The organism is Saprospira grandis, from assembly GCF_027594745.1.
GTDB classification, from domain to species: Bacteria; Bacteroidota; Bacteroidia; order Chitinophagales; family Saprospiraceae; genus Saprospira; species Saprospira grandis.
This window is the reverse complement of the sequence record NZ_CP110854.1, coordinates 2,709,902-2,767,572: the sequence shown is the minus strand read 5'-3', so window position 1 is coordinate 2,767,572 and position 57,671 is coordinate 2,709,902. Positions and strand designations below refer to the sequence as shown.

Genomic DNA, 57,671 nt, shown 5'->3' with positions numbered 1-57,671 from the left:
TTTTCGCCCAAACGCTTGACCGAACGCAGTTCTTGCCGACTCTTAAAGGCCCCTTTCGAGCGACGATAATCGACAATGTTGCGGGCCAAGGCAGGCCCCAAACCCGAAACATAGGTAAGTAGATATTCACTGGCGGTATTGAGGTCCACCCCTACCGCATTTACGCAGCTTTCGACTACCGCCCCCAATTTATTTTGCAGCTGTTTTTGGTCCACATCATGCTGGTACTGCCCCACCCCAATAGATTTAGGATCAATTTTCACCAACTCGGCCAAGGGGTCCATCAAACGGCGCCCAATAGAAACCGCTCCACGAACCGTAATATCTTTATCGGGAAACTCCTGACGAGCAATTTCAGAGGCCGAGTAAATTGAGGCCCCACTTTCATTGACCAAGAAAATGGCTGGGGGCGTTCCCTCAAAGGGCAGTTGGCGAATAAACTGCTCTGTTTCTCGCCCTGCCGTTCCATTCCCAATCGCAATCGCTTCTATCCGATGCTTTTCGATTAGGTCCAAAACCGTATCGGTTGCCTGAAACTTGCGGTTACGAGGCGGGGTGGGATAAATGACAGTATCTTCAAGTAGTTCGCCAGTGGCCGACAAACAAACCAGCTTACAACCAGTGGCATAGCCAGGGTCAATGGCCATCATTCTTTTGTTGCCCAAAGGAGAGGCCAAGAGCAATTGGCGGAGGTTATCGGCAAAAATCTGTATGGAGGCCAAATCGGCCTGCGCCTTGGCTTGCTTAACAAACTCATTGCTAATAGAGGGCTTCATCAGCCGTTTATAGGCATCTTCTATGGCCATATCCAGTTGTTCGGCCCAACGATCAGGGCAACTTCTGCGGATAAACTGCCCACAAAGATCATTGAGTACATAATCTTCATTGGGGGCCAATTGGACCTTGAGCAGGCCCTCTTTTTCGGCCCGCAAAACCGCCAATATCTGATGCGCTTGCAGTTGCTTGAGCGGACGGTCCAGCTCAAAGTAGTTTTTATATTTTTGGGCCTCTTCTTCTTTGCCCGCTACCACTTCCGCCTTAAAGCGAGCCCGCTTCTGATAATGCTGGCGAACGGTGGCCCGAGCTGTTTCATCTTGGTTAATCCGCTCGGCAATAATATCTCTGGCCCCTTCTAGGGCATCCTCTTCATCCAAAACTTCTTCAGAGAGTAGAGGCTCTACAATGGCATCTAGATCAAAATCTTTTTGGGCCCAAAGCAGCTCCGACAAGGGCTCTAGACCAAACTCACGGGCCTTATCGGCTCTGGTTTTTCGCTTTTTCTTATAGGGCAAATAAAGATCTTCGAGCAGATGCAGCTCAAAGCAGTTCTTAATTTTCTTGGCCAGCTCATCTGTTAGCTTGCCTTGCTCCTCAATTTTTTCTAGGATAAAAGCCTGCCGCTTTTCTATTTCCTGTTGTTTTTCCCATTCGTCTTTAATCGCCATGAGGTCTACCTCATTAAGGCCCCCACTGGCCTCTTTTCGATAACGAGCAATAAAGGGGATGGTGGCCCCAGATTCAAAGAGCTCAATGACTCTAGATACAGCCTGAGCATGGATGTTTAGCAGTTTCGCAATACGTTCGATCATAAAAGTAGCGCTTTGAGTTAAGGGGCATAAGATAATGGCTTTTTGGGGAGCTTGCAAACGCCTTTTGTTTGGCGGGCCAGAAAAGCGTACTTTTGCCCCATATTTTCTGATTTGAGCTTGGCTAAGACGGTTATTCTACTCTCCTTGCCCCCCTCCTTTTGGCCCAAGAATGCGGTCTGGCTGAAGTTCAGTAAACAAGCAATTATGTTAATTTTTATTGGGGTCATGGCCGTTATTTTTCTTGCTTCTTTGGTCAAATCTACTTTTGGTTTTGGCGAGGGGATGGTCAATATGTCTTTGCTGACCTTATTATTGGGCTTAGATCAGGCGGTGCCCTTGGTGGCCATTTTGGCCTTGGGTGGCAGCGCCTATATTATTATTCAAGATTATAAAACCATGGATTGGCGCGAGCTCCTGCCCCTTTTAATCGGGGCCTTGATGGCCGCCCCTTTGGGCCTTTCGGTTGCTCAATTTTTGCCCGCCATCTGGATGCGCAAGCTGCTCGGCCTGCTCATTATGGCCTTTGCCTTCTATAAGTTGTATCAGAGTTATCAATTGGCCGAGGATGTAGGCGAACCCAAAGGGCCCGCTGGCCGAAAATGGGGCTACCTCTATGGCTTTTTTGGGGGATTGTTTGGCGCTGCCTATAATGTGGCCGGCCCCGCTGGGGTGCTCTATGGCAATTTTAGAGCCTGGCAGCCCGCTGTTTTTAGGGTCACTTTGCAGGGCTATTATTTGCTTTTGGGGGTGGCTGTCGTTTCTGGACACGGCTATATGGGCCGCTATACTAGCGATATTCTGCAAATGGCGGCCTTTGCCCTGATTCCTATCATTTTGGGGGTGGTTTTGGGCCGCTTTTTCAATAGCAAATTGTCTAATCCCGCCCTCTTCAATAAGCTGGTTTATGGCTTGCTCATTATCCTCGGACTCATTCTGATTTTTAAGTAGTTTTTTTGGGGGCCTCCTGCCTGCGGCAGGCGCTACGTTGCGCAGCTCGCTATTCGCTCGGCCCTGCGGCGGCTTTGCCGCCTTGGTCTGCGGCTGCGCCGCACTGCTGCACATCGCTAGGCCGCTCCTCCTGTTTTTTTTAGTCTAGGCCTCCTGCTCCGGCCCTACATCTATCTTTGTTTGAAAGTATTGGGACTCTTTAAGCTTTTGTGTTTACCCTTTTTGTTGCCTAGAGATAAGCCCTTAGGCGATGATTGGCTGCTCTCTTTCCTGCCTTTAGGAACAGGAAGCTGTTTAGGACCATGGGCTGAAGCCCATGGTTGCGAGTCTATGCAAACTAGCGGGCTGAAGCCCTTGTTTGCTATTGAGACTTGGGATCATTTTCTTACTATAGTAAATAACCTTAGAATAGAAAAGTCCCCTTTAGGAGACTGTTTAAAATTTTGTGCTTCCCCTTTTTGCTGCCTAGGGACAAGCCCCTAAGCGACTATTAACCAAATCCTACAAGCTAAAGGCCCAAATTTTATTCTGATACACAAAATCCTGAACAGTCCCTCCCCCGCTTTACAATTGCCATTTCACAAATTGCGAATAGCTTCCCCCGCTTTACAATTGCCATTTCACAAATTACGAATAGCATCCCCTGCTTTACAATTGCCGTTTCACAAATTGCGAATAGCATCCCCCGCTTTACAATTGCCGTTTCACAAATTGCAAATAGCATCCCCTGCTTTACAATTGCCGTTTCACAAATTGCAAATAGCTTACCCTGCTTTACAATTGCCGTTTCACAAATTGCGAATAGCATCCCCTGCTTTACAATTGCCATTTCACAAATTGCGAATAGCATCCCCTGCTTTACAATTGCCATTTCACAAATTGCGAATAGCATCCCCTGCTTTACAATTGCCGTTTCACAAATTGCGAATAGCATCCCCTGCTTTACAATTGCCATTTCACAAATTGCGAAGGGCTTAGCCCAAATGAAATGCCCTATTCTGCAGCTGCAGAATAGGGCATAAAGGTTTTGAGGAGCTGTTTGGCCTTTGGCCATAGCGGCTTTGCCGCTAGCTGCAGCCCTAAAGGCCGTAGATCCTAGAGCTGTAGGTTGAAACCCTCCATAAATAAACATCTTCTGGGCGGTTTAAATCGTAAAAACGGCTGTTAAAAGCTGTGGAGATAATAAGGGGGTATAGATTAGGCGGGGAAGGAGTTAATTGTATGAGGGTTTCAACCCTCATACGTATATCATTGCGGAGCAATACCAACCGTTGCCTGGCTGTAGGTTTCAACCTACAGGCCCAGATAGCAGGCCCGAAGGGCCGCAGGCCTAGCGATGCGAAAGGGGGCGGCGAAGCCGCAGACCGAGGAGCCGAAGGCGACGAAGGGCCGAGCAGACCTGCGAGCCCTGAAGCGTAGCGCCGACGACCGAAGGGAGGCGGAGGCCCCTAATCCTCCTCCTCCTTAATGGCTTGATATTGAATAGCCAGCAGCAGTAATTGGGCCTTAAAATCTTCTAGTAGTAGGGCTAATTTTGGGCTCTGCGGACTTAAGTGGGGCCAGCTATCAAAATAGGCATAAAGCGCTTGAGGATCGAGGTAGCTGCTCAGTCGACTGTTTATATTTAGGGGTTCTTCGGCTAGGGTTTTGGCCAGTAACTCATTGCATTTGGCGATTAGAGTCTCGAAAAGCTGGTTATCTGTTGGGGCCTGTATACTGGCGCAGAGGCCATCGATAAAATAAGGGCTTCGGAGGAAAAAATGCAGATAAGTGGGGAGATGATAATAGCGCTCTAGGGGCAATATTCCGCTTTCCTCCTGTTCAAAAAGCTGTTTTGCATCTTGCCAGAGTGCTCTATTGAGGGCATCGGGCAAATCATCTTGTTGTAAAAAGCGGTCTTGTAGTTCTAGAATAGGCGCCGACCATTTTTTCTCTCGCAGGCCGCCAATAATTTCTTGCCAATCCTCCTCATTCAGCTCCTTATCTAGCCAGAGCTCCCAATCGACCTCTGGGCCTTGCAAATAATAGAAATAGCGTTGGGGTTGGGCCTTCATCCAACTGAGGCCATAGGTACTTGCCAGCACAGCGGCGGCGATCAGGCTGCCGGTCCACCAAGGCGAGAGCGGGACATAATAGATGAGGAAGCCCCAGCCGATAAAGGCGGCAAAGAGGGCCAGATGCAGCCAGGGAGAGGGGGAATAAGCCAATAGTTTTCGCCATTCTCCAATTTGGCCCAAAATAAACACTGAGCTAACTGAATAGGCTAGTGTCCAGCGCCAATTCCAGTAGAGCAAGGCCAGCGGCAGGGCGAGGGCCAGCAAAAGGGGAATCAGCTTAATCAGCAGATAAAAAAGGAAGTCGACAAGGCGAGGAAATGAAGGCATAGGCAAAAAAAAGGGCCCTAGGACCAAAAACCTAGGGCTCACACACAACACATCTGATAAATCAGATGACTCTTCTGTCTGAAAAAACATAATTAAAATTGCTGCAAACACCTTAATAGATGTTGGGAAGCAAAAAAGAGGTGTGTGGAGCTAAAAAAAATGATTAAAAATTTCGTTCAGTTGGTCTGGCGCTTCTAAAAAGCCCATATGGCCAATTTGCGGAATTGTTTTGCACTGCCAATTGGGAGACAGTTGTTGTTGGGCTTGGGCGGCAGAAAAAGCGGGGGGAATCACCTCATCGAGTTCGCCAATCAGGGCCAATACGGGGCCTTCATATTGGGCCAAAACAGCAGAGCGATCGGGTCGAGACCACATCGCTTTGAGGGCGGCCAGCACGCCTTGGGCGCTATGTCCGCTTTGTTCTTGCAAAAAGGCTTGGACCAATTTTGTTTTACGGAGTTCTGCGGGAAAAAGTTGGGGAATCAGTTGTTGAAGGTAAGTAGTTACCCCATGCTTCTCAATAAAAGCGGCTGATTTTTTTCGTTTGGCCTGTTTGGCGGGGGGATCGGCAAAGGGGTGGCTATGCAGCAGGCAGATCCTTTCAATAGCTTGGGGGCGTTTTTCGAGCATCGCCAGGGCCAGATAACCGCCCATAGAATGGCCCAGCAGGCTAACTTCTTCTACCTTCAAATCGTCTAGCCATTGCCAGAGGATCTCGGCCAATTGGCCGAGATCCTCTGCGGCCCCTGTTGATTGGCCAAAGCCGGGCAGGTCGGGCAGCAACTGCCGATACTTTTGGCCCAGTTGTTCTTGAAAGGGGGCAAAAATGCGGTGATCCTCACAAAAGCCGTGTAGACAGACTAAAACGGGGCCCTTTTCTTGGCCAGTCTCTTGATAAAAAAGCTTAGGCATCATCTTCCGTTGGATGTTCTTTTTTGGCGGCTTGCTGGGCCTTTAAAAACTTCATTAGATCTTTGGCTCCTTGTATACCTAGAACGATGGACGTCCCTAAGAAAAAGCCTAAAAAGAGGCCAATAAATAGGAACAGGCGGGGGTTGGGTCGTTCGGCATAGAGTGGATAAAGTGGGCGGTCAATAACCTGCAGCAAGGGGGTTTGTTGTTCTAGGGCCAATTTGGCCGTTTCCACATTCTTGATAGCCAGAAAATAGCCCTCCATTTCGCCAGAGAGTTTTCGGGCCAAATACTGCGTGCGGATACTTTCGGCATAGCGGCCTTGAGCGGTAGCATTATGTTGGTTGAGGTATTTGATATAATCCTCTTCGGCCCGATCCATTTCCTGTTCTAGGGAATCTCTACGGCTGCGGGCGGCCTCAAAGATTCGGCGTTGTTTTTCTACCGACTGGTTGCTATAATAAGTATTGAGTTTATCGTAGAGCAGATTGATAAAATCATGAGAGAGCACCTCTGAATTGCTCACAAAGCGAATATTCAGAATTTCGGAGGGGCTAAGCTCTTGGGTCAGCTGTTGTTGGATTCGGCCCACAACCGCTTGCAAGACTACATTTTCTTGGCGAGAGAACTGTTCAAAATTTTTGTGTTGAAAATAGAGCTCAGCCAAACTAGATTCATTTTCTGCCCATTGTTTCCGCATACCTTGTAGTTCTAGATAATGGTGGATCATAAAGTCCTTCTTAGGGCCTTCGGGGTATATCATTTCGACCTCTTCAAAGAGGGCCATTTGCAAAAGGCGGCGGGTAGACAGCAACTCTTGCAAGCGGCCCATATTTCCAGAGGCCAATTCAGAGCTTCCGCCTAGGCCCGCAAAAAGGCCTCTTCCTAGCACCTGCTGCAGGTAGCCTTGGTCCGCTCCGCCTCCTTCATTCATGCTAAAAGAGAGGCGGGCGACATATCGGGTAGGGAGTTTTGCTTTAGACTGATAGAGATAATAGCCCAAGGCGGCCGCTAAAATGAGGACCAACCAAGACCATTTTAGCCAAAGCCAAGCATAGCGCTTGAGTTGTTTCTGTATATTTTCAGCCGTGAGCAACTGAGAAAAATCCATAGTAGCTTAGTTGTTTAGGGCTCGGATAGCGAGCAAGAGGGTCAAGGTAGAAGAAGTAATGGCTACCCCATTTTGGATGATACGGTTCCATTCGATGGGCTGTCGTTTCTTCTTGGGAATATTTTGTTTATCGGTTTTAGTTTTGGTATCTACATACACCATAGCGCCCTTAGTCACTTTGGGGTAGCATTTAAAGAAGAAATAGTTGCGTGTTTTCTTCACGGCACCAGAGGGGTAGCGAACATAGACCAGGCGTTTGCGGCCACCATTAGCTCGGTCAATTCCCCCAGCATATTCTTTGAGGTAATAATTGGCACGTTTGCCTTTATGAAAAGGCACATTGATGCGGTCGGGCTTAATTTTTCGGCTAATGGCTTCTTCGGCCTGAATTTCTTCTCTTTCGATCTTATTCTCAGTTTTTAGCAACTTCAATTTCAGTTCGATTTCAGCAATTTCCGATTTATTTTTCACCTCGGGGTGGTTAATCCGGCCTGCGATGGCCACTAAATCTTTAACCACCGGAATAGAGAGTTGGTCGCCGGGGCGCAAAATATAGTTAAAGCGAGAATCTGGGTTCTTCACCACATCTTTAAGGTCGAGGACTACAAAGCCTTCGCCTTGGCGAATCAGGCGAGCCCCTTCTAGAAAAGCCAGAGGGGTAGTCCCTCCTGCTCTAGCCAAGAGGTCGGCAATCCGTTCGCCATTATCTTGCAAGGTATAGGCACCAGGATAAGCAATTTCCCCTTGGATGCTTACATTTTTGGGGAGCTTATAATTTTTGGCTAGGCGGACAAAAATTTGGTCTCGGGGTTCTAGGGTCAGGTCTTCGGCCCCAACCACCTCTAGGTCTTCATTGATATCATAGCTCATCAGCTCTACCTTAGAGCTTCCGTCAGCTTGAGGGACCAATCTAGAGATTTCTAGAATAGAGTTGGCCGCTTCTTTTTCGATGCCATTGGCCAGATAGAGCAGATCGGCTAAAGTAAGGCTATCACTATGGGCGTAGGCTCCTGATTTGCGCACGGCGCCATAAATTTGCACCTGATACTCATCTACAAATTCCGATTTGAATTTCACCTCAATTTTATCGAGGGCCCGCAAAGCGATATTGGCCTCTTCTTGGCCAGCCAAAATGCTATCAATGCTCACATCGATGTATTCAATAGAGAAATCGGGACGAAGGCGGCGCACATAAATTTTTTCTTTAACTGCAGAGAGCATAATGCCCGACTTCTGCAAAACTTCTAGGATCCGGGTCTCGGCCCCCAATTCGTATTCTCCTAGCAGCTTTACGGCCCCTTCTACGGTCACATAATTAGAGTAGGCCTCAGAAATGGGCGAAAGCTCAATAATATCCCCATTCATCAAAGGGAAGTTCTCTTCATTGGCTATAATTTGGGCCAGATTCACATCAATAATTCGCTCTTCATCATTGGCGTAGCGCTTAATCTGAATATTGCGTAAATAGGCATCTGCCTTTACTCCTCCTGCAAAGGCCAAGGCCTCTAGGAGTTGTTCGCCCTCTAGTAATTCGTAGTAAAAAGGGCGCTTAACAGATCCTCGGACCTCCACTACTTTTTCGGCTAGGGGCACAAAAATATAGTCGTTATTGTCTAAGAAAAATTCCTCAGAAACATTGGGGTTGCTGGCAAACTTATAGACATCTAGCTGTCTGGTCGGATGATCGCTACTAATCACTTTGATCCGACGGACGCTACTAATCTGCGAGGGGCCGCCAGAAGCTACTAGGGCATTAAAGGCCGTGTTGGTGGCCGGAATAGTATAGCTTCCTGGGCTAAATACCTCTCCTGTAATATTGACCGTAATACTTCTAGAGTAATTCAGTTGCACATCATAATTAGAGCCTTTCATATTCATATGCCGAGAAAGCCGCTGATAAATAGCATCTCGAACATCTTTAAATTGCATGCCCTTGATGTACAATCTGGGCACTAACAAATCGGGAATAGAAAGGTCAATATAGCCATTGTCATTTACGCTCACGCTTTTACTAAAATCTACGGCTCCCCAAACGGTCACTTTAATTTCGTCGCCAGAGGCCACCCGATAGCTTTCTATCGCTCTTTGATTTTTAGAACGGTCAAAGAGCTTGATACTTTGGTCTCTAAAAAACTGCTGTCCCCAAATTTTGGGTTCGGGCAATTCTTCTTGGCGTTTGCGGGCCAAAATATCTTTTTCTTCTTCTTTTTTGCGCTGCTCTTTCCGCTCTTCTTCAATTTGCTCCTTTACTTTTTGCTCCTCGGCATTCATTTCACTAGCCTTAGGATCTACTTTGGGCGCTTCTATGGTTCCGCCATTTCCATTTCCACCGGGATCTACTTGGCCCGGATCAATAACAGGAGGCACAATAGGAGGAATTTGGGCCTGCAGATTTAGGGCAAACAGGCTACAACAAATCAGGATAAACAAGCTAATCTGCTCTCGCATACTGGTCAAAAGGTTTGATTTTACTTAGAATTGCTAAGGTACAAGTTTTCTATTAAGTGACTATTATTTTTTTGGGGCCTCCTGCCTACGGCAGGCGCTACGTTTCGCAGCTCGCTATTCGCTCGGCCCTTCGCCGCTTGCAGCGGCTTGGTCTGGCCCTGCGGGCCACTGCTGCACATCGCTAGGCCGGCCCGCCCTTGGCTTTTTTCTTTGGCTCTAACGAAAAAAAGCCCGCTATAGCGGGCTTTTAGAGGCTCTTTTTTTTCATTTTTTGTTTGTAGGCCAACTCCTTAATCAGGCTGGGCCGACAATTAAACTCTAGGCGCTGGCTAATCGGCCGAGTTTTCTTCTCTTTCCTAAGGGCCCGAAGGATCCAAGAAGAAAGTAGATATATAGGCTTTTTTGTCCGCTGTTTGTCCATAACTTTAGTCTTAGTTATTTAACTAAGTTACTGATTTTCTGTTATAAAGCGCTCAGTTTTGGACAAAAAGCAAAAAAAAAGAGACCAACAAAATTGTTGGTCTCTTTGTGGAGAATATCGGAGTCGAACCGATGACCTCTTGCATGCCATGCAAGCGCTCTAGCCAGCTGAGCTAATCCCCCATTCAACTTAACATTGCATTCCTTTGAGTGCGTTGCAAATATAAGACGGCTTTTTTGTTTTGCCAAACTTTTTTTAGCTAAAAAATGAGCTTTTTTCACTAGAGGCCTCTTTTCAATTGATTGTCAAAAATTTAGCTGCCCATTTTTTTTTAGCGAAGCCTTTCCGTTTGCGGCGGGCAGGCCCAGCGCTGCGGAGCGGGTGGCCGAAGGCCAGACCGAGTTTTTTGAGCGCAGCGAAAAAAAAACGAAGGGCCGAGCAGACCTGCGAGCCCCGCAGCATAGCGGCGGCCGAGCTAGGCGAAGCCTAGCCGGCCGCGGGCCCCAAATTTTTCTAATTATTATGCGCTTCTTCTTCCGTTAGATCTACTTCAGGCAAGTGCTTGTACATAAAATTCAGGGCATTTTTATACATAATCCGATCGACCACTTCCTCGGCAGAAAAATTATACATAAAAGTTTGAATTTCTTCGGCGGTATAGAGGCCTTCGATATCGTGGGGGGTTTCAAAAAATGCGATCAGGTCGCGATAAAGCTGCTCCATATCATCGGAGCTATCATAGACCTCTAGGGGGCGGGCGTACATATCGAAAGAGGAAGAAATGCTGAGCATTTCCCAGGCATCGATAGATTGGGCCACATAAATAAAGCGGCAAATATTGGCCACAATGGCCTCTACAGCTACGGCTCTTCGGTTGGCGGAGCCGGGCACGGTAGAATTATATCGGGTTTGGAAGGCCTTGCCCATCAGGCGGTCTCTATCTAGCGAAATGCCCACCAGGCCCTTTGATTTGACGATTGCCTTAATATCTTGGCGGCACAAATTGGCTTGGCGATTATTGAAAAAAGACTGTTGATTTTTGACCGGTTCATCGCTTCCGCTATAGGCATTATCTTTATAAGAAAGGCCGCTGATGCCCACATTGAGGGCTAGGGCGGGGATCGTATCTTTTCGGAAGCGTTCTTCTTTGAGGTAGCCATAAAACCAGAGGCGGCCGTCTAGGCTCATATCGGCTACATCGACTAAGATACGGCGGCCCACCTTTTTATCGAGTAGGCGGCGGCAGACCCATTGGCCCAGTTCGGTAAAGCCTTTACCGAGGCTATTTTGTTCGCCAAAAACCTCTTCTTGGGCGCTATTAAACCTGGAGACCTTGCCCACGATACCATCTTCAAAATAATTGCCGAAGCTAATGGAGAAAATCGGAACACTGAGGTACTCTCCTGTTTTTTGGCGGATGGGCAAAATGCCTTTGAGTTGGTTGACACTATTGAGGACCAGCTGGCCAAACTCTTGTCGGCCCAAGACTTCCAGATTCGTTTCTCCGCTTTCTTCATCGGGCCGCAGGGCAAAGAGGTCGCTAAACACATGGCCGCCACGCAGGCTGTAGGTCAGGCCAATTTCGTTGGGATGGCTCATCACGCTATCGAGATCGGCCTTGGTTCTGATCATGCGGCACTTATAATTGCCCCAGGGCGTAGCGTAAGGCAAAGGGGAGTCGAAAGAGCTTTCGCCGTAGAGTTCGCTACGGGCGTAGGCAATATCTCGGCTCAGGTCCTCGATATAGAGAAAATGGCTTTGTTGAAAATCTTTTTCGGCCAAGGTACAGCCCGTCAGACATTCGAAGAGCTCCTTACTGATTCCGGGGCGAAAATACTCGGAGGCCATCAGTTGTCTTTCGATGGGTTGGATCACCTGATTAGAGATTTTGACGCCTCCTTTGACCAAATTGAGCAAACTAGCTTGAGACTGTTTGGGCACGCCTAAAAAGGCATTATCTAACTCAAAGGGCAATTCGATTTCGCAATTATGTTCGATGGGTTTCCAGGGATTTTTTCGGTATCCGCTTTTGGAGGATTCGGCAGCTTTTTTCATAGAGGCCACCGTCATATCAATGGTATAATAGCGTTTAGGGGCTTGTTCTTTATCCTCTTTTGTTTGGGCGCTCAGGTTATTGGCACAGAGGCAGGCCCAAAGCAATAAAAAAATAGATTGGGGATAATTCATATGTTCATTTTTTGCAGCCGTTCAGTAATTTGCTGAAGATAATAGCGCCGCAGTGGTTCTAAATAAAGCTGCCCCCAGGGGCTAAAAAACAAGAGTTCTTCTAGAAAATGATATTGCAGTTTCAGCCAGGCTGTATCGCTATATTGCCTTTGGTTTTCTAGTTGCCATTCTGTTCGGAGCAATTCTCCGCGGCTCCAGAAATGGCTACTCAAGCTATAGGAAATATCGGCATCTTTTAGGTAGGCGCCTAAATTTGTCTTTGGTTTTTGGCCCAATTGGGTTGCTTCAATGGCTAGACAAATTTCTTGAATTTGTTTTTGCTTAAAGCCCCATTTGGGCAGCTGTTTTTGCCCCCAAGCTATGGCTATAGCCTCATGTCCTTGGGCCGATTGTTCGTAGCCTAAATCGTGGATATAGGCGGCTGGAACCAGGATTTCGGGAGTGATATGCAGGGCGGCCACAGCGGCTACAACGCCTTTGGTGTGGGCCAAATTATGGTAGCAAAGGCTACTTCTTTGTTGTTGCAGCTGCTGTTGGCAGGCTGTAATTAGGGGGTGCAATTGCATTAGCGGAGCGATAATTTTTGGAAGCCCACCTTAAGGCCTCTATTATAGAGTTGTAAGCTATACTCTCCCTTTTCAAAGGTCCATTTACTGCCTACTGCGGGGCTCCAACTCAGGCAGAGCTCCTCTTTATCGGGATAATACTCAAAGCTTTTTACGATAGTGTAAGGCAGTTTATTCCCGTCTGCATCGGAGAAATAGCCGCCGCCCATCTTTTCTTCGACAATAATATGGCCATTGGGATCTATAATTTGCATATAAAACTTATTGGGGCCAGGCTGCACCACCTCATTTTTTACCATCTTAAAGCAGGCCTGAAAAAACTCGGCTCGTTTTCGGCGGTTGGTGGCCTTAGTTTCTCCTCCCCTAGTCAGTTTGGCCGCAATAAACTCTAAATTAGAGATCCGGAGGATAGCCCCTTTATCGAGTTGTTTATTGAGCTCTTCGGTGGTTGCTTTTAGGTTGGCAGCTTTTTGGGCCAAGGAGTCTTTTAGATCTTGTTCTTGCTCATAGAGTTTTCGGTATTCGCTGCGTTCCTCTACTAGTTGGGCATTTTGCCGACGCAATTCGGCCAAATCTAGGGTTTGTTCATCTACAAAAGCTCTCAGCTTTTTGAGTTCTTCTTGTAGGGCCTCTACTTGGCTAGCCAATTTGCGCGCATTATCTTTTTGCTGATCAGCTTGGGCCAAAAGGTTTTTAATCTTTAGGTACTGCTTATCTAGCTCGGCCTCTTTATCTAGAAGGGCGGGATAGAGACTATCGGCCTTTTCTCGATAAAAAGCCAACTCGCTTTGCAAGGCGGTATATAAACTATCTGTTTCCTTGGCGATTTCGCCTACATTCATCTTTGGCTCCTCCGATGAACAGCTCAGCAATAGGCCTAGGCCACATCCTAATAAAATACGCTTGACTCCTAACATTTTAAATAAATTGATCTCGTTTAATTTTTTGATTTGCAAATTTACAAAATTTGGAAGAAGTCGAAACGCTGCCCATGCATCATTACTTTATTTCCTCGAATATAATCTTTTAGGGGGCGGCCCCAGGGCAACCAAGCCGCAGAAGGCTGCGGTTTATAGCCTTTGGCTAGGCCCCAGCCTAGGCTATAGACATAAATCTCTTGGCCGGCCAGCCGATAATGCCGAACAGAGAAGGGTTTCCAGGCCTGAAAAAAGTTGAGGCGTTCTTCTGCCGCCAGTTTGCCCATTTCCCGATAATTGAGTCGAGTGAGGTTTTCAAACTTGCTCAAAACGGGGCCCGGAAAATGAGCTTTGACGCCCTTCTGGCCCGGCAAGGCCGCCCAAAGGGCCAAACTATCGGCCTCTAGTTGCATTTGGCCACAACTGCGGTCATAATCGCAAATGGCCTCTTCCAATAGCTGGGCGGGCTGAAAAAAAGGCAGCTCCTCGGCCAAATTTTGGGCCTTTTCAAAATGAGGGGCCAGATACGCTTGATAATCTTCATCGGCCAAATCTACCCAGGCAATATGCTTATACTGCTCTAATTGATCCACCTTCTGCCCTTTTTTCAATTTGAGCTGCCCCTTCCAGCGAGTCTGCCCCAAATTTTTGCTTCGCCCCATGGGCTGAAAATTGGGCAAACTGCCCGCTCCCCCACTCACATAGCGCTCTAGTTCTAGCTCCAACCAAATGAGCTCTCCCGAACTGCTGCCCAATAAAAATAGACTATACTGATAGGCATAACTACAAGCAGCTAGCTCTTTGCCTGCAAAGAAAACAAACAGCAATAGGATCCATAATTTCTTCATCTGCTACCAAAAATTTGAGCCCTGCCGAGGCTTCCAGCCCTTGGGCCGAGCTCTATATTCTATAATAATTTTACTATCTATCCCCTCCGACTTATTTCGGTCTCGCTGATAAATTAGGCGGCCAGAACGATTATATTTTAAGATAGACACCGAAATCCGCTTTTTCTTCTTAGACGATAACACCTTTTTTACCCGCTTCAGCTCCCCATTTCGCCAATAGCTATAGCGGCTGGTTAATCGAGGGGTTTCTGGCTTTTCTTCTCCATCTGGAAAATAACGGGTGGTGGTATAATCTAAGCGGCCCTTTTTATCATAAAAAAAGTATTCTTCTTCTACAATCAAGCGATCGCGGTTACGACTAGCCGTTTTCAGCAAAAAAGAGTCTGGAGAAAACAAAAAGTCTACCTGCTTTTGCAAGCCATCGGCCTTGCTATAAAAAATAGCCTTATCCAGGCTACCATCGGCCTTATAAAAAAGTGTGTCCCATTTTTCATCCCAATCATAGCGCCTAAACACCTTAGATAATTGTTTGCGGGCATTATAAGAAAACAGCAGACTATCGGTACTACAGTTATCTCCCCAATACCAAACTTCCATTTTCCTGCGGCCATCAGGATGAAAGAGAAAAACGGCACTATCCACCACCTCCCCTTTTTGCTGAAAGATGTTAATTTCTTTGGTCGAGTCGGGATAAAAGGCCACAATTTTCGACTCTAAACTAGCGTCTGGCTTAAAAAACAAATTGAGGGAGCGGCGGCCTTGTTCATTATACTCTTCTCTCGAAAATAAATACTTCTCCTTAAACTTTGAGTCCTTAGATTTATTGATGACATAGGTCTCTTTCAGGCGAATATTTGTTACCTCTTGCGGGGCCAATTTTAGGCCCAAATAAGCATAGGCATCTACTTGTGCCTGCAGGGGACCTACAACTAAAAGCGCAAAAAGTAATACAATTTGATTCATAGTTTTTTTCTTTTGGGGCCTCAGCAGCAAAGCTGCTGCGGTTACTCCCTTCGGTCGTCGAACTGCGGCCTAAAGGCCTTGTTGTCGCTTTGGGGCTCGCAGGTCTGCTCGGCCCTTCAGGCTTCACTTCGTTTCGCCTTCGGTCTGGCCCTATGGGCCACCCCTCCGCATCGGTTACTCCCTTTGGTCGTCGAACTGCGGCCTAAAGGCCTTGTTGTGGCCTGCGGCCCTCCGGGCCTGCAAGACGCAAAACAAGCTGGCCCTAAACATAAAAAACCCCTAAACGCAAAATAGTCGTTTAGGGGTTTTCGGCTAACTGAAAAGCTATTTTACAATATCTGCGCTAATATAGTACAGCAGAAGGTCACCTTCTACATTTCCATAAAGCTCTACAGCAGATTCGTAGCCTTTTTTAATATCGGCCTTAGAAGAGTCAAACTTAATTTTGACATAGCCTTTTTGGCCCGGGGCAATGGCTTTGCGGCTCCATGAAGTAGGCTCCGTACAGCTACATCCGCCTTGCACAAACTCAATCTTCAAGTCTTCGGTCCCGGTATTGACAAATTCAATAGTCGCTTCCTTAACTTCTCCATATTTGAGTTCTCCCAGCTTCAGTTCTGGCTCAATAAACTTTACTGTTGTCTTCGGCCGCTTATTCTCTTGAATAGGAGCTGCCGATTCAGTTAGTTTTTTTTTTCTGTTTCTACAGCGCCAACATTACCTTCAATAATCTTGAACTCTACACGACGGTTGAGCTGACGACCTTCAGGGTTATCGCTACCATCTTCGTTTTCGTTGGGTGCAACAGGCTCCGCTTCACCAAAACCTTTAGCAATCAAGCGCTCAGCAGCAATGCCTTTTTCTACTAGGTAGTCAATAGCTGCTTTAGAACGACGCTTAGAAAGACGGTCGTTATAGCTATCAGAACCAATAGCATCGGTAAAACCACGTACTTCTACTACCATTTCGGGGTAGTCAGTCATTACTTCAGCAATGCGGTCCAAGGTATCGGCTGCACCAGTACGGATATTTGACTTATTAAAGTCGAACAATACATTTACAAACAAGGGAGGAGGAGCCAAATACAATTTGTGCATCTCTTTAGCCTCAGTGGCTTTTACGGTCTTAAAGTCGCCGATATAGCCTTCTAGACGAGCTTTGATTTTGTACTCTTTGTTGTTGTCCAAGATAAAGCTAAACTGATTGCCATCAGTCATTGTCTTTTCGTCTACCAACTTATCGCCATCATAAACCATTACGGTTACGCCATTCAAAGGAGCTTTGCTGTTGCGGTCAAAAGTTTGCACCATCAAGCCAGCTTCTTTCAAGGTGGTGGTTTCTTCCCATTCCATGGGGCCAGAAACGCTACCAAAGCGATTTTCTAGAGCGGGGCGGCGAGTGTCGGCAGAAGTGCTAGAGCCAGTTTCCCAACCTTCTTTACTAGCCACTACTTCATACTCTTTACCTTGTTCTAGAGGAAATACAAATTTGTTATTCTCTGTATTGGTTTGTTCGGCAACTACTTCACCAGTTTCTTTGTCTACAATTTTCACTGTAGCACCTACTACTTCTTCTCCTGTTTTATCATCAGTTACCTTAACGATTAGATCAACATCACAACGTTCGGGCATCAAGATAGAGAAGATATCATCGGTAGAAGTTTGGCTTTGTACGGCTCCGCTACTTCCCTCACGGTTAGAGATCAGGTAGCCAAAGCAATCATCGCGGCCTTCGCGAGTCACGATAAAGCCAAATTCATCTACGCTAGTATTAAAGCCAGGTCCCATATTTTCTACGGCAGACCAAGCTCCAGCTTCATTGCGCTCTGTTTGGAAAAGGTCGATACCGCCCATACCGGGGTGGCCATTAGACGCAAAATAGAGACGATTATCGCGCTCATCGAAGAAGGGGTGGCTTTCGTCACCTACCGTATTTACGGCTTCTAGGTTGAGGGGAGTGCGAGTAGTTCCGTCGGCATTGATTTCTGCATACCAGATATCGAAGCCCCCTTTACCGCCGGGCATATTAGAAGCGAAGAAAAGTACTTCTTGGCCATCTAGCATACCGACTGCGGGGTTTTTGCAGCTATATTCTCCATCATTAAAATCAAGAGCAGTAGGCTCAGTAACATTAGTACCGTCATAGCCTGCGCCATAAATCTTACTATTTTCGAGTAGGTTACCCACCAACTGCGCTTTAGAGAAGAAAAAGCGGCTCATATCCTGATTAAAGGTAGGGTTAACCACATGAAAGCCTTCAGCGGCTAGTGTAGAAGCGCTAAAGGGCTCTACTTTCTCCCATTTTTCGCCATCTTCTGCTTTTTCGGCTACAAAGATGCGGGCAAACTTGGCCTCTTCTTCAGCATCTTCCAAAACGATAATGCTATCGCCACGGAGGGCAGAGAAGACCAATTTATTACGGCCAATAGGGTAAGCGTAGTTCTCCATAAGTGGAGAGTTAACGGTTTTATCTAGGGGCTTAATAATGAGTTCTTCTTTGGGAGAAGTCATTGTTTGGGCCCATTTGGCTCCTGCGATTTCCACATCGGCCAAAGTTTTCATGCGGTCGGCATCTTCGCCATTGTATTTGCTTTTGAAGCTTTCAAAGGCGGGGATACAATCGCTGTACTTGCCGGCTAGCTTTAGGCTTTGGGCATAATACCAGCCAGCCATAGGCATAAAGTTTTCCTTATCGAGTTCGATGAGCTGCTGAAATTCTTTTTCGGCAGAAGAATAATCGCGAAGAAGGAAATAAGTATAAGCTACATCATAGTTGGCCTTTACATCATTGGGTTTGCGTTCGCGGACCTGTTTGAAGTAATCCAAGGCGTTCCAAGTATCGTAGCGTTCGAGGTTACTAGAGGCAATTTCTTCTAGTTTTTCTGTGGGTTGGTTGTTGCCCACAGGTTGTCCCCAGACGAATGGCATGGCTAGTAAAACTAGCAAGGCCGATAGGAAATAGTTTTTCATTGCTATTTTTCTAAATTTTAAGGGAGATGCTTTTTAAAATATGCGGGCTGTTTGTTTGGGGGGCCGGAGCGCTTCCTTGGGCGGAGGCTTTGGTGGAGCGGCCTAGCGATGCGGAGCGGGTGGCCCGCAGGGCCAGACCGAGGCGCTTTAGCGCCGAAGGGCCGAGCGAATAGCGAGCCCCGTAGCGTAGCGCCGCAGCTTTGCTGCGGAGGCCCCAAAACAGCAGAACAGCATTAGAAACGAGGGTTAAAGAGAATTTCTTTGACCACAGGAGTTCTGTAAATTTTGGCAATATAAGTAAGGCCCAATTCGAAGCCTTGGCCACGAAGATTGCTACCCGTGTAGTTGCTATTAGACAAGCCAGAGAGGTTAAAGTCATAGGCTACGCCAAAAGAAAGGCCGCGGTATTCTAGACCGAGGCGAGCAAAGGCAGCATCAGAAAGGCGGTAACCAGCACCTGCCAATAGATTAAAGTCCTTAGTGTCATTGAAGTGGATAGCGGCAAGGGCCTGCAAGTTGGCCTCAAAGGCCTTATCCATGTACTGAACAAAAGCCATAGGGCGAACAGACAACTTGCGCGTTAGGCTAATATTAGAGCGAACACTACCGATAATATTAGAAGGCAACTTATAGACATCGTTGGTGATCGTCAATTCGGGCGAATTGAGGTGGTTATACGCTACTCCCGCCTCGATATTCCAGCCAGCAGCCACATGAGAGAGCATCAAACCGGCCGAGAAATCCATTCCGCTAGCGGTTCCGCTGGCAAAAGTTTCGGGCGTCCCCCCAGTAATATCATTCTCAAAAGTATAGTCGCTAGCATCGCCAACCGACTGTTGCAGGATACCTCCTTTAAAGCCAAAAGAGAGGCGAGTATTGCCTCTAGCGCCAAGTCCAGCATGAAAAGCTAGGGCCAATTCTGCTTTTAGGGTCGACAAATAAGAAACTTGGTCGTTATAGAAGTTGATTCCCGCACCAAACCAATGTTTGGGAGCACCAAATTTGTCTTTGCCCTTAATGCCAATAATCGGGGCATCAATAAAAGCAGAGGGCGTTTTGTAGCCCGAAAAAGAAGTGGGGTAGGCATTGCCTGTAGCGCCCTGGGGAAGCAGACTGTTGGTGCCCAAACCTTGCCATTGGCTACGGTAGATACCTCCCACCCGGAAGGTCCCCTCGTAGAAGCCCGTATAGGCAGGGTTGAGGTTCACTGGCGACATGTCGAACATACTAAAGTGAACGTCCTGCGCCTGCAGTTGCCCCCAGCTTGCGAGGATGCAAAAAAGGAGTATAGGTTTTAAAATTTTCATCTGACTGATAATTTTGTACAATGTTAATGCTTCAGAGTTTTCGCTTTCTTTTGGCCCAGTCAAGGCTACTGGAGCCGGAATAATTATTTAGCGTTAAATATAGTTATTTTTTAACTAAACTAAGTACTCCTAAAGGGCTTAACTCTTTGGCTTAAATGCTTTAAAATAATCTGCCCCAAAAGAAGGGGGCCCCAAAATTATAGGTTTATGCGCGTAAAATTAGCATTTTTTCTCTTTCTCTTTTCTTTTTTCCTCCTAAGCTGCCAAAGTTCTACGAAAAAACGGGACTTATCAAAAGTTAAGCTTTTGCCCCTGCCCGCTTTGGCCCTCGATCAAGATAGTAGCATCCAAATGCGTGGCTTCAATTACCAAAATGGCCGCCTCAGCATGATTGTCCAAAACCTTTTGTTGGGCCAAGCCGTTGATAGCCTGCGCAAAAGAGGCCAAAAGTATATTCCTCTGGGGCTACACCTGCATTTAGTGCTCAACGATAGCCTGCATGCCGCCCAAAATGACCGCAATTTCCAAATTGATATTCCCGATGGCCCCCAGCTTTTCAAGGCCTTCCTCTCGGCCCCCAACGGCCAAGTCATCCGCGCCCCACAGGCCTTCGTTTGCCGAGATATAGAAACCCTCAAGCAATCGATCCGAAAAAGCATCCCCAACCGCCAAGCCCAAATTGCCTACGCCAGCCCGCTCGGCCAATTTAGCCCCCAAGAAAGCCAAAATGTAATTGTCGATTTTTATCGCTATAATTGCGAAATTGGCCCCAAAAATTATCAGGTCCTGCTCGAGCTCGACCAAAAACGAAGCTGGTGGATCCAAAACTGGCAGGCCCATAGCCTCCAAAACCTCCCCCCAGGCCCACACCAAATTCAACTCAGCCTCTACAATGCCCAAAAAGAAAAAGTGTATGGCCCTATCGCTGAAGACATTCTAATTCTAGAAGAAGAATAATTTGGGGCTGCCCACTCGCTTCGCTCGGGTCGGGCCATTGCGCAGCTCGCTGCTCGCTCGGCCCTGCAGCGCTTTCAGCGCTTTGCTCTGCCGCCTGCGGCGGCCCTGCTACAGCCCCTCAGCCTGCGGCGGCTCCGCCGCCTGTCCCCTCCAAAAAAAATATAGACCAGAAAAAGCCCCAAAAGCCCATTTTATGGGGCCAAAAAAAGGAGTTCCAAAGAACAAATTTTTTATTCCCTTTTTTTCTTAGCAAATTTGCCCTCCGCAAATCAGACAAGCACCACCAATTAAGACCTCATCTAATTGATATACAATTATTTGAAAGACTCGCCTGCTATGAATTTTAATAAGACTGACCAAAAGAAAAATCTCAAGAGCTTCAAGCAAACCCAAGGCAACAACGCCTTTGGGAAAGTGCAACCCCAAGCCCCCGCCCTCGAAGAGGCCGTCTTGGGCGCACTCATGCTCGATAAAGATGCCCTGGCCATCGTCATCGATATCCTTTCTCCCGAAAGCTTCTATGTCGAACGCCACCAACATATTTATAAGGCCATCTGCAAACTCTTTGAAGATAGTAACCCCGTCGATTTGCTGACCGTTACCGAAGAGCTCCGCAAAATGGGCAAACTAGAGGCCGTAGGCGGCCCCTACCAATTGGTAGAACTGACCAACCGCGTAGCCTCTTCCGCCAACGTAGAATACCACGCCCGCATCATTTCCCAAAAGTTCATCCAAAGAGAACTCATTCGGGTGTCTACAGAAACCATCAATGAGGCCTATGAAGATACCGCCGATGTTTTTGACCTTCTCGATAAGGCCGAACAAGGCCTCTTTGGCATTACCGAACAAAACCTCAGCCGAGGCTCTATGGGGATGAGTACCCTGGTCAATATGGCCATCAAACAATTTGAAGAGCTATCGGAAAAGGAAGATGGACTCACTGGTGTCCCTTCTGGCTTTACCGCCCTCGACCGAGTAACCTCTGGCTGGCAACCCAGTGATTTGGTCATCGTTGCCGCCCGTCCCGGTATGGGTAAAACCAGTTTCACCCTAGCCGTGGCCAAAAATGCAGCCGCACAGTTTAGCTCGGGGGTCGCCTTTTTCTCTTTAGAGATGTCTAGCGTGCAGCTGGTCAACCGGATCATCTCTATGCAGACCCAAATCTCTTCAGAAAAACTCCGCAAGGGCCAACTCGAAGATTATGAGTGGCAACAACTCTATGCGCAGGTGGACCAATTGGGCAAAATGCCCATCTTTATTGATGATACCCCAGGGATTAGCATCTTTGAACTGCGCGCCAAATGCCGCCGCCTCAAAATGCAACACGATATCCAACTCGTTATTATCGATTACCTCCAACTGATGACCGCAGGCGGTGGCGATAAAAACGGAAACCGAGAACAAGAGATTTCAACCATCTCTCGTGGACTCAAGGCCCTGGCCAAAGAACTCAATGTGCCCGTGATCGCCCTCTCGCAGCTGAGCCGTGCCGTAGAAACCCGTGGCGGCTCCAAACGCCCCATGCTTTCCGACCTTCGGGAATCTGGTGCCATCGAGCAAGATGCCGATATCGTGACCTTTATTTATCGCCCAGAATATTATGATATTCTAGAAGATGAAGAAGGCAACTCGCTTCAAAATATTGGCGAAATTATCATCGCCAAACACCGTAATGGTTCGCTAGAAACCGTTCGCCTGCGCTGGGATGGCCAATATGCTCTCTTCTCTAATTTGGAGGACCAAGACTTTAATGGCCTACAACAGGCCGGCGGCAATTTCCAACTCCCCTCCAACCTAGGCGGCGAACCCAGCCCCCTTTCCTCTAAAATGAATAATGACAATGGCAGCATAGATGATATTCCCTTCTAAAAAAGGGGAACTTCTTGCCCCTTTTTTTCCTTTTGAGGGTCTGCAGCAGCCTAAAAGACTGTTTTTTAATATCTAGGCTGTAAAAATTATTATTTTATTGAAAATTGCCTATTTTTGCAGGCGTTTCCAAAAAAAGCGGAGACATGAAACATCTTAGAGCCTACGCAATCAACTTTCTGAGTTTGGCCGATGGTCAACATCAATTTGATTATGAGCTCAATGAAAAGTTCTTAAGTGCCTTTGAGGATGCCCCTCTAGATCAGGCCCAAGTCGTAGTTAAACTGCAAATGCTCAAAAAGCAGCAGTTTATGCAGCTTGACTTTCAGCTTTCTGGCCATGTTCCGGCCCAATGCGACCTTTGTGGACAAGATTTTGACTTGCCCATTGCGCTAGATGAGCAAATGATTGTTAAGTTTGTGCATGAATTGCCTGAGTTCCCTGAGCCCGAGCTGATTTATCTGCAACATGGCGCTAGTCAGCTAGATTTGGCCAATACGCTCTATGAGTTGTTGGTGCTCGCTATCCCAATTCGAAAGGTCCACCCCGATGAGGGTTGCCCTGCCGAAATTTTGGATTTGCTGGACCAATACAGCCAACTTCCTGAAGAAGAAGAGGAGGATGATGAAACTCCAAATTCTTCTGTCTGGGATGCTCTCAAAGATTTAGACTTAGAATAACCCTTCACATTTATTATTGAAAAAATAGTACTTTATAAAATTCTGTAGAAATGGCACATCCTAAGAGTAGAATATCAAAACAGCGTAAGCGTAAGCGTCGTACCCACTATAAAATCGAGGCTCCTAACGTAATCGACTGCCAAAACTGTGGCGCTCCTAAATTGCCTCACCACGTTTGTGGCGAGTGTGGCTTTTACCGTGGCCGCCTTATGGTAGCTCCTAAGGTTAAAGAAGTAGCTGCTCCCGTAGTAGACTTTGGCAATGAAGGCCTAGACGATTAAGTCTATCCCCCTTTTTGCTTTATATCTCAGGCTCTAGTTGCTCGGCAGCTAGAGCCTAAGCTATGTTGTTTTAGACCAAAATAAAAAGCGCAGTTATCTAAATTGATAACTGCGCTTTTTTAACTTCAACTCCTGCCCTACTCTTTGGGCAAGCGAACCGTATAGCTTTTTCGCTTGGCATTGGTCAATTTGCTACTGAGAATCCAAGGGTTGTGCAATTTGAGGGTCCGATAACTTACGCCCTGCTCCTTACAAAAAGAAGCCCAGTTGGTTGGTCCATTAACGGTCACTAAACGATAATCGGGAAAAGCGGGATAAAGATCATCCTGCTCATAGAAAAACCCATAGCTTTCTGGATTAGACAAAATACATTTGGTGGCAAAAATACGAGGCAAATAACGCATCGTTTCCGCAGGCAATTCCAACTCATAATAGGCCGTTCCGCCCTGCGCTCGCTGCCGCTGCTGTACTCTACCCTCTCCACAATTGTAGGCTGCCGCCGCCAAGGTCCAACTGCCAAATTTATTTTTTAGTCGCTTGAGCAACTTACAGGCGGCCTCGGTCACCAAATAGAAATTTAGACGCTCATCCACCTCCTTACTGACCTCCAAACCATACATACGAGCCGTAGCAGGCATAAACTGCCAAATCCCCTTGGCCCCAGCAGGCGAGGTCGCATTTAGCAAATTACTTTCGGTAACGGCCAAATACTTGAAATCTTCAGGTACCCCATTTTTTTTGAGCACCTCCTCCATCATCGGAAAATAACGGTTGGCCAATTTCATACTATGAATAGTGGCCGAATGTCGAAAACAAATCGACAATTGCTCTCGGTCAAAACGCTCCCGCATATCCATATCCTGAATAGGCACAGCCTCGCCAGCAAAACTCAATGAATCGGGAATTTTGGGCATTTGCACCTGCTGCACATGCTCTAAACGAGGGGCCTGAGGGGCCGCCTCGGGCTGGTCCTTGGGGTCCGTATAAGAGGTCAGGACCAAAAAGGCCAAAAAGGCAGTCGTGCCCAAGCTGTAAACCAATAAGGAGGATAGCGTTTTCATCTTATTTCTTCTTTTTTTGCTTATAAATCGGAACGGTCGAACAGGCTTCTCCAAACATAATGCTTTTGGCCACTGGCTGCAAAATCCGCGTGATTTCCATATAGGCCGCCACCGGCACCGGCTTATCACTACAGCCTTTAATCACCACGGGCTTGCCCTCAAAATCGGCCAAATCTAATTGGCCCAAAACAGCCTGATAATGCCCCGCCAAAAACTCTTCTTGGCTCCCAAAACGAACAGCCAAAGCATAGGGCGCCGCCAAACTGACCACCAACTGATAGGCCCAAGTCGGCACAATCGCATCCGCAGAACAATAAACCCGCAAGTTTTTGCCCGCATATTGGCTCCAATCCATCTCTTTGAGCGCCTGTCGAAAATCTTTCTCCCTCAAAATTAAGCCTTTAAAGAGATAATCTTTGATATCAAAGACCAAAATTTCGGCCTGCGGATAATAATCTTCCAAATTAAAGTTGATAAGGCTACTTTTGGCCACTCTATTGACTAGGGGTTGGTTTTTCATGTTCTTTTCTTCTTTTTTATATTTTTTTGGGGCTGCCCCGCCCTGCGGGCGGGTCGGGCTGTGTCAGGGCTCGCAAGTCTGCTCGGCCCTGCGCTTTTTTCGCTTTGCTCAAAAAGCTGGGTCTGGCCTTCGGCCACCCTTTTCCATCCCTCAGCCGGGGCGGCTTCGCCGCCTAACTGGCCCAATTTATAAATGTCGCTCCCAATGGTTTTGTTCTTGGATTTCTTCCATAATTGACAAATAGCTTTGGTAGCGCAGCTCATGTACTTCGCCTGTTTCTAGGCCTGCTTTTACGGCACAATCTGGCTCATTGATATGCAAGCAGTTATTGTATTTACAATTTTTAGAGGCCTCAAAAATTTCGGGAAAATTATGGGCCACATCTTGGGGCTCCAAATTGAGGAAGCCCAGCTCCTTGATACCCGGAGTGTCAATAATTTCGCCGCCCTGGGGCAAAGTAAATAGCTCGGCAAAAGTAGTGGTGTGCATCCCCTTTTGGCTATAATCCGATACTTCGCTGGTGCGTAGGCCAAGGCCAGGCGCCAAGGCGTTAATCAAAGAAGACTTGCCCACTCCAGAGTGGCCCGAAAAAAGGCTGCGCTTATCTTTGAGCAACAATTGCAGTTCCTCTAGGCCCTCTCCAGTTTCTGCAGAAACCAAGCGAGTTTGGTAGCCTACTCGGCCATAGAGAATTTTGAGGCCCTCGTACATTTCGAGGTCTCCCTCATCATAGAGGTCGGCCTTATTGAGAATAATATAAGTGGGAATAGAATAGGCTTCGGTAGTCAGCAAAAAGCGATCAATAAAGCCCAGCTTCACATTGGGTTCTCGGAGCGTGACCACCAAAAGGGCTTGGTCCAAATTGCAGGCAATGAGGTGTTGGTGGTGCTTTTGGCGGGTAGAACGGCGGAGCACATAATTTTGGCGGGGCAAAATCTTGTGAATCATGCCTGTTTCTAGGCCTTTCTCCTGTTCAAAGAGGACCTCATCGCCTACGGCGACGGGATTGGTCAGTTTATAGCCTTTGAGTCTAAACTTTCCTTTAATTCGACAATCATAAACTTTATGGTCGGGCGTTTGGACGCGGTACCAAGTGCCGGTAGATTTAATTACAGTTCCTTGCATAAAAGGTATTAGATCTAAATTCTAAAAATTGGTCCATATTTAATGGCAGGCGGCCACCATTTCGGCCATGAGTTGGGGGGCTTTTTCTAGGGCATTGCCCACCACCACCAGATCGGCTCCAGCTTGAATATTTTGGGCCACTTTTTCGGCGTTGCGGATGCCCCCGCCCACAATGAGCGGAAGCTCTATGGCAGAAGAAACCGCCTCGATCATTTGGCTAGAAATGGGCTGAAGGGCTCCAGATCCGGCATCCATATAAATCAGTTTGAGGCCTAGGAGTTGGCCTGCTAGTGCGGTACAGATAGCAATATCTTCTTTATTGGCGGGAATAGGTTGGGTATTACTAATATAAGAAACCGAAGTGGGTTTTCCGCCATCAATGAGCATATAGCCTGTGGGTAGAATTTCTAGTGGGCTTTTGCGCAAATAGGCGGCGGCCTCTACATGTTGGCCAATCAGCAGATCGGGATTGCGGCCAGAAATGAGTGAAAGCAGCAGTAAGGCATCGGCATTATGGCTAATTTGGCGCAGCGAGCCGGGGAAAAGAAAAACGGGAATATCCGTCTGGCTTTTGAGCAGGGCCACCACCTCTTCTAGGGCATCATTGAGCAGTAGGCTTCCTCCCACAAAGAAATAATCTACACCAGCCCAAACCGCTCGTTCAATCGTTTCGTTCAATTCCTTCGTCTTAAGTTTATCGGGGTCGATAAGCAGGGCAAAGCCCTTTTGTTTTTGGGCCTTAGCCGCCAATAAATTTTGGTAAAGCGGAAAGTTCGCCAATCCTTTTAGCATAATCCTCGTTTAATCTTTGGGCGAAAGATAGTGAACTTTTGGCGACTGCCCCTAGCTTTTGGCTGAAGTTGTTGGCTTGGCCCTTGGGCATATTACAAAAGCGTACTTTTATGCTGCTATTGCGGTATAGGTAACTGCTGCCACAGACTAATTGGTCCAGCTTTTTTATCTTATAATAAGAAATTTTGGGGCCGGAGAAAAAAGGCAGGCGCAAAGCCGTTTGTTGAGCGGCCTAGCGATGTGCAGGGGTGGCCGAAGGCCAGACCGAGCCGCTGCAAGCGGCGAAGGGCCGAGCAGACTTGCGAGCCCCGCAACGTAGCGCCTGCCGCAGGCAGGAGGCCCCAAAAGAATAGAATCAGACTTGTTTATTCACTTAATTTTGACTTATGCGTTATTTATCAGCATTTTTAATTTTGGCTTTAGTGGGTTGGGCCGCATCTTGTAAAAAAGACCCTGTAGATCCTCCGGTGGAGGAGACAAAAAACCTGACCTTAAACTTCAAGGCGCAATTTGATGGGCAGGCCTTGCCGATGTTTACGGATGTTACGGCCCCGAATGGCGAAAACTTTCAGTTGCAAGTATTTAATTTTTTTCTTTCTTATATAGAAGTGCAGAAAGAAAATGGCGATTGGGTATTGGTGGACAGTTCGGCCTACGTTAATTTTAATAGCTTGGTAGACTTGGCGGATGCTGAGGCTGGAGTTGATTTGAGTTATAGTTTGGCGGAGACGGGGAATTTTACGGCCATTCGTTTTGGTTTGGGGGTAGCGCCTGATTTGAATGCCATGGATCCTGCGGACTTTAGCAGTGCGGTGGCCTTGGGGGATGCTGGAAATTACTGGACCGCTTGGGACAGCTATATTTTTACGCGAACCGAGGGTAAAATTGATAGTTTGCCAGCTGCAGCGGGTGGAGATGTTAATTTTCTCTATCACTCTGGGGTAGATGGCATGTATCAGCAAAAGAATTTCAGTAAACAATTCAATTTGGAGCAAGCGACCAGCTTGAATTTTACGATTGATATAAAAGAGGTATTTTACAAAACGGGGCAAGAAATTCCGATTGCGGACAACAACGTCAGTCATTCTGGAGACCCCAGCACTACGGAATACGCCATTGTAAAAACCGTTATTACGAATATGGGCCAGGCCCTAGAATTGCAATAAACTATGTTTAAAAAACCTCTTCTTTACTTGAGCTTAGGCTTGGGCAGCTTGTTACTTTTGGAAACGGCCTGCGACCCCAAGCCCGATGACATTGGTCCGGTTTCTCCTACTGTGGGGAGCTTGGATAGCATTCCGTATAACCCAGTAGCCTATGACTACCCTGAGATTAACGGCTTACCGACCATGGAAGAGCCCAGTGACAATAGAGCGACAGAAGCGGGGGTTAAACTGGGTCGATATTTATTTTACGAGCGCAAACTCTCTATAGACAGCAGTATTTCTTGTGCCAGCTGTCATCATCAGGATCGGGCCTTTACCGATGGGAACCCTGTGGGTATAGGGGTTGGTGGTGCTGTGGGGACCAGAAACAGCATGTCCTTAATCAATGTGGGCTACAACTGGAAACAAAACAGCCAGCACAACTTCAACTGGGACGGCAAATTTGCCAGCTTAGAGGAGCAGGTGCTTTCGCCAGTAGAGCACCCCTTAGAAATGATGAGTAATTGGGAGGATGTGATGCAGCGTTTGAAAGCGCATGAGCATTATCCTCGGATGTTTCGTCAGGCCTTTGGGATAGAACATATTGATGAGATGAGCAAAGAATTGGCGGCCAAGGCCCTTGCTCAATTTCTACGGACCCTCAACTCGGCAGATTCTGAATATGACCGAGACGAATGGGTACCTTTTCAGTATATGAGTGAAGCGGCTCAAAGAGGGAAGCTGCTCTTTTTGGGAGATGCGTTGGGCAGTGCCAGCACCAAGGATGCGGAATGTGCGCATTGTCATAGCTTTACTCGGGATGCGGCTATTTTTGCCCGCAATAGTTTTTCTAATAATGCCATTGACTCGGTGAGCAGCTTTATGGAATTTAGTGATAACGGATTGGGAGATGTTACGGGTTCCGTAGTAGACAATGGTCGATTTAGAGAAGTGAGTTTGCGAAATGTGGGCCTTACGGCTCCTTATATGCATGATGGTCGCTTTGCTACCTTAGAAGAAGTCTTGGACCATTACACCGAGCATACCTCGGGGAGTAGAGGGCCGAATGTGGCCAATGAGCTCAGCACTGCGCCAGAGCTGCCTCATTTGACGGCCCAAGAAAAACAGGACATCATTGCCTTTTTACATGCCCTGACCGATACTAGTTATGTCAATAAGGCCGAATGGGCTGACCCATTTTTGCAAGCAGACCCTTGGGCCGAATAAAATGCAGTTTTTAGCGCTTTTTTTAGATGAACGGAAGCTTATTTAGGCTAAAATCATACGGTTTAATAATAAAGCTGCTGTTTTTAGAACTAAAAATCTCTATTAAGATGCCTTTTTTATGAATTAAGCTTGTATTTTTACTAATGAAGTTTATCATCTCTGACTGATACTTTTAAAGCTGTAGGTAGACCAAACACTACCCCATATGAGTGAAATTTTCCAAGGCTTACGCTCGTTTGATAAGATGAACTTATACCTACAGCAAGCAGATTGTCTAATTGGCAATCTGCTTTTTTTATGTCTACGAATCTCCTTATTTTGGAGAAAATCAGCTAAGCATGTTACGCATTTTTAGAAACTTTTTCCGGCTCTATCTTCGTCCGATTTATTTGGTTATTCAGGCCACAATAAATAGCTATGGGCAAGACCGAGTACAGCGGATGGGGGCCGCCTTGGCCTATTATACTATTTTCTCCTTACCGGCCATTTTGATTATCATTATTGGTTTGGTGGGCTTCTTTTTGGGGGAAGCTGCTGTAGAGGGTCGTATTTACGACACCATTGTTGAGTTTGTGGGGGAGGCTGCGGCTGAGCAGATTCAGAATGCGGTAAAAAATATTGGCAGTCCGAGTACCAATTGGTTAGCGACCATTTTGGGTTTGGGCTTTCTGATCTTTTTATCTACTCATATATTCTATGCCTTACAAGAGGCCCTAAACACCATTTTTGGGGTAAGGGAGGTCGCTCGAAAGATGCAGATTGTGCAAATGATCATCAATCGGATTTTATCTTTTGGGATGATTCTCAGCATTGGGGGGCTCTTGGTCCTTTCTATCTTACTCAACGGACTAATTTTGGGGCTGAGCACCTATATCAAAGGGCATCAGGATTGGGTGGCCAGTCATTTGCCCGATCAATTGGCGCCAGCGGTAAGCTATTTTACCTCCAATTTTTTGGTCTTTCTCAATTTGGGCGTATCTATTCTCATCATTGCGATTTTCTTTATGTTGATGTATAAGATTTTGCCTGCGGCCCGTCTTCGTTGGCGCTACATCTGGTGGGGCTCGATATTTTCGGCCATTTTGTTTTGGTTGGGTCAGTTACTGATGGGCTACTACCTCAGCCATACGAGTATTGTGAGTGCCTATGGGGCCACGGGCTCGCTCATTATTATTTTGCTTTGGGTTTATTATTCGGCCCAATTGATTTTTATTGGAGCCGAGTTTATCAAGGCTATTTGTGAATACAGAGGGGTCATTATTCAGCCCAAGGCCTTTGCCAAGAAGATGCAAAAAGAGCGGCAATGGGTCAAGAAAAGTCGTCGAAAAGACGATAAGGGTCGGGTCATAGAACTCTATGAAAGTCCTTTACCCAACGAATTGATTTAAAGCAGCAGGGCCCCCAATCTTTTCAGATTGGGGGCCCTTTGTGCTAGAATAGTTTATTGGGGGATTTTGATTTTGGCTCCTACGAAAAAGCCTTCTACCCTACCCCAACGTTGTAATTGGCTCTTATTTAGCGCCTTGATGGCGGCTATACTCACATTGAATTTACGGGCCAAAACGCCTAGGCTATCGCCTCTTTGCACCCTATAGATTTTGGGTGTTTTGGGGGGGTCTGGACGAACCGGCGTTTCTTTGGGGGGCTGCCCCTCTCCTACTTTTAGCTTTTGGCCCAAAGACAAACGCGCCCAGTTCACGCCCGGATTGGCCGCGGATAACTTGCTAAAGGAAATCCCTAGCTTTCGAGCAATGCCATAGCCGGTATCTCCAGATACCACCGAATAATATTGAGTTGTAGCTTGTGGTGTGGGTGTAGGTGTGGGCTCCTCTTCTTGAGGGCTTGTTGTATTGTTATTGCTTGCTGTGTTATTAGTTGGGCTAGTTGTTCCCCGAAAAACATCTAGAAAACTAAAGACTTTGCTAGCGTACTGGCTAATTTCTTTATACTTAGCGGCGGTATCCCAGCTCAGATTAAAGCGGGTCACTACATCTTGAATAGCGCCCTGCAGATGCGCCCGCTCTAAAAAGTCCATTTGTGGGTTGGAGCTAGCAGCAGCTTGGGCGCGTTTGAAGGCCTTCATTACGGTATATTCGCCAGCATTGTAGGCCGTGAGCAACATAGGGGCATCCTTGGGATCATTGGCCGAAATGGCCAGGCCTGTCATACGGCTCAGGCTACGGGCCTTTAGGATGAGGGCTAGGGTACCAATCAAGGTATTTAAAGAAGCATCGGCCCAAACATCATTTTTATCTCGGTCCAAATACTCGCTCAATTTGGTATTTCGGTAGCGCAAATCTGGATATTGCTTAATCGTGGCGATCCAAGTCTGCCGAGTGATTTGCATCAGGCCCTTGGCGCCGCTATAGCGCCCCTCTCCTGCTCGGGCATTGCCCGAAGACTCTACGGCTACGATAGCTTTGAGCAAGGCGGCCTCTACCTTGAGCTGTTGTCCGTAATAATCTAGTACGGGCTCATAACGCCGAATATTGGCTAGGCGGCCAGCTATATCTTCCTGACTAAATGTGTGTCGAGCTATCATATTTTAAGGGGATTTTTTGAATGAATGATAATTTGGGGCCTCAGCTGCGGCTTCGCCTTGCTGCGCTACGTTTCGGGGCTCGCAGGTCTGCTCGGCCCTTCACCGGCAAAGCCGCCTCGGTCTGGCCCTACGGGCCACCCCTGCACATCGCTAGGCCAATTGCGCCAGCCCTCGGTTACTCCCTTTGGTCGTCGAACTGCAGCCTAAAGGCTTTGTTGTGGCCAATTGTGCGCCCTAAAGGGCGAAAAAGGGGCTTTGCCCCTCAAAATAAAAAAAGCTTTCTCCAACCCAAGGGTCAAAGAAAGCTTTTTTATATCATTGATGTGAAATTTCCTAAGAAACCACTTCTACTTCTGCAGGAATGATATTCACGAAAGTGCGATTTTTATAGCCTTTCTTGAATTCTACGATACCATCGCAGAGTGCAAAAAGAGTAAAGTCTCTACCTTTACCCATATTTTCGCCGGGGTGGAATTTTGTACCACGCTGACGAACGATAATGTTTCCAGAGCGAACGAGTTGACCGCCGTATTTCTTTACACCGAGTCGTTTACTGTTACTATCCCGTCCGTTGTCCGTACTACCTACACCTTTCTTGTGTGCCATGACTTTATATGTTTAGCGTACTAATTTAACAAATAATGAACTTCGCATAGCTATAAGCCTATGCAATGCTGTCAATCTTGATTTTTGTGAAAGATTGACGGTGACCGTTTTTCTTGCGATAGCCCTTACGACGTTTCTTTTTGAAAACGATTACCTTGTCACCTTTTAGGTGCTCTAATACTGTGCTGTTAACTTTAGCCTCTACGGTAGGCTGACCAACTTGGTAAGTGTCGTCTTTTGCTAGGAGGAGTACTTTATCAAAAGTAACTTGATCGCCCTCTTTAGCATCCAGACGATGAACAAAGATCTCTTGACCCTCGCTCACCTTAAACTGTTGTCCTTTAATTTCTACGATTGCGTACATCTTACCTGGATGAGTGAAAATGAATAATTAATAAAATTGTGTACTTGCCTTTTGGCAGCGGGCAAAAATAATATTCTTTTGAGAAAGAAAGAAATTTTGACCCAAAAAAATAAAGCCTGATGGTTAACCATCAGGCTTTTGTGGCGGAGGTTGAGGGATTCGAACCCCCGGACCCCGTGAAGGGTCTTCGGTTTTCAAGACCGACGCATTCGACCACTCTGCCAAACCTCCTGCGTAGAAGAACGATATCGTTCCGTCCTTGCGATTGCAAATATAGGGCAGCTATTTGGTTTGTCCAAACTTTTCTATAAAAAAAACCTAACTTTTTTGAAGTAAAAACGGCAACTCCCTCATTTTCAGCCTAAAGAAATTTTATTTTTTTGCGTCTAGAAAGGCGCGCAGCGCCTTGGCTGAGGGATGGGCAGCAGTGCGGCGAAGCCGCAGACCCAGCCAGCTTGCTGGCGCAGGGCCGAGCGAACAGCGAGCTGCGAGACAGCCCGACCCGACCGCAGGGAGGGGCAGCCCCAAAAAAGACTACTCCCCTAATTTTTCGGCTAAAATAGCTTGCATATCATCTTGATGAGCTTGGTAAAAGATGGGATTATGATAGACATTTAGTTTTTGGAGCAGGTAATGCAGCTGCTGTTGTTCCTTGGGGCTGAGGGGGGCAATTGCCAATTGGCCGAGCTGTCCCATTTGTGGTAAAAGCTGCATAATGAGGGCCTCCCCCTTTTGTGTTAAGGAGACCAACTTTGCCCGGCCATCGCTGGGGTCGGGGCGGCTGCTAATGAACTGGCCTCTTTTCAGGCGGCGGATAATTTCCATGCCCGAGCTAAACTCCATCGTATTTTTATCGATGAGTTGTTTTTTTTACATGGTTCCATCGACCAATAGGCTGGCCAAAAAGCCAAACTCATCTATGGTAGAGATGGGCTCATCTTTAAACTTTTTCTTGAGGTAAAAGCGAAGATATTTATAATTAAGGGTAACTAACTGAGTAATTTGGGCGGCTAGGTCGCCTTGCAGAGGCATAGCTGGCTCTAAATCGGTTACATTATCCACCTCAATATCCTGTTCTAGAATCCAGTAGGCAAAATCCTTGGCGGTCCAATCGGCCTTAGGTCCCTCCTCTTCGAATGCGGCCAAATAAGGCAACAAACGAATCAACTGATCGTATTTCATCATACTATAAAAGCATATTTGTTGAATGATTCAGCGGTAAATCTTCAACAAAATTAAACAAATCAAAAAGTGTTGTGTTTCCGCTGCATATTAAACGCTAAAACTGTATAGAAAGAGCATGAACGCACTAAAAAACTTTAGTTTAGGGAGTATTTGGATGGTTTCCATTCTTTTGTCGCTGCCTATTTGGGGACAAAACGGCTTGATTAAAGGACGAATTTTAGATGCCAAAAACAGCCAACCTATTATGGGGGCTAGTGTGGGTATCCCTAGTTTGGGCCTTGGCGGTATCAGTAATTTGGAGGGGGAGTATGAAATTGCCAATTTGGAGCCTGGCTTTTATACGCTTACTGTAAGTTATTTGGGTTATGAGAGCCAGACCAAATCAGAAATTCAAGTGACCAACTCTCGGCCTGCTAATATCGACTTTTTTTTAGAAGAAGAAAGCGAAGCCGTAGAAGAAGTGGTGATTAAGGCCTCTCCCTTTAAGCAAAAAGCGGAGAGTCCGACCTCTTTGCAGACCATTGGAACGGCGGAGATTCAGCGGAATCCGGGGGGAAACCGAGATATTTCTAAGGTCATTCGGATTTTGCCTGGGGTGACCACCACCAATTCTTTTCGCAACGATCTAATTATTCGGGGGGGAGCGCCTAATGAGAACCGCTTCTTTTTGGATGATATTGAGGTACCGAACATTAACCATTATGCTACTCAGGGGGCTTCGGGTGGGCCACAGGGTTTGCTCAATGTGGATTTGATTTCGGAGGTAGACTTTTTTAGTGGGGCTTTTCCGGCCAATCGGGGCAATAGTTTGAGCTCGGTCTTTAATTTTCGGCAAAAGAATGCCCGAGACGACCGTTTGGGGCTAACGGCTAGTGTGGGCGCCACGGATGTTTCCTTGGCCTTAGAGGGGCCTTTAGACAAAAACAAGAACCACAGCCTATTGCTTTCGGCTCGTCAGTCTTATCTCCAATTTTTATTTGATGCCATTGGGCTTTCTTTTTTGCCCACCTACAATGATTTTCAGTTTAAGTGGCAATACAAGCTGCCCAATAAGGACCTATTTTATGTAACGGGTTTGGGGGCCATTGACCGTTTCAAGCTCAATTTGGATGCTAATGAAACCCCAGAGCAGCGCTATCAACTGGATAATATTCCGGTGAACAACCAATGGAACTATGCCATTGGCGCGGTCTATAAGAAGTTTCAGAAGAATGGCTATTATACCTTTGTTTTGAGTAGAAATATGCTCAACAATGATATTTTCAAGCATGAGGAAAATGACGAGAGTCTGCCCAGAACCTTTGATTACAACTCTCAGGAGAGTGAGAATAAATTGCGTTTAGAGCATAGTCTTCGCTTGAAGGGCGACTACAAGCTGAGTTATGGTTTGGGCTATCAATACGTTCGTTACTTTAACCGCAGCAATTTGCAAGCCTTGGTGGGCGGCTCGCCTCAGCTAGTGAGTTATCAGACGGAGCTGTTTTTTCATAAGTATGCGGCTTTTGGTCAAATTAGCAAGCAGTTTTTGCAGGACCGCCTAAATCTTTCTGTAGGGATGCGCTTGGATGGCAATAGTTATTCGGAGCTGATGGCCAATCCCCTAGAGCAGTTTTCGCCTCGTTTGGCCCTTTCTTATGCCATTACGCCTCAGATTAGCTTTAATGCCAATGCGGGGATTTTCTATCAGCTGCCGGCCTATACGGCTCTTGGTTTTAGAAGCAATGATGGGAGTTTGGCCAATCAGGATCGCCTGAAGTTTATCCGCAATCAGCAGTTGGTGGCGGGTTTTAGTTATTTGAGTGAAACGGCCAGCAAGATTTCGGTAGAGGCCTATTATAAGAAGTATAACAATTATCCCTTTTTGCTCAATGAGCAGATTGCCTTGGCCAACTTTGGGGCTGATTTTGGCGTGGTGGGCGCTGCCCCTCTAGATGATCGTGGAGAGGGCCGTAGTTATGGACTAGAGTTCTTGTTTCAACAGCGCCTCTACAAAGGCTTTTATGGCATTTTGGCCTATACTTTGGGCCGCTCTGAGTTTAAAAATCAGGCGGGAGATTATGTGGTTTCTTCTTGGGATAGCCGTCATATTGTGAATGCGGCCTTGGGCAAAACGATTCCGATGATGAACCAAAAGATTCGCAAGGCCCGCAATGAAAAGCGAGAAGCCAAGGGAAAATCGGCCATTACTAAGGCGCTGGTTAATCAGGAATTGCAATTGGGTTTAAATATCCGTATGCAGACGGGCTTACCTTATACGCCTTATAATGACAGCCTTTCTGCTTTGGTCCAAAACTGGAACAGCTTTAATGAGGGACTTAGAGATTACAGCCAACTCAATAGCGAGCGGACCAATTTATTTTATGGAGTTGATTTTCGGGTAGATTATAAATGGTATTTTCCCAAATGGAGCCTACAGCTCTACTTTGATTTGCAGAATTTCCCCTCTCAGGCGGCTAGTCAGCCCCGCCTAATTTTGGAGCAGGGCGATGATGGCGATCAGCCCGTAACGATTATCAATGAGGGACAGCCCGATGCTGCTTATTTGCTCAGAAGCATAGACAATACGAGCTCGGTAACGGTGCCTTCTATTGGGGTCATTATTCAGTACTAATTAGATGCGATATTTATTTTTCTTATTGATTTGTTGGGCCTGCCAAGCGCAGGCTCCACTTTCTACAGAAAGTGATGAGGGCCTTTTGATGGAGCGGCGAGAATTTGAGGGTTACAGCCAGTCCTTTGCCTATGCTCGTTTGTCGGCCAAGCAATTGGGGCGCCTAAAACTGCTGTCGGCAGAGGGGCGTTCTTTGGCCCAACTTTTTAAGGAGGAGCCCCCCATTTTGGCCCTGAATGCGGGCATGTTTCATCCCAATTATGAGGCGGTGGGCCTATTGGTCCTAGCGGGCGAAGAGCGCCGTCCTTTGGTTTTAGGCGAAGGGCGGGGCAACTTCTTTTTACAGCCCAATGGGGTATTTTGGCTAGACCGTTTGGGGCGGGCAGGCATTGCCCCTAGTCCCGACTATGCCCAAATGCAGCCCGAGGCCTTTTGGGCCAGTCAATCGGGCCCCTTATTGCTCTATCAGGGAGAGATCCATCCTGCTTTTCGCCCTTCGTCTAAGAACAAATTTATCCGAAATGGCTTGGGCATCGATAGCTTGGGCCGTTTGCATCTGATCCAGTCTTTGGCCCCCATTAACTTCTATCGTTTTGCGCAGTTGTTTCAAGAGTTGGAGTGCCATTCTGCCCTCTATTTTGATGGGGTAATTTCACAGATGTATATGCAGGGGATCGGTCGTTTAGCTGATTATCGGCGGCCTTTGGGCCCTGTTTTATATCTTCCTGCCAATTAGTTTTTTTGGGGCTGCCCCTTCCGCCGGGTTGAAACCCAGCGCAAAGCGGCATCGCTTTGCGAGCTTATACAAAATGAGGGTTAAAACCCTCATGAATTATCGGTCGGGTCGGGCTGTGTCAGGGCTCGCAGGTCTGCTCGGCCCTTCAGCCCTTCGGGCTTCGGTCTGGCCTTCGGCCCCCCTTATCCATCCCTCAGCCTGCGGCCCTTCGGGCCTGTAAAACCGTTTAAGGCAGAGAGAAAACCCATTACTTTAAAGCTTAATTGCTTTCCTGATTTAGAGAGGAGGGTCAAAACTATGGTTTTGGCCCTCCTTTTTTGGGCCTGTTTAACGTTTTTTCTGCGCCTAACCCCTAGGCCCTGATTGATATTTTATCCTAGCTGTAGGTTGAAACCTACAGCAACAAAAGCGGCCATACTAACTGCAATAAAAATGGGCCGATGGTTAAAACCATCGGCCCATAAGGAATTCTAATAAAAGTAAGCAAGGGCTTTAATTCGATCTTTGTATTGCCCCCATAAAATCTATAGGAGATTTAGGGACAAGCCCCTAGGCGACTACTAGCTGAATCTGGACAAGCTAAAGGCCCAAGTTTTATTTGGACACACAAAATTATGAATAGTCATCGGGAGGGGTTCCTCTACCCCTCAAAAGGGGTTCCTCTACCCCTCAAAAGGGGTTCCTCTACCCCTCGAAAGGGGTTCCTCTACCCCTCGAAAGGGGTTCCTCTACCCCTCGAAAGGGGTTCCTCTACCCCTCGAAAGGGGTTCCTCTACCCCTCGAAAGGGGTTCCTCTACCCCTCGAAAGGGGTTCTTCTACCCATCAGGAGGAGTATCCCTAGCCATTGGGAGGGCTAGTCTAGTTTTTTGGGTCAGTAGCCTAATTTTCGGGAGCATTCAGGGCCTTCTTTTGTCGGCATATTAGGGGAGAGCAGCAAAGCCGCCGAAGAAAAAAGCTCGGCTAAAAAATTGGCTGTGCGGCTGAGGGATAGAAAGCAGTGGCCCGCAGGGCCAGACCCAGGCAGCTTTGCTGCCGCAGGGCCGAGCGAACAGCGAGCTGCGACATAGCCCGACCCGACCGCAGGGAGGGGCAGCCCCAAAACGGCAAACTAGTTGAACAAAAATGCAGGAGCTCCATAAAAAACACTATCTTATAAAGGCCTATAGGTGAAGCTATTAAAAGGCTTGTCACAAAGGGCCGCGAACTATAGCAACATTCCTCCATTTTTAACCCAGAAACAACCACTCTATGAGTTTTATAGAAAAAAGGGCTGCTTTAGAGCAACTATTTGAGCAGCAAGAATTTGAGGCTTTAGTCAAGCAGGGGGCGCCCTTAATTTTTGAGTATGAGCAGGAGCTAGACATTGACTTCTTATTGCTTTTGGCCAAGGCGGCCAAGGCGGCTCAGAAAAACGGAAAATATGAGTATTTTTTGTTTAAGGCCCAGGAAAAAGAGCCAGACAACCTAGCCGTATTGCTTCTTTTGGCCGAGCATGAAATTCTTTTTGGCAGTAAGCTTAGCGCTAGAAATCATTTGGAGGCTATTTTGGAAATTGATCCGGCCCATGCCAAGGCGAATTCTTATTTGGGAGATATTCTATTGGATCAACTATTTTATGACAAAGCCTTGCTCCATTATCAAAAAGCGATGCAGGCGGATCAATTGGCCAAGAATGAGCAAGAGCAGATTGCGGTATCGGTAGTAGATATTTATCAGCGGTCTAGGTCTACAGCGGAGGCTTTGGCCTTTTTGGAGCAGTACTTTCCGAAAGAAAAATTCCAGCTCAATATAGAGAAGCTTCGCTTAAGGTTGTATCAAACAGATTCGGCCTACAAAGGGGAGTACAAGGCGAGTTTAGCGCTTTTGCATCAGCATTTGCCAGAAGAAATAATTTACATCTTGAATTTGGCGGCCATTGAGCCAGATGCAAAGGCGGCCATTGCGCTTTATGACAAAGCCATGGCTTTGGAGCTGAGTGAAAAAGAGAAAACCACCGTCTTAAAAAAGCGGGCCTATCGTTTGGTACAGGCCGAGGAATGGGCCAAAGCGGTAGCGGATTATGATGCTTTGATTGCGGGAGAAGAGCAGCCTTTATACTTTGAGATGCGGGCGGAGGCCAAAGAGCAATTGAAAGACCTCAAGGGAGCTTTGCAGGACTATAGTCAGGCCTTAAAACTGGATGGTGCGGCTAGTCGCTTACTTAAAGCTAGAGGTTTACTGTTTGCCAAGGCCAAGCAATATGATCGAGCTGCGGCGGATTTGACTGCTGCGATTAAGGAAACGGGCAGCATGGGTCTGGCTGAGCTCTACTATCATTTGGGGGTAGTCTATACTAAAAACGGGGATCGGAACAATGCCGTTAAGATGCTCATCAGGGCCGACCAACAGGGCTTTGCCAAGGCAACCGTCTATTTAGAAGAAAAATATCCGGAGCAACTACAGAAAGTGCGGGCCAACAGTGCCGATAAAATCCGGGCAAAATATGAGGCAGAATTTGCGCGTAATGCAGAGTCGCCAATTTTGCAACAAGCTTTTGGTCAGCTTTGGACGCCAAATATGTCAAAAATCATAGCGGCCTCAGAAAAAGAGCTTCTAGAGCTGCCTGCCTTTTTGAGCAAGCAAGTACTGGACAAAATGTCTAAGGAAATGCTATTGATCACTCCAGAGGGATTACTTTTCTTTGAAAATGGGGCCGAAGTTCCCTTAGAAGCCTATTACCGTGTAGAAGTAGAGTCGGAGCATGCTATTTTGTTAACTCTTCAGCCGGTCAAGGGCGGCAGTTCGAGCAGTATGCGCATCTCCTTTTTTGAGGGAGAATTGCTCTTGCACTACCCCGTGCTAGAAGTAGATTCGGCGGCCAAGTACTACTATCCGGTAGAGCAGCCTTCGGCGGATCAGCTAGAGAAATTGAACAAAAAGGCCTTGGCCTTAAACTACATGCCAGCTATTGAAGCTGCTATTGCCGAAATGAATACCTAATTAACATTCCCCATTTGAGGCGGAGTCCTCATTAAAGTAAAATTACATTATGAGCCAAGAAGTAAAAGAATTTGAAGCTAAGCTGCAAGAATTTGAGACTGCGGCGAATAAGCTGCAAACTTATTTAAATGACTGTCAGCAATACTTGGATGAAAAGATCCAGGAGGAAAAAGGAAACATCCAGCAACAGCTACAGACCTTAGAGAGCTACTTAGCAGGAAACCCTGTCGAAAGGCTGAGTCAGGCGTCTGATCCTGGGGCTGAATTTACTAGAGTTTTGCAAAAAGCCAAGCAGTTAGAGAACGACATTCGGTCTAAGGAATCCTTCATACAATCCTATGTAGAAGAAGCCCTAGGAGACAAGCTCAATGCGGTAAAGTCGCCCTTTATGACGTACAGTCTTTATCGTAAGATGATAGAGCGAGAAATCAAGGAAGATAAAGTTTTTGTTGCGGCCAACACCAGCCAGCTACTCAAGACGCTTGAAAAAATGGTTGCCGTTGAAAGCAATAAAGATAAAAAGGAAGCGCTTACTGTGGCGACCAACCACCTCAAGCAATTTTTGAGCAGCTTGAAAGCCATAGACTACAGATCCCTTCAACAGAGTGATATTGATCTGCTGACTGCACAGTTTAAAGATGCGGCAGAGAACTATCATCATAGCGAGGGATTTTTCAGTCGTTCGGCCACCAAGGGTTCTTTAAAGAAGCTGACCAAAGACAACTTAGGACCATTAGCGGATTCTTTTGGTTTGGCTCTTTTGTATGGGGAAGCGCATCAGCCCAATGGTACTTTGAGTAAGTGCGACCAATTTCAGGAAGAGCTAGATGACAAAGTGAAAGCCCTGAGCAATAAGGGGCAGGCGGATGCTTCGGTTAAGGCCAGTTTAGAGAAATTTGACATTTTATATATAGAGCCCTTAAAAGATGCCTTTAAGGAAGCTGATCCTGAGGGTGCCCAAGCGGTTATTGAGCAGGTAGAAGCTACAGCAGTACCTGATCAGATTGACTGGATTCGCAAGACCTTTGGTTTGGCCAATTGGGTCTATGAAAACTTTGGGGCTGCTGCCGGGAAATATTTGATAGAGAAAGCCAATGGCCAAGCTACAGAAGAAGGGCAACAGCCTACTATTTCTACAGGAGACCTATTAAAGTATAAAATATCGACTCCTGACTATGAGGTCAACCTAGATGTTCCACTCTTTGATGTGGGCTTTGTGGATGCAGGCTTAGAATTGGGAGCGGCCTTCAAGGCAGCTTTTGAGGTAGCTGGTGCATTGACCCTACACAACTTCTTTGATCCCAATATTGAAAAAGTCGTTAGTGGAAACATTGGGGCTTCGGCTACTGCAGAGGCCAAAGCCTTTTTGGGCATCTATGTGGCTATCTTAAAAATCGTCAAGGCATCGGCTAGAGCCGTTTTGGCTGCAGAGGCGGCAATTGGAGGAGAGGCTGCGGTTAGTTTGAATAAGGGCAACATTGCTGCGGCGACTAATTTTGCCTTTGATGCTGAACTAAAAGGTGGCTTGAGCTTTAAGGGCTACTTAGAATTTGCGATTGGCGCGACAGCTATCATCAAGGCTATTTTGGATACGATCGGCATTCCTGCCGAGGCCAAGCTACAATATCCAGAAAAAGGCAATGAACTCGTTATTTTGAATGTAGAGCGGGCGGCTAGTATGCACGCTCATATTCCGTTCCAGAAAAAAGACGTTCCTTTTCCCGCCAAAGAGTTTGATATCAGCAAGGGCGAATGGTTGGTGGAATACCCATTCATTGAAGATATGCAAAAGTTCTTCAGTGATAAGTTTTCAAAACTAACGAGCAAAACCATTGATATGGAGCCGCTTACGGCCCAGGAGCTAGAAACCCTAAAGGCTGAGTACGCCAAATTTTAACGCCTCATCCCACTTAAAATCAACTGATTATGAAAGCGAAGTTTAAAAGTCCAGATTTCTTAAAAGAGAAAGGAACAGATTTTAATATTAAGTTGCTCAAGCAAGCTGTTAAGGGCGACCTAAGTAGCCCAGTCAAGTTTTTCTATGACACGGAATTTGATTTTGGAGAAGAGAAATCGCCGCTGATGTATATTGGCGAGGGGGTTCCTTCTGCCTGGAAAAAATACATCAAGGAACAAAAAAAATCGGCTTCTTTTGTTGCGGGCCAATGCCGTTTAGATGCGGAGGGCAACCTTCAGTTATTGGCAGAGTTGGGCAAGGGCCAAAAGCCTGCGGTACTCAAAGCGCTCAATAAGAGTTTACTTAAAAAATGTAAGCTGCAAGCCTATTTTGTTGATAGTCTAGAGGAGGCCGCGGCAGAAGGGGCCGCAGTAGCCGCCGCTAGTTCAGATACGGCTTTAGAAGATAATAGCATGGCCTTGCGTTTGGCGGCCCTCATCGAGAATGGCCAAGCCTTGATTAAACGCATTGATCCTGTGATTGCCGAGCTAGAGCAACCACTAGCCGATATTCGTTCTACTATCGTGACAGACACCCTCATTCAGTCTGTACAATCAGGACTTAAGGTCATCAATTCGGTCAATCTTGCAGCTTATGTTGCCAATGCCCAGGCCGCTTTGGCCGAGGCTAAAGAGGAGGCCGAGGTTCAAGAGCTAGACCAAGTTGTTGCTGAAGTTAAGGCCAAACTACCGATTTTAGACCAAATTGCTACCAACAGCGCTAAGGTTGATAAGGTCAAAGACCCTATGGATAGCGATTTCGCCCCCATCAGCGATGATCCTTTCCGTACTTTCTTAGGGCAGCTCTAAGGAGCTCATCCTACTAATTTTTAGCTAAGAGACTCTTTTTAAGGGTCTCTTTTTTTTGGGGCCTGCCGCCTTCGGCGGCCGGGCCCTTGCGGGGCTCGCAAGTCTGCTCGGCCCTTCGCCGCTTTCAGCGGCTCGGTCTGGCCTGCGGCCACCCCTACAGGCCCCTAGGCCAACCCTCCCCTACTGCTCAGCTACAAGCCGCTTCGCGCCTTCAAGCTTCGCAGGCTCGCGCCAAGCGCGCCCGGCCGGCGGCTGGCGGCAGCCACAACATTCTCTGCACCTGAGCTAATCTAACCCTCAATATATTCCATTTCAGGCCCAGTCCTCCCCTGCGCCGCCCCCGCCTGGGGGCTGGGCTCCTTTGGCCTTGGAGGCCAAAGCGCCCAGCATTACGATGCCCCCCTCCGGGGCGCATCCCCCATAAAAAAAGGGCTGTCGGGAAAACCCGACAACCCTTTACTTACATCATCAACTCAGCACTAACGAAGCAAATTCACTGCGCCCTTAATCACTGCCGTCTCTCCATCAATATAGAGCACCTCAGCATACCAAGCATAAGCCCCAGAATTCATTGGCTTGCCCTTAAAGCTACCATCCCAACCCTGTTGAGGATCATTAGGATCTAGCTCCAGACCTTCATACACCAACTCCCCCCAGCGGTCATACACTCTAAACACCAAAATCTGCTCCACCTTCTCATCGCCCTGAATAAAGAAACGGTCATTATTCCCGTCATTATTCGGCGTAAAGGCCGTAGGTGCAGCGGCATTTCTAGGCTTCTCCATCTTCACCACAATCGAGCTATCCTGCACACAGCCAGAAGCATTCATAGCCGTAAACTGATAAATGCCCGACTCATAAGGCGTCAATGAAGTCTCCAAACTGCTATCTAGCAATACCCCAGCGTTAATCTCGGTCCACCACCAGCTCGCTGCAGTCGTATCATTCAAGTCCGCAAACAGCGTCAAGGTATCGCCATACTCTAGCACATACTCCACTTCACCCGAATCTAAGGCCGGACCAAAGCTCGTGATAAAGAAGGGATCTGCCGCTTCTACCGTCACCAAAGTATCAAAGAGACAACCATTGTTATCTTGGACATACAAAGGATAAATCCCTGCTTCCAAGCCCACAAAGAGGTCCCCCCCCTGGAACGTCAAGCTATCTAGACTATAAGTATAGCCACCCAACAAAGTCGATCCGCCCGTTCCATCCAACTGAATGCTTCCGTTCGCATCGCCCACACAGGCTACGCCTGTGATATTGAGGTTGCCAATACCTACTTCCGTCGGATTCACCAAGCTAATGCTTGTATCTACCTTACAGCCGTTAGCATCTTCCACATTAAGCGTATAGTTGCCTGCCGCTATGCTATCCAAACTAGGCGTTAGCGCCCCATTGGACCATAGATAACTATAAGGCGCTGTTCCACCAGCTACCGTAGAGCCCAAAGCTCCTGTACTGTTGTTGTAGCAATCCACCGCGCGAACTTGGTTCAAGCTCAACTCTAGTTCCGCAGGCTGACCCACTTGGTAGCTAAAGCTATCCACACAACCACTAATCGATTGGACCACCACGCCATATTGGCCAGCAGCTACAGCCGTAATGCTTGTGCCCACAACTCCATTGCTCCAGTAACTGGCCTGCAAAGGCTCATTCGAGTTCGTAATGCTAATCGAACCCGTAGAGGCTCCATAACAATCTACATCATCAATCGCTACCGTAATGCTCAAGGCCAAGGCCTCACCCACTACTGCCGTATCTACCTGCGTACAGCCATTAAGGTCGGTTACACTTACATAATAAGTACCTGCAGAAAGACCAGTCGCTACATTCGTCGTCTGACCCAAAGGATCTGACCACTGATAACTCAAGGTTCCTATTCCGCCTGAAGCCATCACCTGAGCGCTTCCGTCTGCGCTGCCACTACAGCTAGCATCTGTTACATTCACAATTTGGCTCGTGATTCCTGAGCTTTCATTTACCGTTGCCGTACGGACCAGAGAACAGCCGTTAGCATCTGTAATCGTCACGCTATAGCTACCTACTGTCAAGTTCGAGTTCACATCGCTGCTCGCTCCATTCGACCAAGCATAAGTATAGTCTCCATTGCTGTTTGGCGTTCCACCACTCACAATAGCCGTAATTTGACCAGAGGCCCCACCAAAGCAAAGCGCATCCGCAGTATTTAGGGTTGCCACTAGCTCACTAGCGGGTTCCGTCACTATAATCTGACTGTTGGTCACACAACCATTGGCATCCGTTACGCTGACCACATAAGTCCCTGCGGCCAAACCGCTAATACTTTGGCCCGTCATTCCGTTGGACCAAGCAAAGCTGTAAGGTAGGGTTCCGCCACTCAAGAAGACCGTGGCAGTTCCATCGGCTCCCCCTTTACAGTTCACCGCCGTCATTCGAATCGTATCGACGACTAGTGCCGCAGGTTCTACCATATTGACATCCAAGGTCGTGCTACAGCCATTGGCATCTGTTGCCGTTACTGTATTTATGCCAGCGCCTAGGCTTGTTGCCGTTGCTGTGGTCTCGCCATTGGGCCAGAGATAAGTATAAGGGGCATTCCCTCCGCTAGCCACTACTGTAGCCGTTCCATCTTGATCGCCATTACAGCTAGGGTTACTGCTCGATACAAAGCTCAATACTACAGGATCTGGATTTTGTAGCAAGACCTGTTCTGTAACAGAACAGCCTTGACTATCTACCACCACCACAGAGTAAGCGCCTGGCGCTAGGTTCATTGCAGTAGCTGTAGTTTGTCCATCCGACCAAAGGTAAGTATAAGGAGCTGTTCCACCGGTGGGAACGGCCGTAGCGCTACCGCTATTCGCTCCAGCACAGGCGGCTGTATTTGTGGTAATCGTTGTGCTCAACAAGCTAGGCTCGCCAATCACAATACTTTCTACGAGCTGACAAGCATTGGCATCGGTTACCGTTACGCTATGCGTTCCTGCCGATAGCCCTACTGCGGTCGCCGTTCCTTGGCCATCTGACCAGAAGTAAGTATAAGGCATTGTTCCACCTTGTACGCTTACCGTAGCATTACCATCTGTACTTCCGTTACAGCTAGGTTCATTGGCGCTCATGCTAGCCGTTAGGGCGGCGGGCTCTTCTACTTCTGTAGTAGATACCATATCACAACCATTGGCATCGGTGACCGTCACCTCATAAGTACCGGCCATTAGGCCCGTAATAGTGGTGCCCGTCATACCATTATCCCAGTTGTAGCTATAAGGAGGCGTTCCACCGCTAGCGCTTACGCTAGCCGTTCCATCGCTTCCGCCTGCACAAGATACATCCGTATCGCTTAGGCTCAACTGAATGGCCGTAGGCTCCGTAATCGTTACCGAAATGGGCAATACACAGTTGTTTCCATCTCGGACCTCTACCGTGTAGGTCCCTGCGCAGAGCCCCGTAAAGTTATTATTGCTGCTAAACACATTGCCTGTTTGACCAGGACCTAAAATGCGGTATTCATAGCCATTTACGCCCAAAGTACCCGTTCCAGATACGGCGGTAGCGATAATTTGGCCATCGCAATCATTGGCACAGAATACATTCACTTGCTGGATCGTCGCATCCAAAGGTACTGGATCGGCTAAGCTGATGCTATCAATAGCGGTACAGCCAGAAGCATCCGTTACCGTTACGGCATAAGTCCCTGCTGCCAAGTTGCTAGCAATTGTACCATTTTGAGCTTGGGCGCCAGACCAGGCATAAGTATAAGGGGCAATGCCACCACTAGCCGTAACCTGAGCCGCTCCATCTGCTGCACCGGGGCAGCTAATTGCTGCGCCGTTATAGTTCGAGTATTGTTGAACGTTGAGCACAATTGCTGAAGGTGCCGTAATTGTTGCAGAAGCCGAAGAAGTACATCCTCTAGCATCCGTTGCCGTCACTGCATATGTACCTGGCGCTAAACCATCGGCAGTAGCTGTAGTTTGTCCATCAGACCAGATAAAGGTATAGTTTGGGGTGCCACCCAAAGCGTCGGCAGTCATTTCGCCATCACTATCTCCAGCACAAATAGGATTCACTGGGTTGATAATATTGACCACCACAGCCGAAGCGGGTTCGCCTACAAAAGTACTAAGGGTAACAGAACAGCCATTGGCATCAGTTACTGTCACATCATAAGGACCAGTAAGCAAATTGCTAATTTGGAAGCCAGACTGCCCATTAGACCAGTTATAGGTATAAGGAGGCTGTCCGCCAGTTGTTGTTGCTGTAATTTGACCATCATTAAGGCCATAACAGCTAATAGAATCGGTAACTAGTGTAGAGACTACAGCTGTTGGCTCTACAATATTGACACTGTCAATAATAAAGCAACCATTGGCATCAGTAATCGTTACGGACTCCATCCCTGCAGCTAAGGCAGTAGCCGTTGCGGTAGTCTGGCCATTCTCCCAAAGGTAAGTATAAGGAGCGGTTCCACCAGAGGTGCTCACCGTAGCTGTTCCATCCGTCAACCCATTACAGCTAATTGTACTGCTATTAAAGATAGGAGTGGTTAGTGCGGTAGGTTGGTTAACCGTTACGGTAGTATCTACAGCGCAGCCATTGGCATCAGTTACCGTCACCGTATGTGGGCCAGCAACTAGGCCAGTAGCCGTAGCAGTAGTTTGGCCCATAGCAGACCAGAGATAAGTATATCCTGTAGCGCCTCCTGTAGCCATTACCGTTGCGCTACCGTCAGCACTACCAAAGCAGAGCGCGGGGCTAGTTGTTGCAGCCAACTGAATGGCAATACCATCTGCTACAGTTTCGCAGATACTAAAGGTACAGCCTTGCACATCAGTTACCGTCACACAATAATTTCCAGCGACTAATCCGGTTGCGGTAGCCGTAGTTTGGCTTCCTGCAGTGGCATCCCAGAGATAAGTATAAGGTCCAGTCCCCCCTGTAGGAAGAACCGTTACGGTTCCATCTGCACTACCAAAGCAGAGTGCATCGGTTGTGCTTGTGGTTGCACTAACAGCAGTAGCAGGTTCTCCTACTGTGGCTGTTTCTATAATATTACAGCCATTGTCATCTGTAATCGTCACCGTATAAGTTCCAGCGCTAAGGCCAGTGGCCGTAGCAGTAGTTTGTGTGGGGCTTGTGCTCCAGCTATAGCTATAATCAACAGCTGCCGTTCCACCAGAGGGAATAACGGTTGCGGTACCATCGGCACCAGCAAAGCAAAGAGCATCTGTAGTTGAGCTAGTAGCAGAAAGCGCCACAGGCTCTGTTAGTGTAATACAATTTGTAGCGGTACAGCCATTGACATCAGTGACTGTTACACAATAAGAGGTATTAGCAGCTAGTGAAGTAGCGCTAGCAGTTGTTTGGTTGCCCGTGTTAGCATCCCAAAGGTAGGTATATCCACCTGATCCGCCAGTGGCGGTAGCAATCGCTTCTCCATCGCTACTTCCGTTACAGCTAACATCTTGACCATTATAGTTAGAGCTAACGGCCAAAGAAACTGTTACGGCAGTGGGTTCATTGATGACTACAGAATCTAGGGTTTGGCAACCATTGGCATCTTCAACAGTGACAAAATATTGTCCTGCTGCTAGGTTGCTTGCAGTTGCGGTTGTTTGTGCTGCAGCATCGCTCCAGCTATAGGTGTAAGGAGCTGTTCCATCTGTTGCACTAACCGTAGCTGCACCATCAGATCCTGCATTACAGCTTACATCTGTACTCGCCTGCATAGTGGACAATAGCGGCAGTGGTTCATTTACCGTTACGCTAGCTATAGCTGAGCAGCCTAAGCTATCGGTAACTGTTACAGCATAAGTGCCCGCACAGAGGTTCGTGGCGATAGCCGTAGTTTGGCCATCAGGCCAGAGGTATAGATAACCAGCAGCAGATGGTGTTCCACCTGTGGGTAGGGCCTCTACTTCGCCATCACAGTTGCCTGCGCAGCTAATATCTTGGCCATTATAGTTAGAGATTACTCCTGCGGTTAAGCTTAGCGCAGCGGCGGGTTCTACTACAGTGACTGTTTCTGTAATATTACAGCCATTATCATCTGTAATAGTTACCGTATAAGTTCCAGCACTAAGGCCAGTGGCCGTAGCGGTAGACTGAGCTGGCGTTGTGCTCCAGCTATAGCTATGATCAACAGCTACAGTTCCGCCAGAGGCGGCAACGGTTGCCGTACCGTCGGCTCCGCCAAAGCAATTTACATCTGTAGTTGAGCTAGTGGCAGAAAGCGCCGTAGGCTCAGTCAGTGTAATACAACTTGTAGCGGTACAGCCATTAACATCAGTGACCGTTACACAGTAAGAAATATTAGCGGCTAGTGAAGTAGCGCTAGCAGTTGTTTGGTTGCCCGTGTTAGCATCCCAAAGGTAGGTATATCCACTTGATCCTCCAGTAGCGGTAGCAATAGCTTCTCCATCGCTACTTCCGTTACAGCTAACATCTTGACCATTATAGTTAGAGCTAACGGCCAAAGAAACGGTTACTGCAGTGGGTTCATTGATAACTACAGAATCTAGGGTTTGGCAACCATTGGCATCTTCAACAGTGACAAAATATTGTCCTGCAGCTAGGTTGCTTGCAGTGGCTGTCGTTTGTGCTGCAGCATCGCTCCAGCTATAGGTGTAAGGAGCTGTTCCATCTGTTGCACTAACCGTAGCTGTACCATCAGATCCTGCATTACAGCTTACATCTGTACTCGCCTGCATAATAGACAAAAGCGGCAGTGGTTCATTTACCGTTACGCTGGCTACGGCAGAGCAGCCTAAGCTATCGGTAACTGTTACGGCATAAGTGCCTGCACAGAGATTTGTGGCGATAGCCGTAGTTTGGCCATCAGGCCAGAGGTATAGATAACCAGCTGCGGCGGGAGTTCCTCCAACAGGAAGGACCTCTGCTTCGCCATCGCAGCTGCCTGCGCAACTAATATCTTGGCCATTATAGTTAGAAATGACTACAGCCGTAGCGGTTACTGTTGCCGTTGGCTCAATCACCGTACTACTTTCTGTAATGCTACAGTTATTATCATCTGTAATGGTCACGGTATAAGTTCCAGCGCTAAGGCCGGTGGCCGTAGCGGTAGTCTGAGTTGGCGTTGTACTCCAGCTATAAGTATAATCAACGGCTACAGTTCCTCCGGTGGCGGTCACCGTTGCCGTACCATCGGCTCCGCCAAAGCAATTTACATCTGTAGTTGAGCTAGTAGCAGTAATCGCGCTAGGATCTGTAAGCGTTTCACAAGCGGTAGCGGTACAGCCATTATTATCGGTGACCGTTACACAATAAGTGCCTGCGGCCAAGCCTGTAGCCACAGCCGTAGTTTGGCCATCGGGCCAGAGATAGCTATAAGGCGAGGTTCCTCCACTGGCAGCGGCAGTCAATTCTCCATCGGCTGCGCCTACACAAGAAATATTTTGGCCATTATAATCTGAACTAATCGTATTGCTCAGTTGCAAGACTGTAGGTTCTGATACCGTTACGGTTGCGGTAGCGGTACAGCCCGTTGCTTCAGAAATGGTCACAGTATAGGTTCCCGCGGCTAGGTTAGTTGCTGTTGCTGTTGTTTGCGATGCGGCATTGGCATCCCACTGATAAACAATGGGGGGCGTAGCAAAAGCCAGCGCTACAGTTGCAGAACCATCGGAAGTTCCATTACAGCTAGTTGCGGTACTAGAAGTAATGGGGTTAATACAGCCAGAGGCACAGCAAGAATGTGTAGTCGAAGGTCCATCTGCGCAACTTCCTCCAGAAAGGGCATAAATGGTTAAGTCTACACATTGGCCAGGAGTGAGTCCTCCTACAGAATAGGTTGTATTCGTAACGGCCTGAGTAAAAGCGGGGCCACCATTAACGCTAATACTATATCCTCCTGAGCCAAAAATAGGCTGCCAAGAGAAATAGACATCTGTAGCTGTTACCGAATCACAAACAATAATTGGCGCTGGATAAGCGGTATCAATTACAGCATTAAAGTTCGTTGTATCGCTACAGCCAAATGTATTTTGAGCAATCACCTGATACTGCGTGTCTACAGTTGGAGAGATGATGCTACTATCACAATTTGTACAGCTAATATTATAGTTAGGTGACCAATAAAAGCTAGCGGCAGATTGGTCATTAAAGGTAATGCTCCAGTTGGTTACGGTACAAGGTACCCCACCCAAACTAGGGGCAAGATTATGTTGAATCCGCAAAACCCATTGTCCATTAGCTGCGCAGCCGTTGAGCCCTCCAAAGCCATTTGCACCAACGGGGATAAAGTCTGTATTATTAGGAATATCAGAAAAGGGCGTGTTATAAGCCGTGATTGCCTGTGTGGCATCTGGGGTAAAACAAGCTCCAGTTAATCCTCTATCGTTAATTCCACCTTGGCCACTCATGAGGGGTAAGACACAGCCAGTAGGAGAAATCAAGAAAAGATTGAGGTCACGGACAAAACCGTTTCCGCAAGTCATATCTAGGCAGACAGACTGAATAGAGGTAGAGAGAATATCTACAGGAGCGATTCCTGAAGTAGTAATTGGAATATCGAGAATAGAGTCTGGCTGAATGGTTGCCGTTCCGCTAAGTGTAAAGGTCTGTGGTCCAGGTCCGGGTTGTACAGAAGCGAAGACCTGAGCCGAATTTCCATTACAAACTGTTACATCTGGAATGGGGTTGATTACTGCAGGGAAAGGAGCGCTTACATCTACGGTATCATGTTGAACACAAGAGCCATCGGTATAGGTACAAATTAGGTCTACAGTGTCGAGGACATAAGCTGTAGGATTATGCACATTGGGGTTATCGAAGAGGGCGGCTGGCGACCAGGAGTAGGTCCCCGGAGCTGCAGCCCCACCAAAGCCCAGCGCTTCTAGCTGAATCGTATCTATGCTATTGGGGCAGATAAACTCTTTACTTAACTCTAGCTGAAGGTTTTCCAGATCCAGTCTATAAGAGATAGCCTGCTGTGCCGAAATGGGGCAGGCATTATCTTCTATAAAGGTGACAAAGGTATAGGATCCTGTAGCTACACTATCTGTAGGAATTGTAAAGCAAACAATGGCCTCATTAAAGTTAGCTGTAGGATAAGTAACGGTATAAGTAGCTCCGGGGATAATATTTCCAATATTCGAGCTAATCGACAAAGAGTCAATAATATCGGGGTCCGAAACATTGAGGCAGAGGTCCAATTGGTTACCTCCACAAACATTGATGGCGGTTACTAGTCCTGTAGTATCTAAAACGCCTTGGTTTACTGTAAAACTGTCTATTTGAGAAGAAGTATTTGTACAGTTATTAAGGACCACAATAACCACCTCTCTTCGGCTAGTATTGATGAGCACGCCATTGCGGTACTCCTCAATGGTGAAACCGACTACAGCATACTGTGATTGGTTGGCACAGGGGGTAAAGGCGATTTGCCCGGTACTAGGATCTAGCGTAAAGGTATTATTCGTACAAAAAGGCTCTGTAGCGGTAAATCCAGCGCTATAGGCAATACTACTAGAGGCCCCATCTAGGGGTTCAGAAATAGAAAACACCAAAGAGTCTCCATCGGGATCTTGGGCGTCATGGCTATAAAAAGCGGGCTGTCCGGCACAGGTATAAAGTACGGGAATCCGACCAAACTGGGGGCTACTATTACAAGGTGCGCCCCATTGAGGGTGGTTCGAGTTAATGACCGTTTCTACATAAGTGGTTCCGGTGCTACTCAGGTTAGTGATGGCCGAAGTTCGGCAGCATTCGCTAAAGCTGACCACTAGGTTAGAGCAACCGGTACCGATTGTGGCTACCCCTTGATAGATATACTGTTCTACCCCGGGTTGGCTACCGCCATTACAACTAGAAGTAGAAGGGTCACAAAGTTGTGATTGGTCCGTTACGGAGACCTGCGAAAGGGTAATATTAGTGGTTACCCCACAGCCATTTCCTCCTGTAACAGAAAGAGAGGTTGCCGAGGGCGTAATTCCGTCGCAATCTCGATAATAGACCAAAGTAAATTGGTATTGGCCCACAGCGGGGTCAATGCATTCATAGGTTAAGTCTACCGCTACTCCATGCGAGGCATAGAGTTGAGGCAGGCAAAACAGGCTGAGAAGCATAACGGCAAAATACCGAAAAACTAATCGTAAAGGGGAGCTCATTTAAGTTGCTTTTGATTTTAAAATAAAATCAGTTTTCCAAGGCTGATTCTGTACTTTTCTTTTGTAATTCTGGCCAAAAGTAGTTGATATTTGGGCATAGGCCCAAAAATTCAGCGAACATTCAATCTAGGCTTATAAAAACCTTAACAGTTTAGGCGGCTTGGCCTTAAGCTTTTGATAGCACTGGCTTGACTTTGGCTTAACTTCAGAACGCAGTATTTGCCTATTTTGTATATTTTTTATCCGCTTTTTCCCTTGCTTTTTATCGAGTTTTAACGTTTAGGTTTTTATTTTTTTATAATCTCCTGATGTTCTTAGGGCTATTTTGGGGAGACAAAAATGCTCTGAGCGGGCCGTTCTGCCCTGGCCTAGCGATGTGAAGGGGGGCGGCGCAGCCGCAGACCGAGGCAGCTTGCTGCCGAAGGGCCGAGCAGACCTGCGAGCCCCGAAACGTAGCGCCGCAAGGCCGAAGGCCGCTGCGGAGGCCCCAAAAAAATCCCTCTCTAGCTATTCTACTAAAGAGGGATTCATTTATCTAGATGCTTAACTTATCAGCCAGCAATAGCCTTCATCATCAGGGCACAAATAATGGCCCCATAAGTACCTAAGGCATAGCCCAAAACGGCCATCAGTACGCCTACTGGCGCCAAGGCGGGACTAAAAGCAGAGGCCACAACTGGGGCAGAAGCAGCGCCCCCAACATTGGCTTGGCTGCCCACGGCCACAAAGAAAAATGGCGCTCGGATGAGTTTGGCGACCAAAAGCAAAACGCCGACATGCACGAGCATCCAGCAAATGCCAATGGCAAAAAGACCGAGGTTTTTAACCACTTCGCCTAGGTTCATTTTCATGCCGATGGTCGCCACCAAAATATAAATGAACAAGGAGCCCCAGCGGCTAGCGCCCAAGCCCTCTAGTTTTCGGGCGGGCGTAAAGGAAAGAAACAGGCCGTAGGTGGTGGCCAAAACGATCAGCCAGAAGAAGGCCGAAAGCAAAGAACTCAGGCCAATTTCATTCAGTGTTTTCTCAAAAGGTTTTAATAGCGGAACGATCCAATCGGCTCCGGCATGGGCCAAGGCTAGGCCGCCAAAGCCCACCGCCGCCATAATAAATAGGCTGTAGGTGCTTGGCATTTTGGCCACACTCATTCGGTAATCGCTCACCCGCTCTTCCAATTCCTTGATAGCCGAAGAATCGGCCTTGAGCCAGCGATCTACCTTATCCGAAATCTTGACGCCATAGAGCAAAAAGCCCATCCAGATATTGGCCACAATTACATCGACCACAATCATGGCGGCAAAAATATTATCGGGCACCTCAAAGACCTCTTTCATGGCCGTTTGGTTGGCCCCGCCGCCAATCCAGCTTCCCGCCACCGTAGATAATCCTCTCCAGAGCTCGTCGGGGCTCATATCGACCAAGCCGGGGAAAATATAGCTGGTGAGTAATAAGGCCGCTGGTCCGCCCAAAATGATTCCTACACTAGCCGCAAAAAACATAATTAAGGCCTTGGGGCCCAAATTGATAAGCCCCTTAATATCAATACTTAAGCAAAGCAAAATCAAACTAACGGGCAAGAGGTAGCGAGAGGCCATAAAGTACAAATTGGAATGCTTGGCCGTGGCCATATAGGCCGATTCTTCCAAATTGGTTTTTTCTTCCAGCCAAGTTTTCACGGCCTCATAGGTCCAGCTTCCCCAACCCTCTGGAGGGGCAATTTCGGCCGCTTTTAGTACGGCCTCCAGCGGCTCCTGCTCAAAATAATGCGGGGCAATTAGGCCCAGCGGATAATGCAAAAGGGCTGGAATAAAATAGCAGAGCAACAAAGAAGGCACAAAAGTATAAAAGCGCTTCCAGCCCTTGCTTTCTAGCTTTTCGGTAAAAAAGACTGCCCCTAAAACGACAATCAGCAGGCCCAAAACAACAGCCTCATTCGTAAATATCGGTTCCATTTTTCTTTTCCATTAAAGCTGACGAACAGCAAATTCTCCTAATAAGATTCCGGTGGCTACGGCGGCATTTAAAGACTCGGCCCCGCCAAATCTCGGTATACTCAGGGCGGTAGTCAATTGCGCCTGCAGCTCCTCCGATAAACCTTGGCTCTCATTTCCAATCAATAAGAAGGCGCCTTTTTTCAAGGGAGTATCATAAACATTTTCGCCCGACAAAAGCGCGCCATAGCGGGGCAAATCGGCCCAATCCTCAAATAATTGATTCAAGTCTACATAATGTACATTCACCCGCAAAAAGCTTCCCATACTCGCCTGAATCACCTTGGGGTTATACAGCTCTACACAGTCGGGACTACAAAAAATATTTTTCACCCCAAACCAATCGGCCATACGGATGATGGTCCCCAAATTCCCTGGATTTTGCAGGCGGTCCAAGACCAAAGACAAGCCTTGCTCCAGGCCCTCAATTGGGGGGGCTTCTCTTTTGGCCACCACCGCCAGCACCTTATTAGCTTGCTTGAGGCCCGACATCCGCTCCAGCTCCTTTCCGCTCAATCCATATTGCTCGGGCTCCTGCGCCCAATCTTCAAAGGGCAGTTCGGCCCAATATTCTTCAATGCCCATCAAGCCCTCTACCACAAAATGCTCTTGCAAAAGCAATTCTCGCACAATTTTTTCTCCCTCTACCACAAAACGCCCTTGCAAATCGCGCTGTTTTTTCTGCTGCAAGCTCTTAATGGCCTTCAGCTCATTTTTACTGATTCGTTTCATATATTTTTATTTTTTTGGGGCCTCCGCAGCAAAGCTGCGGCGCTACGCTTTGGGGCTCGCAAGCTTGCTCGGCCCTGCAGTTTTTTCGCTTCGCTCAAAAACTTTGGTCTGGCCCTGCGGGCCACCCCGCCGCATCGCTAGGCCGTTCGGCCCTTCGGGCCGCTAAACAGCTAAAGGAGTGCAACAAAAGATGTATCTTTAGCCCGCCCAAAGCAAAGGCCACAATCTACAAAAAAAAACGCCGCAATCTACCCAAAATATGGCTCCCTTTCTTCGCTCTTGGCCCCTCGGCCTGCTCTTTCCCCTGCTCTTGCTGCTTGCATTGGGCCAACATAGCTGCCAAAACCGCAAGTACCTCCGTGCCCACTCCAACCCTAAGCACAAAAAAAGAAGAGTCTATGAAGAGCAACTCTTGGTCAGTAATACGATCAAGCTAAACAAAAAAAAGAATAAAGATCGAGCCGATGGCGCGCTGCTCTGTGCCGACTCTATTCTGGTCCCCCAACAAAGCTATGAGCTTTCTGCCGAACAGCAGGAGCTTTTTGCCTATGAGCTCTTTTATACCCTGCGCCAAAAACCCAATCGGAAGATTCTTTTTAGCTACCCCTTTCTCTGGATTCATAACCGAGCCAAGGAAAAACGCATCAAGTACGTTTATGACCGCAATTATCGGCATCTAGACGAAAATGGCCAATGGAAAAAAGGCGGCATCCGCCCCGATTCGCTCAATTTTGTCCAAACCACAGACTCTAGCTATTTTAAAGATAATCGCTGGCGAAAGTTTTTGCGCAATAAGGTGGGTGAAGCCCCTAGTATATTTGACTCCGCAGAGGCCAAATATGCCGCGCTCTCTATGCAAAATTATCTCATCCAACAAGGCTACCTAGACGCTAAGGTGGGCTATCAGGTAGAGTATAACCGCTATAAGGCAAAGGTCAATTATTATTATAGTACCGGCCGCCCCCTCCTTATCGATACCGTCATCTTTGAATCAAAAGATCCACAAATTCATAAGATTCTCCAACAAACTAAGTATAAGTCTAAGCTCAAAGCCGGAAACCCACTAGCCAAATCGGCCTTTTTGGAGGAAAAAACCCGACTCACCTACGAAATCCGAAACCAAGGCTATCAAGAGTTCAACTGGAACTATATCGCCTTTGAAGCCGATACCGTCAATGCCGATACGCTAGATTTTAAGGGCCGCCCCTCCAAAAGTCCCCGAGCCAATATCTATGTCAATGTCCTCCCCCCTAGCGATAGTAGCCTGCACCAACAGTATAGTATCCACAATGTGTTTATCGTCCTCGATGAACCCCGACTCGAAATTCATAAAAGTAGCCGCAGCTACCAAATGGATAGTAGCTATGTGGTGCTTCGCCCCCCCAATAAAGGCCACCGCCAACTCTATCGCAGCGAACTCTATGAGGGCGACAGCCTAAATTATTGGACGCTCTTTGGACAGGGAGAGGAAAATCTGCTGGCCCGCATTTCTAACCAAAAGAATAGAAGCATTTTAGTCCTCGCTGGCGGAAAATTCCCCTATCTGCTTCGCCTTAGCCTCAAGGAAAAGGCTCCAAAAAATGCAGAATGGGGCAAGATCGAGCAAATCGCTCGCAACGAAATCAAAATTAGCTTCCCCAAAAAAGAAAACAAGAAATCTTTCTACCAAAACCGAATCAAACAGCAGTTCTATGCCGAAAACCCCCTCAATGGCAAAATCTATAAGCTGAGCTTCCACCCCTACCGCCAACGCTTTATTCGCAAATCCTATCAGGAGGTCCAAGAAATTAGCCCCACCGATATTCATATCCATACGGTCTTGCGC

41 protein-coding genes and 2 tRNA genes (2 of these 43 running past the window's edge) are annotated in these 57,671 nt (G+C 47.4%); 14 read left to right on the top strand and 29 right to left on the bottom strand.

The genetic code is table 11. The features are described 5' to 3' along the window. A protein-coding gene (locus tag OP864_RS10970; RefSeq protein WP_270098231.1) for a Tex family protein crosses the window boundary here: on the bottom strand, positions 1–1,589 show its 5' portion. The gene continues 529 nt to the left of window position 1, outside the view; the window shows 1,589 of its 2,118 coding nt (coding positions 1–1,589); the start codon lies at positions 1,587–1,589; the stop codon falls past the left edge of the window. Positions 1,590–1,793: 204 nt separating this feature from the next. Here OP864_RS10970 and OP864_RS10965 point away from each other — a divergent pair, with 204 nt between their 5' ends. After that, a complete protein-coding gene (locus tag OP864_RS10965) occupies positions 1,794–2,537 on the top strand; it encodes a sulfite exporter TauE/SafE family protein (protein WP_270098230.1) in 744 nt (247 codons plus the stop codon). A gap of 523 nt (positions 2,538–3,060) precedes the next feature. Here the strand turns inward: OP864_RS10965 and OP864_RS10960 are convergent. The 14 genes from OP864_RS10960 to OP864_RS10895 all read right to left on the bottom strand — a co-directional run bounded on the left by OP864_RS10960 (position 3,061) and on the right by OP864_RS10895 (position 19,570). Continuing rightward, positions 3,061–3,669, bottom strand: a complete 609-nt coding sequence (locus tag OP864_RS10960; protein WP_270098229.1) for a hypothetical protein — start codon at positions 3,667–3,669, stop codon at positions 3,061–3,063. Between the two features lie 316 nt (positions 3,670–3,985). After that, positions 3,986–5,011, bottom strand: coding sequence for a hypothetical protein (locus OP864_RS10955; RefSeq protein WP_270098228.1), 1,026 nt, complete (start codon positions 5,009–5,011; stop codon positions 3,986–3,988). Positions 5,012–5,071: 60 nt separating this feature from the next. Then, entirely contained in the window at positions 5,072–5,836 is a 765-nt protein-coding gene (locus OP864_RS10950) for an alpha/beta fold hydrolase (RefSeq protein ID WP_270098227.1), read from the bottom strand. Next, complete coding sequence (locus tag OP864_RS10945) at positions 5,826–6,944, bottom strand: GumC domain-containing protein (RefSeq protein WP_270098225.1); 1,119 nt, start codon at positions 6,942–6,944, stop codon at positions 5,826–5,828. Before OP864_RS10945 ends, OP864_RS10950 begins: the two co-directional genes overlap by 11 nt. Before the next feature lie 6 nt (positions 6,945–6,950). Further along, positions 6,951–9,392 (bottom strand): SLBB domain-containing protein, encoded by a 2,442-nt coding sequence (locus tag OP864_RS10940; protein WP_270098224.1) that lies wholly within the window; start codon positions 9,390–9,392, stop codon positions 6,951–6,953. 529 nt (positions 9,393–9,921) lie between these two features. Further along, a tRNA-Ala gene (locus tag OP864_RS10935) sits at positions 9,922–9,995 on the bottom strand. Positions 9,996–10,326: 331 nt separating this feature from the next. Further along, positions 10,327–12,000: a hypothetical protein gene (locus OP864_RS10930; RefSeq protein ID WP_270098223.1), complete on the bottom strand. Its 1,674-nt coding sequence runs from the start codon at positions 11,998–12,000 to the stop codon at positions 10,327–10,329. Further along, positions 11,997–12,566 carry a metal-dependent phosphohydrolase gene (locus OP864_RS10925; protein WP_270098222.1) on the bottom strand — a complete coding sequence of 190 codons (570 nt, stop codon included), beginning with the start codon at positions 12,564–12,566 and terminating at the stop codon, positions 11,997–11,999. The genes OP864_RS10930 and OP864_RS10925 overlap by 4 nt, the downstream gene beginning before the upstream one ends. After that, a complete protein-coding gene (locus tag OP864_RS10920; protein WP_270098221.1) occupies positions 12,566–13,522 on the bottom strand; it encodes a DUF8428 domain-containing protein in 957 nt (318 codons plus the stop codon). The genes OP864_RS10925 and OP864_RS10920 overlap by 1 nt, the downstream gene beginning before the upstream one ends. A gap of 2 nt (positions 13,523–13,524) precedes the next feature. Beyond that, positions 13,525–14,331, bottom strand: coding sequence for a hypothetical protein (locus tag OP864_RS10915; protein ID WP_270098220.1), 807 nt, complete (start codon positions 14,329–14,331; stop codon positions 13,525–13,527). A gap of 3 nt (positions 14,332–14,334) precedes the next feature. After that, a complete protein-coding gene (locus OP864_RS10910; RefSeq protein WP_270098219.1) occupies positions 14,335–15,294 on the bottom strand; it encodes a hypothetical protein in 960 nt (319 codons plus the stop codon). Positions 15,295–15,618: 324 nt separating this feature from the next. Continuing rightward, a complete protein-coding gene (locus tag OP864_RS10905) occupies positions 15,619–15,921 on the bottom strand; it encodes a DUF1573 domain-containing protein (protein WP_270100803.1) in 303 nt (100 codons plus the stop codon). A 56-nt stretch (positions 15,922–15,977) separates the two neighbouring features. Further along, positions 15,978–18,263, bottom strand: coding sequence for an OmpA family protein (locus OP864_RS10900; protein ID WP_270098218.1), 2,286 nt, complete (start codon positions 18,261–18,263; stop codon positions 15,978–15,980). A 233-nt stretch (positions 18,264–18,496) separates the two neighbouring features. Beyond that, positions 18,497–19,570, bottom strand: coding sequence for a PorP/SprF family type IX secretion system membrane protein (locus OP864_RS10895; protein WP_270098217.1), 1,074 nt, complete (start codon positions 19,568–19,570; stop codon positions 18,497–18,499). 207 nt (positions 19,571–19,777) lie between these two features. Between OP864_RS10895 and OP864_RS10890 the strand changes: the two genes are divergently transcribed. The 4 genes from OP864_RS10890 (at position 19,778) to rpmF (ending at position 23,354) form a co-directional block, all read left to right on the top strand. Then, the gene (locus OP864_RS10890; protein ID WP_270098216.1) at positions 19,778–20,527 is read left to right on the top strand and encodes a hypothetical protein; all 750 of its coding nucleotides are present in this window, start codon (positions 19,778–19,780) and stop codon (positions 20,525–20,527) included. A gap of 336 nt (positions 20,528–20,863) precedes the next feature. Beyond that, positions 20,864–22,396 carry a replicative DNA helicase gene (gene dnaB, locus OP864_RS10885; protein WP_270098215.1) on the top strand — a complete coding sequence of 511 codons (1,533 nt, stop codon included), beginning with the start codon at positions 20,864–20,866 and terminating at the stop codon, positions 22,394–22,396. Between the two features lie 143 nt (positions 22,397–22,539). Beyond that, on the top strand, positions 22,540–23,073 hold the full coding sequence (locus OP864_RS10880; RefSeq protein WP_270098214.1) for a YceD family protein: 534 nt from the start codon (positions 22,540–22,542) through the stop codon (positions 23,071–23,073). A gap of 50 nt (positions 23,074–23,123) precedes the next feature. Then, the gene (gene rpmF / locus OP864_RS10875; protein WP_270098213.1) at positions 23,124–23,354 is read left to right on the top strand and encodes a 50S ribosomal protein L32; all 231 of its coding nucleotides are present in this window, start codon (positions 23,124–23,126) and stop codon (positions 23,352–23,354) included. Between the two features lie 137 nt (positions 23,355–23,491). Here the strand turns inward: rpmF and OP864_RS10870 are convergent, their stop codons facing one another. The 5 genes from OP864_RS10870 to OP864_RS10855 are packed head-to-tail and all read right to left on the bottom strand — an operon-like array spanning position 23,492 to position 26,852. Continuing rightward, the gene (locus OP864_RS10870; RefSeq protein ID WP_270098212.1) at positions 23,492–24,415 is read right to left on the bottom strand and encodes a lytic transglycosylase domain-containing protein; all 924 of its coding nucleotides are present in this window, start codon (positions 24,413–24,415) and stop codon (positions 23,492–23,494) included. Position 24,416: 1 nt separating this feature from the next. Then, on the bottom strand, positions 24,417–24,935 hold the full coding sequence (locus tag OP864_RS10865) for a DUF2480 family protein (RefSeq protein WP_270098211.1): 519 nt from the start codon (positions 24,933–24,935) through the stop codon (positions 24,417–24,419). Further along, a complete protein-coding gene (locus OP864_RS17000; RefSeq protein WP_432423423.1) occupies positions 24,932–25,120 on the bottom strand; it encodes a hypothetical protein in 189 nt (62 codons plus the stop codon). The genes OP864_RS10865 and OP864_RS17000 overlap by 4 nt, the downstream gene beginning before the upstream one ends. A 1-nt stretch (position 25,121) precedes the next feature. Then, complete coding sequence (rsgA, locus tag OP864_RS10860; protein ID WP_270098210.1) at positions 25,122–26,060, bottom strand: ribosome small subunit-dependent GTPase A; 939 nt, start codon at positions 26,058–26,060, stop codon at positions 25,122–25,124. Positions 26,061–26,099: 39 nt separating this feature from the next. Beyond that, positions 26,100–26,852 carry a phosphoglycerol geranylgeranyltransferase gene (locus OP864_RS10855; RefSeq protein WP_270098209.1) on the bottom strand — a complete coding sequence of 251 codons (753 nt, stop codon included), beginning with the start codon at positions 26,850–26,852 and terminating at the stop codon, positions 26,100–26,102. 386 nt (positions 26,853–27,238) lie between these two features. On the opposite strand from OP864_RS10855, the gene OP864_RS10845 reads away from it, so the two are divergent. The 3 genes from OP864_RS10845 (at position 27,239) to OP864_RS10835 (ending at position 30,612) form a co-directional block, all read left to right on the top strand. Beyond that, a complete protein-coding gene (locus OP864_RS10845) occupies positions 27,239–28,018 on the top strand; it encodes an MbnP family protein (RefSeq protein WP_270098208.1) in 780 nt (259 codons plus the stop codon). 3 nt (positions 28,019–28,021) lie between these two features. Beyond that, complete coding sequence (locus OP864_RS10840) at positions 28,022–29,224, top strand: cytochrome-c peroxidase (protein WP_270098207.1); 1,203 nt, start codon at positions 28,022–28,024, stop codon at positions 29,222–29,224. Between the two features lie 338 nt (positions 29,225–29,562). Next, positions 29,563–30,612, top strand: coding sequence for a YihY/virulence factor BrkB family protein (locus tag OP864_RS10835; protein ID WP_015693042.1), 1,050 nt, complete (start codon positions 29,563–29,565; stop codon positions 30,610–30,612). Positions 30,613–30,665: 53 nt separating this feature from the next. Here OP864_RS10835 and OP864_RS10830 read toward each other — a convergent pair whose 3' ends face one another. From OP864_RS10830 to OP864_RS10805, 6 genes are all read right to left on the bottom strand, one after another. Continuing rightward, entirely contained in the window at positions 30,666–31,766 is a 1,101-nt protein-coding gene (locus OP864_RS10830) for a LysM peptidoglycan-binding domain-containing protein (protein WP_270098206.1), read from the bottom strand. 333 nt (positions 31,767–32,099) lie between these two features. Beyond that, the gene (gene rpmA / locus OP864_RS10825; protein ID WP_015693039.1) at positions 32,100–32,372 is read right to left on the bottom strand and encodes a 50S ribosomal protein L27; all 273 of its coding nucleotides are present in this window, start codon (positions 32,370–32,372) and stop codon (positions 32,100–32,102) included. Positions 32,373–32,430: 58 nt separating this feature from the next. Beyond that, positions 32,431–32,736 (bottom strand): 50S ribosomal protein L21, encoded by a 306-nt coding sequence (rplU, locus tag OP864_RS10820; RefSeq protein ID WP_270098205.1) that lies wholly within the window; start codon positions 32,734–32,736, stop codon positions 32,431–32,433. Between the two features lie 141 nt (positions 32,737–32,877). Then, positions 32,878–32,967, bottom strand: a tRNA-Ser gene (locus OP864_RS10815). A gap of 303 nt (positions 32,968–33,270) precedes the next feature. Next, positions 33,271–33,579 carry a MarR family winged helix-turn-helix transcriptional regulator gene (locus tag OP864_RS10810; RefSeq protein ID WP_349294427.1) on the bottom strand — a complete coding sequence of 103 codons (309 nt, stop codon included), beginning with the start codon at positions 33,577–33,579 and terminating at the stop codon, positions 33,271–33,273. A gap of 27 nt (positions 33,580–33,606) precedes the next feature. Further along, on the bottom strand, positions 33,607–33,921 hold the full coding sequence (locus OP864_RS10805) for a hypothetical protein (protein WP_270098204.1): 315 nt from the start codon (positions 33,919–33,921) through the stop codon (positions 33,607–33,609). A gap of 115 nt (positions 33,922–34,036) precedes the next feature. On the opposite strand from OP864_RS10805, the gene OP864_RS10800 reads away from it, so the two are divergent. The 5 genes from OP864_RS10800 (at position 34,037) to OP864_RS10780 (ending at position 43,014) form a co-directional block, all read left to right on the top strand. Further along, positions 34,037–36,532 carry a TonB-dependent receptor gene (locus OP864_RS10800; protein ID WP_270098203.1) on the top strand — a complete coding sequence of 832 codons (2,496 nt, stop codon included), beginning with the start codon at positions 34,037–34,039 and terminating at the stop codon, positions 36,530–36,532. 4 nt (positions 36,533–36,536) lie between these two features. Beyond that, entirely contained in the window at positions 36,537–37,268 is a 732-nt protein-coding gene (locus OP864_RS10795) for a phosphodiester glycosidase family protein (protein ID WP_270098202.1), read from the top strand. Positions 37,269–38,517: 1,249 nt separating this feature from the next. Continuing rightward, on the top strand, positions 38,518–40,248 hold the full coding sequence (locus tag OP864_RS10790) for a tetratricopeptide repeat protein (RefSeq protein WP_270098201.1): 1,731 nt from the start codon (positions 38,518–38,520) through the stop codon (positions 40,246–40,248). Positions 40,249–40,297: 49 nt separating this feature from the next. Next, positions 40,298–42,145: a hypothetical protein gene (locus OP864_RS10785; protein ID WP_270098200.1), complete on the top strand. Its 1,848-nt coding sequence runs from the start codon at positions 40,298–40,300 to the stop codon at positions 42,143–42,145. 29 nt (positions 42,146–42,174) lie between these two features. Then, entirely contained in the window at positions 42,175–43,014 is an 840-nt protein-coding gene (locus tag OP864_RS10780) for a hypothetical protein (protein ID WP_270098199.1), read from the top strand. Between the two features lie 479 nt (positions 43,015–43,493). On the opposite strand, the gene OP864_RS10775 is transcribed toward OP864_RS10780, so the two are convergent. From OP864_RS10775 to OP864_RS10765, 3 genes are all read right to left on the bottom strand, one after another. Beyond that, the gene (locus OP864_RS10775; protein ID WP_270098198.1) at positions 43,494–53,123 is read right to left on the bottom strand and encodes a T9SS type B sorting domain-containing protein; all 9,630 of its coding nucleotides are present in this window, start codon (positions 53,121–53,123) and stop codon (positions 43,494–43,496) included. A gap of 551 nt (positions 53,124–53,674) precedes the next feature. Continuing rightward, positions 53,675–55,075 (bottom strand): DUF819 family protein, encoded by a 1,401-nt coding sequence (locus OP864_RS10770; protein WP_270098196.1) that lies wholly within the window; start codon positions 55,073–55,075, stop codon positions 53,675–53,677. 12 nt (positions 55,076–55,087) lie between these two features. Beyond that, positions 55,088–55,846: a TrmH family RNA methyltransferase gene (locus OP864_RS10765; RefSeq protein ID WP_270098194.1), complete on the bottom strand. Its 759-nt coding sequence runs from the start codon at positions 55,844–55,846 to the stop codon at positions 55,088–55,090. 259 nt (positions 55,847–56,105) lie between these two features. Here OP864_RS10765 and OP864_RS10760 point away from each other — a divergent pair, with 259 nt between their 5' ends. Then, positions 56,106–57,671: the 5' portion of an outer membrane protein assembly factor gene (locus OP864_RS10760; protein WP_270098193.1), read on the top strand. Its footprint extends 1,563 nt past the window's final position; the window shows 1,566 of its 3,129 coding nt (coding positions 1–1,566); it begins with the start codon at positions 56,106–56,108; the stop codon falls past the right edge of the window.

What these genes read in the sequence shown, in the direction of transcription:
- OP864_RS10965 (WP_270098230.1), top strand. Translation starts at nt 1,794, where the DNA reads ATGTTAATTTTTATTGGGGTCATGGCCGTTATTTTTCTTGCTTCTTTG.
- OP864_RS10960 (WP_270098229.1), bottom strand. Translation starts at nt 3,669, where the DNA reads ATGTTTATTTATGGAGGGTTTCAACCTACAGCTCTAGGATCTACGGCC.
- OP864_RS10955 (WP_270098228.1), bottom strand. Translation starts at nt 5,011, where the DNA reads ATGTTTTTTCAGACAGAAGAGTCATCTGATTTATCAGATGTGTTGTGT.
- OP864_RS10950 (WP_270098227.1), bottom strand. Translation starts at nt 5,836, where the DNA reads ATGATGCCTAAGCTTTTTTATCAAGAGACTGGCCAAGAAAAGGGCCCC.
- OP864_RS10945 (WP_270098225.1), bottom strand. Translation starts at nt 6,944, where the DNA reads ATGGATTTTTCTCAGTTGCTCACGGCTGAAAATATACAGAAACAACTC.
- OP864_RS10940 (WP_270098224.1), bottom strand. Translation starts at nt 9,392, where the DNA reads ATGCGAGAGCAGATTAGCTTGTTTATCCTGATTTGTTGTAGCCTGTTT.
- OP864_RS10930 (WP_270098223.1), bottom strand. Translation starts at nt 12,000, where the DNA reads ATGAATTATCCCCAATCTATTTTTTTATTGCTTTGGGCCTGCCTCTGT.
- OP864_RS10925 (WP_270098222.1), bottom strand. Translation starts at nt 12,566, where the DNA reads ATGCAATTGCACCCCCTAATTACAGCCTGCCAACAGCAGCTGCAACAA.
- OP864_RS10915 (WP_270098220.1), bottom strand. Translation starts at nt 14,331, where the DNA reads ATGAAGAAATTATGGATCCTATTGCTGTTTGTTTTCTTTGCAGGCAAA.
- OP864_RS10910 (WP_270098219.1), bottom strand. Translation starts at nt 15,294, where the DNA reads ATGAATCAAATTGTATTACTTTTTGCGCTTTTAGTTGTAGGTCCCCTG.
- OP864_RS10900 (WP_270098218.1), bottom strand. Translation starts at nt 18,263, where the DNA reads ATGAAAAACTATTTCCTATCGGCCTTGCTAGTTTTACTAGCCATGCCA.
- OP864_RS10895 (WP_270098217.1), bottom strand. Translation starts at nt 19,570, where the DNA reads ATGAAAATTTTAAAACCTATACTCCTTTTTTGCATCCTCGCAAGCTGG.
- OP864_RS10890 (WP_270098216.1), top strand. Translation starts at nt 19,778, where the DNA reads ATGCGCGTAAAATTAGCATTTTTTCTCTTTCTCTTTTCTTTTTTCCTC.
- dnaB (WP_270098215.1), top strand. Translation starts at nt 20,864, where the DNA reads ATGAATTTTAATAAGACTGACCAAAAGAAAAATCTCAAGAGCTTCAAG.
- OP864_RS10880 (WP_270098214.1), top strand. Translation starts at nt 22,540, where the DNA reads ATGAAACATCTTAGAGCCTACGCAATCAACTTTCTGAGTTTGGCCGAT.
- rpmF (WP_270098213.1), top strand. Translation starts at nt 23,124, where the DNA reads ATGGCACATCCTAAGAGTAGAATATCAAAACAGCGTAAGCGTAAGCGT.
- OP864_RS10870 (WP_270098212.1), bottom strand. Translation starts at nt 24,415, where the DNA reads ATGAAAACGCTATCCTCCTTATTGGTTTACAGCTTGGGCACGACTGCC.
- OP864_RS10865 (WP_270098211.1), bottom strand. Translation starts at nt 24,935, where the DNA reads ATGAAAAACCAACCCCTAGTCAATAGAGTGGCCAAAAGTAGCCTTATC.
- rsgA (WP_270098210.1), bottom strand. Translation starts at nt 26,060, where the DNA reads ATGCAAGGAACTGTAATTAAATCTACCGGCACTTGGTACCGCGTCCAA.
- OP864_RS10855 (WP_270098209.1), bottom strand. Translation starts at nt 26,852, where the DNA reads ATGCTAAAAGGATTGGCGAACTTTCCGCTTTACCAAAATTTATTGGCG.
- OP864_RS10845 (WP_270098208.1), top strand. Translation starts at nt 27,239, where the DNA reads ATGCGTTATTTATCAGCATTTTTAATTTTGGCTTTAGTGGGTTGGGCC.
- OP864_RS10840 (WP_270098207.1), top strand. Translation starts at nt 28,022, where the DNA reads ATGTTTAAAAAACCTCTTCTTTACTTGAGCTTAGGCTTGGGCAGCTTG.
- OP864_RS10835 (WP_015693042.1), top strand. Translation starts at nt 29,563, where the DNA reads ATGTTACGCATTTTTAGAAACTTTTTCCGGCTCTATCTTCGTCCGATT.
- OP864_RS10830 (WP_270098206.1), bottom strand. Translation starts at nt 31,766, where the DNA reads ATGATAGCTCGACACACATTTAGTCAGGAAGATATAGCTGGCCGCCTA.
- rpmA (WP_015693039.1), bottom strand. Translation starts at nt 32,372, where the DNA reads ATGGCACACAAGAAAGGTGTAGGTAGTACGGACAACGGACGGGATAGT.
- rplU (WP_270098205.1), bottom strand. Translation starts at nt 32,736, where the DNA reads ATGTACGCAATCGTAGAAATTAAAGGACAACAGTTTAAGGTGAGCGAG.
- OP864_RS10810 (WP_349294427.1), bottom strand. Translation starts at nt 33,579, where the DNA reads ATGGAGTTTAGCTCGGGCATGGAAATTATCCGCCGCCTGAAAAGAGGC.
- OP864_RS10805 (WP_270098204.1), bottom strand. Translation starts at nt 33,921, where the DNA reads ATGATGAAATACGATCAGTTGATTCGTTTGTTGCCTTATTTGGCCGCA.
- OP864_RS10800 (WP_270098203.1), top strand. Translation starts at nt 34,037, where the DNA reads ATGAACGCACTAAAAAACTTTAGTTTAGGGAGTATTTGGATGGTTTCC.
- OP864_RS10795 (WP_270098202.1), top strand. Translation starts at nt 36,537, where the DNA reads ATGCGATATTTATTTTTCTTATTGATTTGTTGGGCCTGCCAAGCGCAG.
- OP864_RS10790 (WP_270098201.1), top strand. Translation starts at nt 38,518, where the DNA reads ATGAGTTTTATAGAAAAAAGGGCTGCTTTAGAGCAACTATTTGAGCAG.
- OP864_RS10785 (WP_270098200.1), top strand. Translation starts at nt 40,298, where the DNA reads ATGAGCCAAGAAGTAAAAGAATTTGAAGCTAAGCTGCAAGAATTTGAG.
- OP864_RS10780 (WP_270098199.1), top strand. Translation starts at nt 42,175, where the DNA reads ATGAAAGCGAAGTTTAAAAGTCCAGATTTCTTAAAAGAGAAAGGAACA.
- OP864_RS10775 (WP_270098198.1), bottom strand. Translation starts at nt 53,123, where the DNA reads ATGAGCTCCCCTTTACGATTAGTTTTTCGGTATTTTGCCGTTATGCTT.
- OP864_RS10770 (WP_270098196.1), bottom strand. Translation starts at nt 55,075, where the DNA reads ATGGAACCGATATTTACGAATGAGGCTGTTGTTTTGGGCCTGCTGATT.
- OP864_RS10765 (WP_270098194.1), bottom strand. Translation starts at nt 55,846, where the DNA reads ATGAAACGAATCAGTAAAAATGAGCTGAAGGCCATTAAGAGCTTGCAG.